Source organism: Cupriavidus laharis (assembly GCF_914271435.1).
Taxonomy (GTDB): Bacteria; Pseudomonadota; Gammaproteobacteria; order Burkholderiales; family Burkholderiaceae; genus Cupriavidus; species Cupriavidus laharis.
In genome coordinates this window covers 111,180-167,846 of the sequence record NZ_CAJZAI010000010.1, presented here as the reverse complement: position 1 = coordinate 167,846, position 56,667 = coordinate 111,180, and the positions used below count along the sequence as shown (strand labels likewise).

Annotated in this window: 48 protein-coding genes (2 of these 48 running past the window's edge); 25 read left to right on the top strand and 23 right to left on the bottom strand. The window is 66.9% G+C overall.

Annotation, left to right across the window (positions count from 1 at the left end; all coding sequences use genetic code 11):
• From trpD to LDO29_RS19975, 4 genes are all read left to right on the top strand, one after another.
• A protein-coding gene (trpD, locus tag LDO29_RS19990) for an anthranilate phosphoribosyltransferase (protein ID WP_224081505.1) crosses the window boundary here: on the top strand, positions 1 to 807 show its 3' portion. 222 nt of this gene lie to the left of the window's left edge; the window shows 807 of its 1,029 coding nt (coding positions 223–1,029); its start codon lies beyond the left edge, outside the window; the stop codon is at positions 805 to 807.
• 110 nt (positions 808 to 917) lie between these two features.
• On the top strand, positions 918 to 1,721 hold the full coding sequence (gene trpC, locus LDO29_RS19985; protein ID WP_224081504.1) for an indole-3-glycerol phosphate synthase TrpC: 804 nt from the start codon (positions 918 to 920) through the stop codon (positions 1,719 to 1,721).
• Positions 1,722 to 1,725: 4 nt separating this feature from the next.
• On the top strand, positions 1,726 to 2,346 hold the full coding sequence (locus tag LDO29_RS19980; RefSeq protein ID WP_224081503.1) for a CYTH domain-containing protein: 621 nt from the start codon (positions 1,726 to 1,728) through the stop codon (positions 2,344 to 2,346).
• A 40-nt stretch (positions 2,347 to 2,386) separates the two neighbouring features.
• A complete protein-coding gene (locus LDO29_RS19975) occupies positions 2,387 to 3,154 on the top strand; it encodes a uracil-DNA glycosylase (RefSeq protein ID WP_224081502.1) in 768 nt (255 codons plus the stop codon).
• A gap of 61 nt (positions 3,155 to 3,215) precedes the next feature.
• On the opposite strand, the gene LDO29_RS19970 is transcribed toward LDO29_RS19975, so the two are convergent.
• Positions 3,216 to 3,488, bottom strand: a complete 273-nt coding sequence (locus tag LDO29_RS19970; RefSeq protein WP_224081501.1) for an acylphosphatase — start codon at positions 3,486 to 3,488, stop codon at positions 3,216 to 3,218.
• Positions 3,489 to 3,707: 219 nt separating this feature from the next.
• On the opposite strand from LDO29_RS19970, the gene LDO29_RS19965 reads away from it, so the two are divergent.
• Both LDO29_RS19965 and LDO29_RS19960 read left to right on the top strand, forming a co-directional pair.
• Positions 3,708 to 5,459 carry an ABC transporter permease gene (locus LDO29_RS19965; protein WP_224081525.1) on the top strand — a complete coding sequence of 584 codons (1,752 nt, stop codon included), beginning with the start codon at positions 3,708 to 3,710 and terminating at the stop codon, positions 5,457 to 5,459.
• Positions 5,460 to 5,466: 7 nt separating this feature from the next.
• The gene (locus LDO29_RS19960) at positions 5,467 to 6,816 is read left to right on the top strand and encodes an ABC transporter ATP-binding protein (RefSeq protein ID WP_224081500.1); all 1,350 of its coding nucleotides are present in this window, start codon (positions 5,467 to 5,469) and stop codon (positions 6,814 to 6,816) included.
• A gap of 47 nt (positions 6,817 to 6,863) precedes the next feature.
• Here LDO29_RS19960 and LDO29_RS19955 read toward each other — a convergent pair whose 3' ends face one another.
• From LDO29_RS19955 to LDO29_RS19935, 5 genes are all read right to left on the bottom strand, one after another.
• The gene (locus tag LDO29_RS19955) at positions 6,864 to 9,191 is read right to left on the bottom strand and encodes an FUSC family protein (RefSeq protein ID WP_224081499.1); all 2,328 of its coding nucleotides are present in this window, start codon (positions 9,189 to 9,191) and stop codon (positions 6,864 to 6,866) included.
• Between the two features lie 50 nt (positions 9,192 to 9,241).
• A complete protein-coding gene (locus LDO29_RS19950; RefSeq protein WP_224081524.1) occupies positions 9,242 to 11,056 on the bottom strand; it encodes a M61 family metallopeptidase in 1,815 nt (604 codons plus the stop codon).
• A 64-nt stretch (positions 11,057 to 11,120) separates the two neighbouring features.
• Positions 11,121 to 12,125, bottom strand: coding sequence for an acrylyl-CoA reductase (NADPH) (gene acuI, locus LDO29_RS19945; RefSeq protein ID WP_224081498.1), 1,005 nt, complete (start codon positions 12,123 to 12,125; stop codon positions 11,121 to 11,123).
• Positions 12,126 to 12,251: 126 nt separating this feature from the next.
• Positions 12,252 to 13,001 carry a DsbC family protein gene (locus tag LDO29_RS19940; protein ID WP_224081497.1) on the bottom strand — a complete coding sequence of 250 codons (750 nt, stop codon included), beginning with the start codon at positions 12,999 to 13,001 and terminating at the stop codon, positions 12,252 to 12,254.
• Between the two features lie 39 nt (positions 13,002 to 13,040).
• On the bottom strand, positions 13,041 to 14,318 hold the full coding sequence (locus LDO29_RS19935; RefSeq protein ID WP_224081496.1) for a UbiH/UbiF family hydroxylase: 1,278 nt from the start codon (positions 14,316 to 14,318) through the stop codon (positions 13,041 to 13,043).
• 114 nt (positions 14,319 to 14,432) lie between these two features.
• On the opposite strand from LDO29_RS19935, the gene ychF reads away from it, so the two are divergent.
• The 3 genes from ychF (at position 14,433) to LDO29_RS19920 (ending at position 19,765) form a co-directional block, all read left to right on the top strand.
• A complete protein-coding gene (gene ychF, locus LDO29_RS19930; protein WP_224081495.1) occupies positions 14,433 to 15,524 on the top strand; it encodes a redox-regulated ATPase YchF in 1,092 nt (363 codons plus the stop codon).
• A gap of 415 nt (positions 15,525 to 15,939) precedes the next feature.
• The gene (locus tag LDO29_RS19925) at positions 15,940 to 18,204 is read left to right on the top strand and encodes a T6SS effector phospholipase Tle3 domain-containing protein (protein ID WP_224081494.1); all 2,265 of its coding nucleotides are present in this window, start codon (positions 15,940 to 15,942) and stop codon (positions 18,202 to 18,204) included.
• A gap of 115 nt (positions 18,205 to 18,319) precedes the next feature.
• Complete coding sequence (locus LDO29_RS19920) at positions 18,320 to 19,765, top strand: hypothetical protein (protein WP_224081493.1); 1,446 nt, start codon at positions 18,320 to 18,322, stop codon at positions 19,763 to 19,765.
• A 155-nt stretch (positions 19,766 to 19,920) separates the two neighbouring features.
• Here LDO29_RS19920 and LDO29_RS19915 read toward each other — a convergent pair whose 3' ends face one another.
• Genes LDO29_RS19915 through LDO29_RS19905 form a run of 3 tightly spaced genes read right to left on the bottom strand, consistent with a single transcriptional unit; the run spans position 19,921 to position 22,561 of the window.
• A complete protein-coding gene (locus LDO29_RS19915; protein WP_224081492.1) occupies positions 19,921 to 20,415 on the bottom strand; it encodes a GDYXXLXY domain-containing protein in 495 nt (164 codons plus the stop codon).
• On the bottom strand, positions 20,412 to 21,536 hold the full coding sequence (locus tag LDO29_RS19910) for a DUF4401 domain-containing protein (protein WP_224081491.1): 1,125 nt from the start codon (positions 21,534 to 21,536) through the stop codon (positions 20,412 to 20,414). Before LDO29_RS19910 ends, LDO29_RS19915 begins: the two co-directional genes overlap by 4 nt.
• Positions 21,533 to 22,561 carry a DUF2157 domain-containing protein gene (locus tag LDO29_RS19905; protein ID WP_224081490.1) on the bottom strand — a complete coding sequence of 343 codons (1,029 nt, stop codon included), beginning with the start codon at positions 22,559 to 22,561 and terminating at the stop codon, positions 21,533 to 21,535. Before LDO29_RS19905 ends, LDO29_RS19910 begins: the two co-directional genes overlap by 4 nt.
• 134 nt (positions 22,562 to 22,695) lie before the next feature.
• On the opposite strand from LDO29_RS19905, the gene LDO29_RS19900 reads away from it, so the two are divergent.
• Positions 22,696 to 23,463: a 5'-methylthioadenosine/adenosylhomocysteine nucleosidase gene (locus tag LDO29_RS19900; RefSeq protein WP_224081489.1), complete on the top strand. Its 768-nt coding sequence runs from the start codon at positions 22,696 to 22,698 to the stop codon at positions 23,461 to 23,463.
• A gap of 49 nt (positions 23,464 to 23,512) precedes the next feature.
• Here the strand turns inward: LDO29_RS19900 and LDO29_RS19895 are convergent, their stop codons facing one another.
• Entirely contained in the window at positions 23,513 to 23,758 is a 246-nt protein-coding gene (locus tag LDO29_RS19895; RefSeq protein WP_224081488.1) for a GlsB/YeaQ/YmgE family stress response membrane protein, read from the bottom strand.
• Positions 23,759 to 23,915: 157 nt separating this feature from the next.
• Here LDO29_RS19895 and hemA point away from each other — a divergent pair, with 157 nt between their 5' ends.
• The 6 genes from hemA (at position 23,916) to LDO29_RS19865 (ending at position 29,044) form a co-directional block, all read left to right on the top strand.
• Entirely contained in the window at positions 23,916 to 25,220 is a 1,305-nt protein-coding gene (hemA, locus tag LDO29_RS19890; RefSeq protein ID WP_224081487.1) for a glutamyl-tRNA reductase, read from the top strand.
• Positions 25,221 to 25,325: 105 nt separating this feature from the next.
• Positions 25,326 to 26,408: a peptide chain release factor 1 gene (prfA, locus tag LDO29_RS19885; protein ID WP_224081486.1), complete on the top strand. Its 1,083-nt coding sequence runs from the start codon at positions 25,326 to 25,328 to the stop codon at positions 26,406 to 26,408.
• Between the two features lie 194 nt (positions 26,409 to 26,602).
• Positions 26,603 to 26,929, top strand: coding sequence for a hypothetical protein (locus LDO29_RS19880; protein WP_224081485.1), 327 nt, complete (start codon positions 26,603 to 26,605; stop codon positions 26,927 to 26,929).
• 158 nt (positions 26,930 to 27,087) lie between these two features.
• Entirely contained in the window at positions 27,088 to 27,957 is an 870-nt protein-coding gene (gene prmC / locus LDO29_RS19875) for a peptide chain release factor N(5)-glutamine methyltransferase (protein WP_224081484.1), read from the top strand.
• A 134-nt stretch (positions 27,958 to 28,091) separates the two neighbouring features.
• On the top strand, positions 28,092 to 28,403 hold the full coding sequence (gene grxD / locus LDO29_RS19870) for a Grx4 family monothiol glutaredoxin (protein ID WP_224081483.1): 312 nt from the start codon (positions 28,092 to 28,094) through the stop codon (positions 28,401 to 28,403).
• Between the two features lie 8 nt (positions 28,404 to 28,411).
• On the top strand, positions 28,412 to 29,044 hold the full coding sequence (locus LDO29_RS19865) for a UbiX family flavin prenyltransferase (protein ID WP_224081482.1): 633 nt from the start codon (positions 28,412 to 28,414) through the stop codon (positions 29,042 to 29,044).
• Positions 29,045 to 29,080: 36 nt separating this feature from the next.
• Here the strand turns inward: LDO29_RS19865 and LDO29_RS19860 are convergent, their stop codons facing one another.
• The 3 genes from LDO29_RS19860 to LDO29_RS19850 form a co-directional block, all read right to left on the bottom strand.
• Positions 29,081 to 29,290: a hypothetical protein gene (locus tag LDO29_RS19860; RefSeq protein WP_224081481.1), complete on the bottom strand. Its 210-nt coding sequence runs from the start codon at positions 29,288 to 29,290 to the stop codon at positions 29,081 to 29,083.
• A gap of 135 nt (positions 29,291 to 29,425) precedes the next feature.
• Entirely contained in the window at positions 29,426 to 30,943 is a 1,518-nt protein-coding gene (gene amaB, locus LDO29_RS19855; RefSeq protein WP_224081480.1) for an L-piperidine-6-carboxylate dehydrogenase, read from the bottom strand.
• Positions 30,940 to 32,121, bottom strand: a complete 1,182-nt coding sequence (locus LDO29_RS19850) for a saccharopine dehydrogenase C-terminal domain-containing protein (protein ID WP_224081479.1) — start codon at positions 32,119 to 32,121, stop codon at positions 30,940 to 30,942. The genes amaB and LDO29_RS19850 overlap by 4 nt, the downstream gene beginning before the upstream one ends.
• A gap of 132 nt (positions 32,122 to 32,253) precedes the next feature.
• Here LDO29_RS19850 and LDO29_RS19845 point away from each other — a divergent pair, with 132 nt between their 5' ends.
• The gene (locus tag LDO29_RS19845; RefSeq protein WP_224081478.1) at positions 32,254 to 32,712 is read left to right on the top strand and encodes an Lrp/AsnC family transcriptional regulator; all 459 of its coding nucleotides are present in this window, start codon (positions 32,254 to 32,256) and stop codon (positions 32,710 to 32,712) included.
• A gap of 48 nt (positions 32,713 to 32,760) precedes the next feature.
• On the top strand, positions 32,761 to 33,570 hold the full coding sequence (dapB, locus tag LDO29_RS19840) for a 4-hydroxy-tetrahydrodipicolinate reductase (protein WP_224081477.1): 810 nt from the start codon (positions 32,761 to 32,763) through the stop codon (positions 33,568 to 33,570).
• Between the two features lie 42 nt (positions 33,571 to 33,612).
• Here dapB and LDO29_RS19835 read toward each other — a convergent pair whose 3' ends face one another.
• The 3 genes from LDO29_RS19835 to LDO29_RS19825 all read right to left on the bottom strand — a co-directional run bounded on the left by LDO29_RS19835 (position 33,613) and on the right by LDO29_RS19825 (position 37,731).
• Positions 33,613 to 34,332 carry a hypothetical protein gene (locus LDO29_RS19835; protein WP_224081476.1) on the bottom strand — a complete coding sequence of 240 codons (720 nt, stop codon included), beginning with the start codon at positions 34,330 to 34,332 and terminating at the stop codon, positions 33,613 to 33,615.
• Between the two features lie 215 nt (positions 34,333 to 34,547).
• The gene (locus LDO29_RS19830) at positions 34,548 to 36,044 is read right to left on the bottom strand and encodes a chloride channel protein (RefSeq protein WP_224081475.1); all 1,497 of its coding nucleotides are present in this window, start codon (positions 36,042 to 36,044) and stop codon (positions 34,548 to 34,550) included.
• A gap of 187 nt (positions 36,045 to 36,231) precedes the next feature.
• Positions 36,232 to 37,731, bottom strand: coding sequence for an acyl-CoA synthetase (locus LDO29_RS19825; protein ID WP_224081474.1), 1,500 nt, complete (start codon positions 37,729 to 37,731; stop codon positions 36,232 to 36,234).
• A gap of 127 nt (positions 37,732 to 37,858) precedes the next feature.
• Here LDO29_RS19825 and LDO29_RS19820 point away from each other — a divergent pair, with 127 nt between their 5' ends.
• From LDO29_RS19820 to LDO29_RS19810, 3 genes are all read left to right on the top strand, one after another.
• On the top strand, positions 37,859 to 38,761 hold the full coding sequence (locus tag LDO29_RS19820) for a LysR family transcriptional regulator (RefSeq protein WP_224081473.1): 903 nt from the start codon (positions 37,859 to 37,861) through the stop codon (positions 38,759 to 38,761).
• 307 nt (positions 38,762 to 39,068) lie between these two features.
• Positions 39,069 to 39,575 carry a winged helix-turn-helix transcriptional regulator gene (locus LDO29_RS19815; protein WP_224081472.1) on the top strand — a complete coding sequence of 169 codons (507 nt, stop codon included), beginning with the start codon at positions 39,069 to 39,071 and terminating at the stop codon, positions 39,573 to 39,575.
• 10 nt (positions 39,576 to 39,585) lie between these two features.
• Positions 39,586 to 40,953: an MATE family efflux transporter gene (locus LDO29_RS19810; protein WP_318035517.1), complete on the top strand. Its 1,368-nt coding sequence runs from the start codon at positions 39,586 to 39,588 to the stop codon at positions 40,951 to 40,953.
• Here LDO29_RS19810 and LDO29_RS19805 read toward each other — a convergent pair.
• The 4 genes from LDO29_RS19805 to LDO29_RS19790 form a co-directional block, all read right to left on the bottom strand.
• A complete protein-coding gene (locus tag LDO29_RS19805) occupies positions 40,942 to 42,390 on the bottom strand; it encodes an efflux transporter outer membrane subunit (protein WP_224081470.1) in 1,449 nt (482 codons plus the stop codon). The genes LDO29_RS19810 and LDO29_RS19805 overlap by 12 nt on opposite strands.
• Complete coding sequence (locus LDO29_RS19800) at positions 42,387 to 45,560, bottom strand: efflux RND transporter permease subunit (RefSeq protein ID WP_224081469.1); 3,174 nt, start codon at positions 45,558 to 45,560, stop codon at positions 42,387 to 42,389. The genes LDO29_RS19805 and LDO29_RS19800 overlap by 4 nt, the downstream gene beginning before the upstream one ends.
• Positions 45,557 to 46,765 carry an efflux RND transporter periplasmic adaptor subunit gene (locus LDO29_RS19795; protein ID WP_224081523.1) on the bottom strand — a complete coding sequence of 403 codons (1,209 nt, stop codon included), beginning with the start codon at positions 46,763 to 46,765 and terminating at the stop codon, positions 45,557 to 45,559. Before LDO29_RS19795 ends, LDO29_RS19800 begins: the two co-directional genes overlap by 4 nt.
• A 210-nt stretch (positions 46,766 to 46,975) precedes the next feature.
• The gene (locus tag LDO29_RS19790; protein WP_224081468.1) at positions 46,976 to 49,357 is read right to left on the bottom strand and encodes a carbohydrate-binding family V/XII; all 2,382 of its coding nucleotides are present in this window, start codon (positions 49,355 to 49,357) and stop codon (positions 46,976 to 46,978) included.
• Positions 49,358 to 49,731: 374 nt separating this feature from the next.
• Here LDO29_RS19790 and LDO29_RS19785 point away from each other — a divergent pair, with 374 nt between their 5' ends.
• Entirely contained in the window at positions 49,732 to 50,862 is a 1,131-nt protein-coding gene (locus tag LDO29_RS19785) for a metallophosphoesterase (protein WP_224081467.1), read from the top strand.
• 78 nt (positions 50,863 to 50,940) lie between these two features.
• On the opposite strand, the gene ettA is transcribed toward LDO29_RS19785, so the two are convergent.
• Positions 50,941 to 52,608 (bottom strand): energy-dependent translational throttle protein EttA, encoded by a 1,668-nt coding sequence (ettA, locus tag LDO29_RS19780; RefSeq protein ID WP_224081466.1) that lies wholly within the window; start codon positions 52,606 to 52,608, stop codon positions 50,941 to 50,943.
• Between the two features lie 142 nt (positions 52,609 to 52,750).
• Between ettA and LDO29_RS19775 the strand changes: the two genes are divergently transcribed.
• Together LDO29_RS19775 and LDO29_RS19770 are read left to right on the top strand one after the other, a co-directional pair.
• On the top strand, positions 52,751 to 52,972 hold the full coding sequence (locus tag LDO29_RS19775) for a hypothetical protein (RefSeq protein WP_224081465.1): 222 nt from the start codon (positions 52,751 to 52,753) through the stop codon (positions 52,970 to 52,972).
• 49 nt (positions 52,973 to 53,021) lie between these two features.
• Positions 53,022 to 53,537 carry a M48 metallopeptidase family protein gene (locus tag LDO29_RS19770; RefSeq protein ID WP_224081464.1) on the top strand — a complete coding sequence of 172 codons (516 nt, stop codon included), beginning with the start codon at positions 53,022 to 53,024 and terminating at the stop codon, positions 53,535 to 53,537.
• Between the two features lie 188 nt (positions 53,538 to 53,725).
• Here the strand turns inward: LDO29_RS19770 and sorB are convergent, their stop codons facing one another.
• Together sorB and sorA are read right to left on the bottom strand one after the other, a co-directional pair.
• Positions 53,726 to 54,361 carry a SorB family sulfite dehydrogenase c-type cytochrome subunit gene (gene sorB / locus LDO29_RS19765; protein ID WP_224081463.1) on the bottom strand — a complete coding sequence of 212 codons (636 nt, stop codon included), beginning with the start codon at positions 54,359 to 54,361 and terminating at the stop codon, positions 53,726 to 53,728.
• A 13-nt stretch (positions 54,362 to 54,374) separates the two neighbouring features.
• Complete coding sequence (gene sorA / locus LDO29_RS19760) at positions 54,375 to 55,628, bottom strand: SorA family sulfite dehydrogenase catalytic subunit (protein WP_224081462.1); 1,254 nt, start codon at positions 55,626 to 55,628, stop codon at positions 54,375 to 54,377.
• 196 nt (positions 55,629 to 55,824) lie between these two features.
• On the opposite strand from sorA, the gene LDO29_RS19755 reads away from it, so the two are divergent.
• Positions 55,825 to 56,667, top strand: the 5' portion of a protein-coding gene (locus LDO29_RS19755) for a phytoene/squalene synthase family protein (RefSeq protein WP_224081461.1). Its footprint extends 210 nt past the window's final position; the window shows 843 of its 1,053 coding nt (coding positions 1–843); the start codon lies at positions 55,825 to 55,827; its stop codon lies off the right edge, out of view.

Genomic DNA, 56,667 nt, shown 5'->3' with positions numbered 1-56,667 from the left:
GACCGCGAAAACTTCGTCGATATCGTCGGCACCGGCGGCGACGGCTCGCATACGTTCAATATCTCGACCGCCTCGATGTTCGTGGCGGCCGCTGCCGGGGCGAAGATCGCCAAGCACGGCAACCGCGGCGTGAGTTCCAAGTCGGGCAGCGCCGACGTGCTGGAAGCGCTGGGCGTGAACATCATGCTGACGCCGGAACAGGTCGGCCAGTGTATCGCGCAGACCGGCATCGGCTTCATGTTCGCCCCGACCCACCACCCGGCCATGAAGAACGTGGCGCCGATCCGCAAGGAAATGGGCGTGCGCACCATCTTCAATATCCTCGGCCCGCTGACCAACCCGGCCGACGCGCCGAACATCCTGATGGGCGTGTTCCACCCGGATCTCGTCGGCATCCAGGTGCGCGTGATGCAGCGCCTGGGCGCGAAGCACGCGCTGGTGGTGTACGGCAAGGACGGCATGGACGAGGTGTCGCTCGGCGCCGCCACGCTGGTCGGCGAACTGAAGGACGGGGAGATCCGCGAGTACGAAATCCACCCGGAAGACTTCGGTCTGTCGATGGTCTCCAACCGCGGCCTGAAGGTCGCCGATGCCGTCGAGTCGAAGGAGATGCTGCTCGAAGCGCTCGGCAACGTGCCCGGCACGCCGCGCGAGATCGTCTCGCTTAACGCGGGCACGGCGCTGTATGCCGCCAACGTGGCCGACTCGATCGAAGATGGTATCCGCCGCGCGCGCGAAGCCATCGCCAGCGGCGCCGCGCGCGAGAAGCTCGACCACTTCGTGCGCGCCACGCAGCAATTCAAGTAAGCCGCACGTCGTTCCCGCGAAAGCGGGAACCCAGCGTCTTTGCTGTGCAAGCGCTGATGAAAGTCACTGGGCTCCCGCCTTCGCGGGAGCGACGTTGAAAGAGTGCCAATATGTCCGACATCCTGCAAAAGATCCTGGCCGTGAAGGCCGACGAAGTCGCTGCCGCGCGCAAGAAGCGCGACCTGCCCAGCCTGCGCGCGGAGGCCGAGGCCCTGCGCACCGAAGCCGGCTTCGCCCCGCGCGGCTTCGAGCGCGCGCTGCGCGAGAAGATCGCCGCCGGCCATGCCGGCGTGATCGCCGAGGTCAAGAAGGCCTCCCCGTCCAAGGGCGTGCTGCGCGAGAATTTCGTGCCCGAGGCGATTGCCGAAAGCTACGCCAGCCACGGCGCCGCCTGCCTGTCGGTGCTGACCGACGTGAACTTCTTCCAGGGTCATGCCGACTACCTGAAGCGCGCGCGCGGCGCCTGCCCGCTGCCCGCACTGCGCAAGGACTTCATGGTCGACCTGTACCAGGTCTATGAAGCGCGCACCTGGGGCGCGGACTGCATCCTGCTGATCGTCGCCGCGCTCGACCCGGGCCTGATGGCCGACCTGGAAGCGTGCGCGCACGAGCTTGGCATGGACGTGCTTGTGGAGGTCCACGGCGGTGACGAACTCGACCGCGCGCTGCGCCTGAAGACGCCGCTGCTGGGCGTCAACAACCGCAACCTGCGTACGTTCGAAGTCTCGCTCGACAACACGCTGGACCTGCTGCCAAGCATGCCGGCCGATCGCCTCGTGGTGACAGAATCCGGCATCCTGGGCCCGAACGACGTGAAGCGTATGCGCGATGCCGATGTGCATGCGTTCCTGGTCGGCGAAGCGTTCATGCGGGCGCCGGACCCGGGTGTGGAACTGGCGCGGCTGTTCGCGTAAGCCAATGGCACAGGAAATCGAGCTGAAGCTCGCCGTTCCCGATGCTGCGCTGGTGCCGCTTGCCGCCTGGCTCGACGCCAACGGCGAGGCGAAAGGTGAGGTCACGCTGCTCAACGTCTACCTCGATACGCCCGAACGCGACCTGGCCCGCGCGCGCGCCGCGCTGCGCCTGCGCCGCAAGGGCGCCCAGTGGCTGCAGACGCTGAAGACCGCCGGGCAGAGCCAGGCCGGCCTGGCCAGCCGGCACGAGTGGGAAACAGAGGTGGCAGGCGAAGCTATCGAGCTGCAAAGGTTGCCTGACGAAGCCCGGACCTTGCTCGCACCACTTGCCGACCGGCTCGCCCCGGTCTTCCGCACCGACTTTACCCGCCGCATCTGGATCCTGGAACACGATGGCGCGCGCGTCGAAGCGGCACTCGACAACGGCGCCATCACCGCACCGGCCACCCACGCGCAGGAACGCATCCAGGAACTGGAGCTGGAATGGCTGTCGGGCGATGAAAGCCGGGCGGCCGAGACCCTGCGCACGCTCGGTGCGCGCCTGCAGGCCGTTGCCCCGCTGACGCCGTCCGATCTGAGCAAGGCCGCGCGCGGCTACCGGCTGGCCGGCGTTGCCAAAGCCTGATCCTTCCCCCGTCAGTCAAATCCAGCGCCAATCCGTACGCATGCAAGCCGATCTGTTCGCCCCTGAGACCGACACCGCAACGCCACGCTCCGCAGCCGCGGAGCTGCAAGCCCAGGCCGACGCCCTGCCCGCCGCCTGGCGCGAGCTGCTGGCACCCTGCCTGACGACGCACGCCTGGCGGGAACTGGCCGCCTTCGTCGACGCCGAGCGCGCCGCCGGCAAGCCGGTCTTCCCGCACGACGTCTTCCATGCACTGCACCTGACGCCTCCCGATGCGGTCAAGGTTGTCATCCTCGGGCAAGACCCGTACCACGGCACCGGCGTGGTCGGTGGCGTGGAACTGCCGCAAGCGCATGGCCTGGCGTTCTCGGTGCCGGACGGCATCAAGGTGCCGCCGAGCCTGCGTAACATCTTCAAGGAAATTGCAGCCGAGTATGGCGACAGCCCGGCGGCGCGCGCCTCCGGCAACCTGGAAGGCTGGGCGCGCCAGGGCGTGCTACTGCTGAACACCGTGCTGACCGTGGAACAGGGCCAGGCCGCCAGCCACGCGCGGCGCGGCTGGGAGGCCGTGACCGATTGCCTGATCCACGCACTGGCCGTGAGCCACCCGAACCTCGTGTTCCTGCTGTGGGGCAGCCATGCGCAGGCCAAAAAGCCGCTGCTCACGGACAGCCACTGCGTGCTCGAAGCCCCGCACCCGTCGCCGCTATCGGCGCACCGCGGCTTCCTTGGCTGCGGACATTTCCGCGAGGCCAACCGGTGGCTCGAGGCGCACAGGCGCTCTCCGATCGACTGGCTGGCAGCCTGAGGCGATCTCATCGGTTCTCCCCTCTCCGGCCCGCGGGAGAGGGGGGAACCGGAGCCTGCCGCTAAGCCGTAGGCCGCAGATCGAACTCCTCGAACTTCCCCTGCCCTGGCTCCACATCGACATGCGTCACATGCGCGGCCGGCGGTCCTGACTGCATCCAGTTGCGCAGGGCCTCCAATTGCAGCACCGTGCCGAAAGCCATGACTTCGACCGTGCCGTCGGACCGGTTGCGCACCCAGCCTTTGAGTCCGAGTGAAATGGCCGCCTGCGCGCAGGCCGCGCGGTAGCCCACGCCCTGCACGCGCCCATGCACCGTCATGTGCCAGGTTTCCATGGCATGCTCCTTGTTGGTCGCTTGTCGACCGGCCCGCTACATCGGCACGTCACCCACAAGACGTAAACTAGACCGCTGTCCCAGGCGTTACCAGAGAATGCGCGCCCACAAAGCGTGATGTCAGCTGCACCCCAGCCATCGACCTCGCCCCATCCACGAGCCGCCCGTTCCGCCGCCGGTCACCGCCATGCCGGCCGCGCCAGCCCACCAATCGCCATGATGCAGCAGCCCGCCAACGACAATCCGGCCAAGCCAGCGCCCGGCTATGACAGCCAGCTGCTGACCGCACCGCCCAACCGCTTCGATTTCGCGCTGCTGCCGATCCTCCTCGCAATCATCGTCATGGTGGCGTTCGCGGCACGGCAGATGAACGCGCCGTTCGTGCCCGGCGAGCCGATGACGGTCCACCTCGACATCGCCTACCTGCCCTATTACCTGATGCGCACCAGCATCCGCATGCTCGCGGCACTGGCGGCGTCGCTGGTGTTCTCGCTCGCGTTCGCGGCGCTGGCGTCCAAGAACCGCACGGCCGAGAAGGTGCTGGTGCCGGCGCTGGACATCCTGCAATCGATCCCGGTGCTGGGCTTCCTGTCGATCACCGTGACCGGCTTCATCGCGCTGTTCCCGGGCAACCTGATCGGCGTGGAATGCGCGGCGATCTTCGCGATCTTCACCTCGCAGGCGTGGAACATGGCCTTCAGCCTGTACCAGTCCTTCCGCACCATCCCGGGCGACCTGCTGGAGGCGGCGGCGATGTTCCGCCTGTCGCCGTGGCAGCGCTTCTGGCGGCTGGAAGTGCCGTTCGCCATGCCGGGACTGCTGTGGAACATGATGATGTCGATGTCGGGCGGCTGGTTCTTCGTGGTCGCGTCGGAAGCCATCTCGGTGTCCGGCCACGACATCCGGCTGCCGGGCATCGGCTCCTATATCGCGCTGGCCATCCAGCAGCAGGACCTGGCCGCCATCGGCTGGGCGATCGTGGCGATGCTGGTCGGCATCCTGCTGTATGACCAGCTCCTGTTCCGCCCGCTGGTGGCATGGGCCGACCGCTTCCGCTTCGAGACGCTGGTGCAGGACAAGGAGCCCGAGTCGTGGCTGCTCGACCTGCTGCGCCGCTCGGAATGGGTACGGGCCCTGCTGGCGCGCACCGCGGCGCTGGCTGAGCGCACGCTGGCGTGGGGCGCGCGCCGGCAAGGCCGCGCCCCGGCCAATCCCGATCCGCACCGCATGCAATGGCGCGAACGCGCCGGCAACGCAGTCATCCTGCTGGTGGCGCTGGCCGCGCTGGGCCGCGTGATGTACTTCGTGCACAGCGAGGTCGGCTGGGCCGAAGTCGGCCATGTGCTTTGGCTCGGCACGCTGACCATGGTGCGCGTGATCCTGCTGATCGCGCTGGCGGCCGTGATCTGGGTGCCGATCGGCATCCGCATCGGCCTGAACCCGTCGGTGGCGCGCATTGCGCAGCCGGTGGCGCAGTTCCTGGCTGCTTTCCCTGCCAACCTGATGTTCCCGCTGGTGGTCATGCTGATCGTGCGCTTCGGCCTGAACCCGGAAATCTGGCTCAGCCCGCTGCTGATCTTCGGCACGCAGTGGTACATCCTGTTCAATGTGGTGGCCGGCGCCTCGGGCATCCCCACCGAACTCAAGCTGGCCGCGCGCAATTTCGGCCTGCGCGGCTGGCTGCTGTGGAAGCGCTTCCTGATCCCCGCAGTGTTCCCGAGCCTGCTGACCGGGCTGGTGACGGCGGCCGGCGGCTCGTGGAATGCCAGCATCGTGGCGGAATACGTCACCTGGGGCGACCGCACGCTGGTGGCCACGGGGCTTGGCAGCTATATCGCCGAAACCACCGCGCGCGGCGACTTCCCGCGCATCGCGCTGGGCATCGGCGTGATGGCGCTGTTCGTGGTCGGCTTCAACCGGTTGCTGTGGAACCGCCTGTATCAACTCGCGCAGGAGCGCACCCGCTTGTAAGGCAACGATGGCAGAAAACCTGAACCACGCCGTCACGGCGCCGGCCGTGATCGAACTGTGCGGCGTCTCCAAGATGTTCCGCACCGCCAGCCAGAGCGACCGCGCCGTGCTGGAGGGCGTCGACCTGACGCTGCGCGAAGGCGAGATCGTGGCCATGCTCGGCAAATCCGGCTCCGGCAAGTCGACACTGTTGCGCATCATGGCCGGACTGGTCGGCGCCGACCGCGGCGAGGTGCGGTTCCGCGGCAAGCGGCTGGCCGGCACGGCGGAAGGCATCGCCATGGTGTTCCAGTCGTTCGCGCTGTTCCCGTGGCTGACGGTGCAGCAGAACGTGGAGCTTGGGCTGGAAGCCCAGGGCGTGCCCAAGGCCGAGCGCGCGCGCCGCGCCGAGGCGGCCATCGACATGATCGGCCTGTCTGGCTTCAACGGCGCCCTGCCGCGCGAGCTGTCCGGCGGCATGCGCCAGCGCGTGGGTATCGCACGCGCGCTCGTGACCCAGCCCGACCTGCTGCTGATGGACGAGGCGTTCTCCGCGCTGGACGTACTTACCGGCGAAACGCTGCGCGACGAGATGCTGGACCTGTGGGAAAGCGGCCGTGCCAATATCCGGAGCATCCTGATCGTTTCGCACAATATCGAGGAAGCGGTGATGATGGCCGACCGCATCGTCATCCTGTCGAGCGATCCGGGGCGCATCCGCGCCGAAGTGCGCGTGCCGTTCCCGCGCCCGCGCAACCGCGACGCCGCCCAGGTGCGCGCGCTGATCGACGAGGTCTATATGCTGATGACCTCGCCGGCGGCGCCCGAGCCGCGCGCGCCGGCCCTGGCGCCCTCGCGCCAGATCGGCTACCGGCTGCCGGATGTGGACATCAGCCAGATGGAGGCCATTCTCGACCTGCTGTCCGAGCCGCCGTTCCACGGCCGTGCAGACCTGCCGCACCTGGCCGACGAGGCCGGGCTGACCGACGACGACCTGCTGCCAGCCTGCGAAGCCTTGCAGCTGCTGCGGCTTGCGCATATCGAGCGCGGTGACATCACCACCACCGAAGTGGGCCGAGAGTACTACGTGGCCGAGCCGAACGAGCGCAAGGCAATGTTCGGGCGGCAGCTGCTGGCGAATGTCGCGCTGGCCGCGCACATCCGGCGCGAACTGGAAGCGTCGGAAGACGGCGAAGTCGGCGAGGAGCAGGTGCTGCGCGAACTGGAAGCGTTCCTCAAGCCCGAGGAGGCAGAGCGCGTGCTGTCCGTGGCGATCGACTGGGGACGCCACGGCGAGGTGTATGAGTACAGCTATAACAGCGGGATGTTGACGTTGCCGAGGGAGGAGCAAACAGCGGCGGGGCAAGCAGGCGAATAGAACGGTTGCGCGCCGAATCCTGCCGCTGGTACTTAGCGAGTTCTTCCTCAGTCCCGCATCCGCATCGCCCGCCCGATCGCGCCCGTGCGCAGCGCGATCTTGGCGGCATCCTCGCGCAGCGCGCGCAGCCTGCGCTCCAGCACGGCGTTGGCGGAGCGGCCGGTGGAGCTGGCCGTTGGGCCGGGTTCATGAACGGATTCCCCTGCTGCCGCGGCATGTGCGAGTTCATCGGCACGGCGCCGGTCGGCCGAATCGGCCAGCCGGGCACGCCGGTCATCGGCATGTTCAGGCGACGGACCTTCCTGCAGTGAACCTTCCAGCGAAGGGCCGCCTGCGCTTGCCATCTGTTCCCCGGAGCGGATAAATCCGGCACCGCGACTGCCCGCGCGGTCGTCCGCAGCCAGCCGTTCGATCGCGAGTTGCAGGCTGCGATTGGCAGCGTCGGTAGCCTGTTCGATCGCAGCTTCCGCCGCGGGAAGATCGAGTTCCGCATAATGCTGGCGCACCTGGATGCGCGCCGCCGCCACGTGCGCCGCCACCAGGTAGTTCTGCACGATGAAGCGGTTCAGGTTATCCACCGCGCGGTGCCGGCTCTTGGGCTCGTCGAGCATGCGCTGGAACGAGCCGATCAATGCCGACAGTGCGTCCATGAACTGCTTGCGCTGCACGCGGTAGGCAAAATCATCCTTGGCTCGGCGCAGCAGCAGGTCGCGCGTGGCCGCGATATAGCGGCGGTTGGCCTGCAGCACGTTCTCCACGAGCTTCGGAATCGCGCGGTATTCCCAGCTAGGCAGCACGAAGCTGAACAGCGAGGCGATGATGCCGCCGATCACCGTATCGACCAGCCGCTCGCCTGCGGCATTCTGCGTATTCGGCATCAGCAGGTTGATCTGGATGAGCACCTGCACGCACGCCGCGATCGCCGTATAGCGGTACTTGATGGTCGAGAACGCCGCGCTCGCCACCAGCGCCAGGAACAGGAAACCAAGCAGGACCAGCGGCTCGTGGAACACCTTCAGGATGCCCACGGAAATGATGCAGCCGATCAGCGTACCGATCACGCGGTCGTTGTAGCGCTGCTTGGTCATGCTGAAGTTGGGCTTCAGGATGACGATGATGGTCAGCAGGATCCAGTATCCATGCGAAGCGTACGGCAGGTGGTCCGCCAGCCACAGCCCGAGCGCCACCGCCATCGAGATCCGCAGCGCGAAGCGGAACGCGGGCGAACGCCACTTCAGGTTGTCGCGCAGCACGCCAAGCTCATACTTCTGGCGCGTCAGGAACGGCGTCATGTCCGCGCCGGGCAGCACCTTGGCCGGCTCGACAGGCGTGCGCGAGGCTTCATGCAACTGCCCGATCAGCGTGATGGCGCCGCGGATCATGTCCAGCGTCTCGGCCAGCGCCGTCATTGCCGCCAGCGGAATGTGGTGGTGGCGCAGTTGGGCGATTTCGCGCTCCACCGCGCGCAGGCCGTCGCGGTAGTCGACGGCGGCGTAGGACGGACGCCCGCGCGTGACCTCGTAGGCGATCTCCTCGACGTCCTTGCACATCAGCATCACCAGCCCGCGCAGGTGGTCCAGCACCGGCGTGCCGCCGAAGGTCTGGCGCAGCAGCGGATAGTCGGTGTTGGTCGACAGGATGTACTCGTACAGGTCGAGCATGCGCAGGTGAACCTGCACCAGCAGCCCGTCATGCGGCGTGCGGTTGCCGCGCAGAACGAGGTCGCGCGCGGCCTGCTGGCGCTCGGCCACGATGATCTGCTGGCGCACGAGCTGGTTGAACTGGGCCTCGTAGTCGTTGCCCGCATCGTAGAAGCCGGCCTTGACCTCGAGGTAGCTCGCCATCTCGTACAGCGACTCGGCCAGGATCTGCTGCTTGGTCCGGCGCTCGGTCACCCAGCTCACGAGCATCGCGTACGCGAGATAGGCCACCGCACCAAGGATGAACAGCGCCGTATGCTCGAGCGCGCGGCGCACCACGAAGTCCTCGTTGATGGTCAGCGTCATCACGAACAGCGTGGAAAACTGCAGCGGCAGCGTCTTGTTGCCGTACACCGTCATCATGCCGGCCATGAAGGTGACCAGCACCAGGACGAACGGCATCACGCGCGGGAACGGCGTGGCAAGCGCCACCACCAGCGTGACGGCGCCGCACAGCAGCACGCTGGCGAGCATCTCGTTGAACTTGTGGCTCACCGGGCTGGGCAGGTCCATCAAGCTGGTGCACAGCGCACCCATCGACACCACCATCGCCGTGGGCAGGTCCGCGAACTGCAGCGCGATCAGCGTGGCGCCGATCACGCCCGTGGCCGAGCGCAGGCCACGGTAGACATAGTGCGAATAGACGAAGGTGCGGGGATCGTGCGCGTATTGCATGGACGCGTGGCTGGGTCAGGCTGACGGAGATGCTGCGGGCGAAGCGGACTTCAGCGGCCCAGCCAGCGCGTGCGCGATGCGTGGCGGCCGCTGTCGAGGCTCAGCTTGTACTGTGCCGCAGGTTCGCGCGCGAGCGTGAGCGGCAGCACATGCAGTTCGTCGCGCCGGAACACGTGCAGCGTGACCGCGTCGCCGGCGCGGTAGCGCGCGAGCAGCTTGTCGAACTGGCCGGGCGCCACACGCAGGCCGTCGACCGCGGCGAGCAGGTCGCCGGCGGATACCCCCCCGGCCTGCGCCGCACCGCCGTCGAGCACCTGGGTCACGCGCACCCAGCCGTCGTCGGTCTTGGTCTTGATGCCCAGCGCCGCGGTGCGGGCCGGCTTCTGCGCCTCGGCCTTGACGCCGAAGCGCTTGAACAGTGGCGCGAGCGGCAGCTCGCCGGTGCCTTCTGTCAGCGAGCGCAGCAGCGCGCCCAGACGCAGGCCCGTGACCTCGTCGAACAGCGCATGGACTTCGGCCTCGGTGACACCGCGCTGCACGGCATCCGGCGCATAGAAGTCGCGCCCGTAGCGCTGCCACAGCGCGCGCATCACGTCATCGAGCGAACGCCGCCCGCCGGACTTGTCGCGGATGGTCAGGTCGAGCGTGAGCGCCACCAGCGAGCCCTTGGTGTAGTAGCTGACGATGGCATTCGGTGCGTTCTCATCCTGCCGGTAATACTTGGTCCACGCATCGAACGAGCTTTCCGCCACGCTTTGCTTGGTGCGGCCATTGCCACGCAGCACACCGTTCCAGGTCTTGGCCAGCATCTCGACGTACTGCGTATCTGTCACGCAGCCCGAACGCACCAGCACCAGGTCGTCGTAGTAGCTCGTGACGCCCTCGAACAGCCACAGCAGCGGCGTGTAGGTTTCCTCCTGCAGCCGGTACGGCACGAACGCCGCGGGCTTGATGCGCTTGACGTTCCAGGTGTGGAAATACTCATGGCTGCACAGGCCCAGGAAGGTGCGGTAGCCCTCGCTGGTCTCGCTGTCGCCGCGCACCGGCAGGTCCGAGCGCGCGCACATCAGCGCGGTGCTGGCACGGTGCTCCAGGCCGCCATAGCCGTCGGTGGTCACCATCGTCATGAAGACATAGCGGCGATTGCTGTCGAGGAACGGGGCGCGCGCGCTGCGCGGTTCGAACAGGCGGATCTGGGCCTCGCAGATCTTCTTGAGGTCGCGGCAGACGCGGTCGATGTCGAGCTGCGGCACGCGGCCCGTGAACACCACGTCATGCTGGGCGCCGCATGCGCGGAAGCTGGCCATGAGGAAATCGCCCATTTCGACCGGGTGGTCGACCAGTTCGTCGTAGCCGGCGACCTGGAAGCGGCCGAAGCCATAGCGCTTGGCGCCCTCGCCCCCCGAGGCCTCGCGCATCGCGGTGGCCACTCGCCAGTTGCGGTAGGTCTCGCCGGCAGGCGGATGGATGTCCACCGTGCAAGGCTGATCCTCTTGCCCGTCCACGCACAGGAAGACCGAACTGCCGTTGAAAAAGCCGTGGGTTGTGTCGAGATGCGCGGCGCGCACCGACAAATCCCAGGCATAGACTTCATAGCTCAGCGTAAGCGGACCGGCGGATGCGTCGACCGGCGCCGCCTGCCAGCTCTGCTTGTCGAGCTTGGCCAGCGCCACCGGCTTGCCGCCCGCATCGGCACGGATGCGCACGATATGGCGCGCGAAGTCGCGAATCATGTAGCTGCCCGGAATCCATGCCGGCAGGAAGAAGCGCTGGCCGGCGGGATCGGGCGAAGTCACCGTGACGGTGACGGCGAAGAGATGCGCTTCGGGCTGAAGCGGGGCGATGGCATAGCGGATCGGCGTCATGGGCATGATTGTATCGTTCGTCATTCGGCGTGATCCGCCGAGGCTGTCGCACGCTCAGGTGCGATCAGGTGCGGTTGACGTTGACCACGGTGCGTCCGCGCAGACCACCTTCGACGATGCTGCGGCCAGCGTCGATGGCCTCGCCCAGTCCGATCTCGCGCGTGATGGCATTCAGGCGATCCGGCTCCAGGTCCGTGGCCAGCCGCGCCCAGGCCTGCTCGCGCAAGGCCATGGCTGCCATCACGCTGTCGATGCCGGCCAGCGTCACGCCGCGCAGGATGAACGGCGCCACGGACGCCGGGAAATCCATGCCCTGCGCGAGCCCGCATGCCGTGACCACGCCGCCGTAGCGCACCTGCGCGCAGGCGTTGACCAGCGTGTGCGAGCCGACCGCGTCCACCACGGCGGCCCAGCGTTCCTTCTGCAGCGGCTTGCCTGGCGCGGACAGTTCCGCGCGGTCGATGACCTCCGCCGCGCCGAGCGCCTTGAGGAAGTCCGCTTCGTTCCGCTTGCCGGTGGAAGCCACCACGCGATAACCGAGCTTGCCGAGGATCGCGATCGCCACCGTGCCCACGCCGCCGGAAGCGCCGGTGACCAGCACGTCGCCGTCGCCGGGCCGCACTGGCCCATTCACGCCGCCGCGCTCCAGTCCCAGCACCGACAGCATGGCCGTATAGCCCGCCGTGCCGATCGCCATGGCCTGGCGCGTGGTGAAGGCATCGGGCAAGCGCACCAGCCAGTCGCCCTTCAGGCGCGCGCGCTGCGCCAGGCAGCCCCAGTGCGTTTCACCCACGCCATAGCCGTTCAGGATGACCTTGTCGCCGGCCTTCCAGCGCGGGTGGGACGACTCCAGCACCGTACCGGCACCATCGATACCGGCCACCATCGGCCACTTGCGCACCACCGGCGAGCGGCCGGTGATGGCCAGCCCGTCCTTGAAGTTGATGGTGGAATAGTCCACCGCGACCAGCACATCGCCATCGGCGGGCAGTTGTGCCTCGTCCAGCGTGGCGATGTTGGCCTGGGTCGCGCCGTCGGCCTGGGTCAGCAGCAATGCCTGGAACGTCATGGAAGTCTCCTGTGCCGCCCTGCCGGGCGATCTGCCGTGAAGGGATGATCCGGGGATGGCCCGGAATGCAAAACGGCCGGACTGGGTCCGGCCGCCTGCTCGGGCCGGGACACAGCCGGCCGCGCCTTACTTCTTGATGCTGGCGAACTTGCGTTCGAGCGTGCCGGCATCAGCCGCACCCGGGATGCGCGTGCCGTCCATGAAGAAAACGGCCGGCGTGCCCGTGATGTTCATGCTCTGGCCGAGCGCGAGGTTGTCGTCGACCGGTGTCTTGCAATTGCCATTGCCGGTCAGGGCCACCCTGCTCAGCATCCAGTCGCGCCAGGCCTTGGTGCGGTCGGCGGCGCACCAGACCTGCTTCGCCTTGGTTTCCGAATCGGGCGACAGCACCGGATACAGGAAGGTGTAGACCGTGATGTTGTCCATTTGCTGGAAGGTCTGCTCGATGCGCTTGCAGTACCCGCAGTTCGGATCGGAGAACACGGCGATCTGGCGGCTGCCGTCACCCTTCGTCCACTTGATGGCGCGCGCCAGCGGCAGGTCGGACCACTTGATGCGGTTGATGTCCGCCATGCGCTCTTCGGTCAGGTTGGTGCCGGTCTTGGTATCGATCAGTTCGCCATTGATCACGTAGCGGCCACTGGCGTCGGTGTAGACGACCTGCCCGCCGACGTTGACCTCGAACAGCCCCGGCACCGGGGTCTTGGTCACGCTCTTCACCTCGGCGCGGCTGCCCAGCATCTTCTGCAGGGATTCCTTGATGCGATCGGGGCCGGGTTCGCCCGCCGCCATGGCGTGCAGGGCAAAGCCTGCTGCCGCCAGGCCGCCGGCAATGGCGGTGGTCCAGGCGGGGTGGCGGCGCATGAGTTGGAACATATCGACTCCAGTATTCAGTCAGGGTCCGGGCACCCGGCGTCAGCCGAGCGCCCGTTCAATCAGGAAGCGCTTGAGCAGCGACTGCCGGCCCACCGTGCGGATGCCGGTATTGCGCACCACGCGCGCCACGCTGCCGGGCAGCGAAAACAGCCGGTGCAAGCCGTCGGTCGCGGCGGTCAGCGACAGCAGGTCGGTCGCGCGAGCCCGTTCGTAGCGGCGCAGCAGGCGCAGGTCGCCCTCGCTGCGGAAGGATTCTTTGGCGGCCATGACCTTGCCGAGTTCCGCAACATCGCGCAAACCCAGGTTCATGCCCTGCCCGGCCAGCGGGTGCACCACGTGCGCGGCATCGCCCACCAGCGCGAGGTGCGGCTGCACGAACTGCTCCGCGCGCTGCAGCACCAGCGGAAAGCCTTGTGCAGGCGTGACGCAGCGCAGCGCCCCAAACTGGCTGCCCACCGCGCCTGCCGCCGCCTGCATCACCGTGGCGGCAAGCGCCTCCGGCGACAGCGCGAGCAGTTCGTGCGCGTGGGCCTCGTCGGCCGACCACACCATCGACACGCGCGACCCGGGCAGCGGCAGGATGGCCAGGATCTCGCCGTTGGCCGGCTCCTCGTCGGCCATGAGCTTTTCCGGTGCGCCCAGGAACCACTGCCAGGCCGTGTCGTGATGCGGCCGTTCACACGCGAAGTTCGCCACCACGCCAAGCTGGCGGTAGCGCCGCGTAGTCACGCCGATATGACACTGCTGGCGCACCCAGGAACGCGCCCCGTCGGCGCCGACCACGCAGGCCGCGCGGACCTTCGCACCGCCAGCCAGCGTGAGCGTGGCGCCATCGGCATCGCGCTCGAAGCCAGCGGCGGTATCGTCGTGCCACTGAACCTGGTGCTGGAAACCGAGCGCGGTATCCAGCGCACGCTCCACCAGTCCGGATTCGACGATCCACGCGAGCTGCGGCACCGTTGCGGCATAGGCCGAGAAATGCAGGTCGCCATCCAGGCTCGGCGACGTTTCGGCGGCGCTGACATCGCCGAATACTCGCATATCGCGCACAGGCTGGATGCGGGCGGGGTCCAGCGCCTCCCACACGCGCATGCGCTCGAGCAGCGCCTGCGAACTGGCGGAAAACGCATAGATGCGGCTGTCCCAGTCATCGGGCCCGGCCGGCGGGCGCCCGCGCGCGGGACGCGGCGCGACCAGGGCCACGCTCATGCCCTGCTGCGCCAGCAGCAGCGCGCAGGACTTGCCCACGATGCCGCCGCCGACAACGGCGATCTGGAAAGCTGAGGATTTGCGCACGGACGCATTGGATCGGGTCATGGCTGGATTATAGCCACGTCACTCCCCCCGCCCCCGGGCATACAAGGCGCGGCAGGGCAAGGCCAAGGGCCCCATCCGCTAGAATATGGGTTTTGCAATTTCCCGCCTGACACCATGAGCCTCCAATGCGGCATCGTCGGCCTGCCCAACGTCGGCAAGTCCACGCTGTTCAACGCCCTGACCAAGGCCGGCATCGCCGCCGAGAACTATCCGTTCTGCACCATCGAGCCCAATGTGGGCGTGGTGGAAGTGCCGGATCCGAGGCTTGCGAAGCTGGCCGAAATCGTCAAGCCCGAGCGCATCCTGCCCGCCGTGGTCGAGTTCGTCGACATCGCCGGCCTGGTGGCGGGCGCTTCCAAGGGCGAAGGCCTGGGCAACCAGTTCCTGGCCAACATCCGCGAAACCGATGCCATCACGCACGTCGTGCGCTGCTTTGAAGACGACAATGTGATCCACGTGGCCGGCAAGGTCGATCCGCTGTCGGACATCGAAGTGATCAACACCGAACTGGCGCTGGCCGACCTGGCCACCGTCGAGAAGGCCCTGGCGCGCTATATGAAACCGGCCCGCGCCGGCGACAAGGAAGCCCAGCGCCTGGTTGCCGTGCTGGAAAAGGCACAGGCCGTGCTCGACCAGGCCAAGGCCGTGCGCACGCTGGACCTGGCCCCGGAAGAGTGGGATGCCCTTCGCCCCTTCTGCCTGATTACGGCCAAGCCCACCATGTATGTGGCCAACGTGCGGGAAGACGGCTTCGAAAACAACCCGCACCTGGATGCCGTGCGCGAGTACGCCAAGACGACCGATTCGCCGGTCGTGGCCGTCTGCGCCGCCATCGAGGCCGAGATCGCCGACCTGGACGACGCCGACAAGGCGGAATTCCTGGCCGACCTGGGCATGGAAGAGCCTGGCCTGGACCGCGTGATCCGCGCCGGCTACAAGCTGCTGGGCCTGCAGACCTACTTCACCGCCGGCGTGAAGGAAGTCCGCGCCTGGACCATCCACATCGGCGACACCGCCCCCAAGGCTGCCGGCGTGATCCACACCGACTTCGAACGCGGCTTCATCCGCGCGCAGACCATCGCCTACGAGGACTTCATCGCCTACAAGGGTGAGGCCGGGGCGAAGGAAGCGGGCAAGATGCGCGCGGAAGGCAAGGAGTATGTGGTGAAGGATGGGGATGTGATGAACTTCCTGTTTAACGTCTAAGCTGCCTGGGGCGTTCCATACGGTCCCGCCAAATCCCTGAATCACCTTGAAAGCCCGGCAATGCCGGGTTTTTTTGTTTCCTGCCGTCTCACACTGTTCTTCGTCATCCCGCAAGCAGGCCAAATCCACCAAGGCCGCCAGCCGGGTAAAGCCATTCGGTTCGTGAATTCAGATTCTTTCAACGCTGATTACCAAAACACTTAATCAGAATCGGAAATGCCCTATATCTTCCTGTTCTGCTCTTTGAGATTCTCCGCATGGGGTGGCAAGTCGAAGCTCGGCCCCTGTTCCGTGGGGTTTTCGAGTCAATCGGAAACCTTTTCGATGACCTGATCCGGAGAATCAAGATGCAGGAGACGCAGAAGGTTACTCATCTGTTTGCCATCATCGGCGCGCGGACTGAGGAGTAATTGGAATGGACACAGGACCATTGTACGGGCCGTGCGCCGAAGCCCTGACTCTGCCAGGCTGCCCGCGAACAGATGTGGATTATCCCGCGCCATTGCCCGGGATCGTGATCTTCGTTCATGGCGTCAACTCGAATGGCGAATGGTTTGACGATGCGGAGCGTGGTCTGTGCGCCGGCCTCAATACGCGCATGCAGCGTAATGACAACCAGGTGTTCCGTGTCGAGGGAAGCGGTCAGTTGCGTCCAGCGTCCTACCAAGGGGAATTGACTGACGACGGCTTTATCCGCCGCGACGTAAAAGCTTTCAACTTCATTAAAGAGGCTGGCTACAGCCCGGTCATTCGCTTTCGCTGGGGATACAAAGCCGCTGATGATGAGGTTTCCTCGGTCGGCGGCGCCATTCTGCTGGATGAAGCCAACGCCTGGGGCGGCGGCCCCTTTGCAAACGGGTGTTCTGCGCTGCCGGATATGTTCGGCAACGGCGTGGACACGGGGCTGTTTCTCGGCCTCGGCGTGCAGCATATGAACGCCAGCGACCGCATGATCTACAGTTGCCCTGGGCGGTATTACCAGGCCTTTGCGGCCTGGCGGCTCGCCAAGCTCGTGGCGCGGGTGCGCGAGATGCATCGCGGGCTGTTCGACGGCAAGGACTGCCCGGTCACGCTGGTCTGCCATAGCCAGGGCAATATGATTGGCATTGGTTCCGCCTTCTTTGGTGCCAATCATCCGGATCTGGGTGGACTGGGCGTTGCCGACACCTATGTGCTGGCGAATGCGCCGTATAGCGTGCGCGGCAACAGGATGGACAACGCCTCCCAGTTCCAATGGTCGGTGTTCAAGGGGCGGGTCAGGCAGGAGGCACGCTTCGAGACGTTGAAGACCTTCTTCGATATCGTCCGGCAATTCCAGCCCGAGGCCCGACATGCCAGCGACGACGAGGTGAACCAGCTGGCCTGGAACTTCGCCCCGCAAAATGGGGATGCCCCCCGCAAGACGGCCGACGACCGCAAGGACCACGACACGCGAGGCCACGTCTTCCTCTACTGCAATCCGCATGACCGCGTGATCTCGGTGACCACCGTGGAAGGGATGGGCTGGCTGGGATTGAGTCAGGACGATGTCAAGAGGACCGGTGCCGACGGCCTGCTTTACCAACGCGTCTGGGCGCAAACGAAGCCCGGTGAGCCATTCAAGGTCGGCGCGGATTATGGCAGCGGAAATAGCTACGATTACTGGACACAGACCATCGGCACAAGCTCGGAGAACGGCCAGTTCTGGGAGCCCCCTTCGGACCGGGCGAGCCTCCAGATTAGGGAAATCTGGCGTGACGAGCGCAAAAGCGTTCCTGGCCAGGTGTTGGCAACGGGCGCAGGCTTGCTGTTTCAGCTTATCTTGACGGTGGACCGCTCAATGGGCGGCAATCTGTCGGACACCAGCGCTAGTCCCGATCAGCACTGGGCGGTGCCGCTCAACGCACCGAAGGTGCCGTGCGGAGGCATCGAGCCCAAGGCGCGCTATCTGGCGCGCGGCAACGGGCAATTGCGGGAAGGGGAAACCTACAGCAGCGAGGATTCCCCCTGGATACTCGGCCCGTTCAATCGCCACAAGGAATCCGCCAGTGACTCCCTGAATCCGAATCGTGCCGATGCCGGGAGCGACGATCCTTACGCGAGCCATCGATCAAGCGGGCGCGGCGATGCCGCCACCGAGGCAGCGATGCGCTACGACCAGAATGCAGGGGTGCGTCAGGAAGCGCGGCGGGTACTCTACGACGAGCATGGCAAAGCAAACTCAGGCGTGCCGTTCACGGAAAACGATGTGCGCAAAATGAACGCCGACCACTACAGGGAAATCCGAGGGACCGATTTTGGAGAATTCGAGCAGGCCACGCGTATGGGCCTGCTTGCCAAGGGCGTTGACCAGCAGGCGACCAACCATTCGACGATCCTCACCAATCCCGCACATGGCGAGCATGTTCTGGCCTATGACGTGGACGTTGGGATTTGTCACTTCAACGACGAACACATGAACCAGTTGCGACGCATGGCGGACTGGCGGTGGTGTCAGCCTGACAAGACAGCTGGGAACCAGATGGACAAGGAGTTCGAGTATTACTCGGAGGCAACGTTTGACGGCAATAAGCTGGCGGAACACGCCAGGTTTAGCGAGGCGATGGGAGCGCTGACGCCGCTGAAGATCAACGGCGAGCGCAACGCGCTGCCGTTCCAGGCCAGCAACGGTGCTGGAAACAACGGTGCGCAAATCGCATAGGAAATGGCTTGTGCGTATATCGATCTCTCCTCGCAAGTCTTCAGCATCGCTGGTGACCGGTGCCATGCTGGCCACCGCTTGCCTTTTTGTCTCGGGATGCCAATCCGGAGGTTCCATGTCCAGTAGCTATTCTCGCAAACCCGTGGCCTGGCCACGGATGCAAGCCTCGTCTTCTCCAGGTGATCCCGCCGCGCTGGTGCTGGGTGTGCAGTGGATCAATCCACTGATGTGGCGGGACTACCCCACCCAGTGGAACCTGCTGTGGTCACAGGGGCTGGCGCAGCCCAACGCCAACGACAAGGAGGCGGCACGTTTCAAACTTGGGGACCCGGTGGGCCAGTTGACATACGGTGTGCCCCGGAGCAAGCGCGTGGAAGACTATCCAAACATTACGCTTGAATATTGGTCAGCACTACGCGATTTGCTCTACGTTCCGCTTCGGACCTTCACACCCTACGCGATCGATCCAAATTACTTCTATTCGGTACGGATGGGCACCGATCGCCCCGACTACATGGACACACGCATATTTGCCGGCGTGTCACAACAATGGGTCAACACTCCGACATACTTCACCGGGGAAGGATACAAGGACCTGCTGAGGGAGCAGGAGGCAATGGGCATTCCAGCGCCTTCAGTACTCGCCTACGACGCTCAACATGCGGAGGAACGCATGAAGGACTACTGGGTGACCCCGCACAAGGATTTCTTTGGAAAGACAGTACGGGGAGCAGCGGCTGTCGATGAGATGTTCATCGGCGAGCGCACCCTGTCGATCAATGCGATACGCCGCTATGTCTTCAGTGTGGTGGCCACCAAGGCAAATTGCCGCAGCATGATGCTCAACCCGACCGGCAAGCTGCCGACCGTGACTGTCCTGGCCGGTGCGGAGACGGTGGGTTTCTATACGCTGAAGGAGGCACTGCAGTACATCGCTGAGAATCCGACCCGTCTGGTATGGGTCTGGAACATGGATGCGCCAAACTATCCGCGCGGCGAGCAGACCAACGAGAACACGGCGCTTCTCATTCTCGGGCATCCGAACGCGAACTGGGGCTACGCTCCACTGGCGGCCATCTACACGCCGCAGCAGCACGAAGGCGGCATTCATTCGAATTCATCGAATCCGGGTGGGGAATGGAATGACTTGCTCAAGGCGGTTGCCAATCAGGCACCGCCAGCCAATCCGGTGGAGCGGGTCTACCACGATATCCACCCCAAGGCCACCGATGTGGTCCCCAGGACCACAGCACTGCGACAGGCACTGCATCGGACATGGCCCGACCTGGACCAGATTGGCGGTGTCTACAGCGTTTCGCAAGTCATGGAAGGACCGGCACGCGCCGCAAGCTTCGCCGTCAACGCGGCGTTTGCAGCGGCCTATGCCAACCAGAGCGGCAAAAGCGCGGTGGTGACCAGCCTGGCGAATCCGAATGATGCCTGGGCGGTACTGGTTGCTCCACCGCCCGGATGGCACCCGAGCCCCCCGGTCACCATGTGGGATCGTGCGCGCGGTGAGAACCGCGCATACTGGCCGTGGTTCGGCGCAAGGCTGCCTTGAACATACCGTGTTGCCGGGTACGTGACCGAACTTCGCTCGCGCGAACTGCTGGCGAAGCGGCTGCAGCAAGCCACATGCCAGCGCTCAACAAGCGTTATGCATCGGACATCCGCGTCATCCAAAGATGGGGATTCCGGCCGCGAGAAGTCAATGCTCTACAAGGGCTCCATTCCTTCCCCCCTCAACCCCACCAGCAACGCCTGCCCGCTCCCATCCACCCGAAACTCCCCAAATCGCGCCTTCTCAAAGCGCCCGCCCTGCCCCTCCTGAAAGAAGTAAGCATCGGTCGACACCTGCACTTGCCTGCCGCCCCACCGCGACTCGACCGTCTGGAAGCGCAACAGCCGTTCATCGGATGCCAGCGGCTCATCGCCATGCAGCCGGACAAATGAAGCCTCCCTGTTCGCGTCGAGCCGGATGACCGCCACGCCATCGCGCCGCTGCAGCTCCGGCTGGCGTGCAGCGCGGATGGCAGCACCGATGGCAAAGTTCAGTGCCATATAGTCGCCCTGCATCAGCGAGCGCGGATCGACCGGCGCGAGGCGGAGATAGATGGTGTCGCCATGTGCCAGCAGCTTTTCCTTGCCTGCAATGCCCGCCGCAGCCAGGGCCAGCGTCAACACCCAGGCAATCAGGATCCAGCGTTTCATGCAACCTCCTTTGCCGGAACGGCGCGTACCAGCCACTGGCGCAAGGCGATCAGCACCACACCGGCAGCGGCCAGCGTGACGGACTTGGCCAGCAGCGTCCAATGCAGCGAGCTGTAGTACCAGATGAAGCCAATGGCGATGGCGGTGATGCCCAGGCCCAGCCAGGGCAGCGAAGCGCGCCGCAGTGCCAGGCCGAGCGCAAGCGCGCCAGCGCTGACAGCAGGCGCGGCTACCATCACGGCGCCGAAGGCCGCCGTGCCGGCGATCATGATCGCAACGGCTGGGGCGGGCAGGGCCAGGCGCCGGCACTCCACCAGGGCGAAGCCCACCAGCACCGCGCCGACCAGCGTGCCTGCCAGCCAGCGCGCGCTGGCAAAGTGCGTCGCAGTCCCGGGGACATCAAGCCAGGCCAGCGGATGGCTGGCGCCCGTCACCACCAGCGCCGCGCCCAGCGCGAACAGCAGCGTGGCGTCCATCGCGGGCTCCAACCACACATGCCGGCCAACGGCACACAGGCGCGCCTCGGCGACCGTGAACCATGCCACGAGCGTGAAAGCGCCCGGCGCCAGCCAGCCCAGCGACCATGGAATAGCCAGCCACGCGTGGCGCGCCGAGTCTGTCAGCAAGATATGCATGGCGACGGCCAGCCCGATCCACACGCCCAGCGCGGCCAGGAACCGGTGCAGCCGGTTCGGCACCAGCACATAGAGCGCGGCCTCGAACACGGCCAGTCCGACCCAGAAGGCGGCCGTCTCGACCAGCCGCTCGCCACCGAGCAACTCCGCCACGCCGTAGATCACCATGCCCTGGCCACTCAGGCTCACGGCCAGCGCGAACTGCCCGAGCGCAATCCCGGTGCCGCCGCGCTGGTACAGCACCGCCGCGAGGACGATCATGGCGAGGCCCGTCAGCGCGATGGCCCCTGCGTTCTCGCGCACGGCGACGAATACCGCGCCGAGGAAGAACATCTGGAAGAACAGCGCGCCCAGCCATCCGGCCGCGCCCATCAGTGCACGGACCGCCCAGGGCGTCCGCACCCTCGCAACGAGTTCGCCCTGCACCTCGCCACGCGCGGCCAGCTCGCGCCACAGTGCCTGTTCAGTCTGGATGGTATGGGTCATGACAGCTCCACGGCTTGCGCGCGGTAGGCCCGCATCAGCCAGGCGGCCGCACCGGCGGCCATGCCTACAGTAATCAGTCCCAGCAAAAGGAAGGCGCCGAAATCGGCCTTGCCTTCGAGCAACAGCCGGCCGACCGCCGCAACGACGAGGACGATGCCGGTCAGGCTGGCCAGGCTCAGCACGACGATGTCGAACGCGCGCTGCCGGAACCACCAGCCCAGCGCCAGCAGCGCGACGGCCGCCAGCCCGAAGCCCGACAGGTCAGGATGGCTGGCGAACAATGCGGAAAGGCCCGCGAAGCCCGCGTGAAAGCAGGCAAGCGCAGCCAGGATGCGAGCGCCCGTCTGCCCGCGGAAGCCCAGTGCCGCGGCATGCGCGCAGAGCCACGCCCACAGTGCCAGTTGCAGCAGCACCGCGCCCAGCAGCAGCAAGGTGGTGGTGCGCGCGTGACGGGCATCGAACAGCAGCTCGAACATGCCGCCGACGCCCAGGCGCACGCTGAAGTAGCGCAGCAGCGCCACGTTGCCGATCACGATTACCAGCCACCAGTGCGGCGCCGCGCGCGCCGCCAGGGCCCACGGCACGGCCAGCAGCGACCACAGCGCGAACAGCTGCCAGGCGTCGGCACCGGTCTGGTAGGTCTGGCCGATTACAGCCAGCAGTACGCCGGCCAGCGCCTGCGCGCCGCCAAGTGCCGCGCGGCCGGCCATGTCGGCCGCCGGCCGGACCAGCGCAAACCCGGCCAGCAGGCTGATGGCTGCCGCCAGCACCCCGAATTTCGCGAACTTGTGCAGGTCCTGCCAGTTGAAGGCGAAGAAGACGACTACGCCTGCGCACAGCAAGACGGTGCCCAGCGCAAGCAGCCCGTGGTCCAGCCAGCGGTGCCAGTCGGCCGCCACGGGCTCCGTTCGAGCCCAGGGCCGTGCCACGCTGCTGGCCGCCAGCCGTCCGTCTGCGCGCCAGTCGGCCAGGGCCTGGCGGATGGCGCGGCGCTCGCCGGTCGTCGGCGTCGATGTGATGGTCATGCACGTGTCCCGAAGTCGGAATGAAGCGACTCTAGCAAAGCGCAGCGGGCGCCGCACGTGGACAGGTCAAGCCGCCCTATGCCCCGGCAGCGCCTGCCGGTATCCTTTGACTTTCCGTTCCGAGCACGCCCCCAATGACCCTCGGCATCCTCGCCGCCCTGCATGACGAAGTCGACAGCCTGGTCGCCGCCATGCGCCATGAAGACGCCCGCGCGACCATCCATCGCATCGGCATGCGCGACTATCACGTGGGCCATCTGCACGGGCAGACCTGTGTGCTGGTACTGGCGCGCGTTGGCAAGGTTGCGGCAGCCGCCACCACGGCGACCCTGATCCGCGAATTCGGCGTGGACGAAATCGTCTTCACTGGCCTTGCCGGCGGCGTGGGCGACGGCGTGCGTGTCGGCGACATCGTCATCGCCAGCGAAACCATGCAGCACGACATGGACGCGCGTCCGCTGTTTCCGCGCCATGAAGTGCCATTGCTGGACTGCGTGCGCTTTCCGGCCGACCCGGCGCTGACCGAAGCGTTGCGTACCGCGGCGGACCGCTTCCTGCGTGAAGACCTGCCTGCCGATGTGCCTGCGGCTGTGCGCGAACACTTCGGCATCGGCACCCCGGCGCTGCAGCTTGGACTGGTGGCCAGCGGCGACCAGTTCATCAACTCGGCTACGGCTGTCACCGAACTGCGCGAGCGGCTGCCGGGCCTGCTGGCCGTGGAGATGGAAGGCGCCGCCGTGGCGCAGGTCTGCCATGAATACGGCGTGCCCTACGCGGTCATGCGGACGATCTCCGACCGCGCCGACGACAGCGCTCATGTGGATTTCCCGGCATTCCTGAAGGATGTGGCCAGCCACTATTCGGATGGCATCCTGCGCCGGTTCCTGGCGGCACGCGCCTGATCCGCATCCTGGCCGGTGCGGATTCCACTTCGGATCGTCAGTTCTGAACTTACCCGTGGCGGGGCCGCAACGTGCCCCAGAGGCCAACCAGCACGGCTGATCCGGCGATCGCCGCGAGCCAGCCGCTGAGTTGGCCGTCGATGAAAAGGGGCAGGGCGCGCCCGCCGTAGAAGGCCATCGCCGCCCCCGCCATTCCCAGCACCAGCGCGGCCGGCAGGGAAACGACCTTGCCGGCGGGATGCATCTGGCGCGCGGCCAGGCCCACCAGCAATCCGACGATCAACGTGCCCAGCATCCTCCCTCCTGAGTGTTGTCAGAGCCACAAAGGCATGGCCCCGGTGTAACTGTACTCCACAGGCACCCGGCTACCCTGTCTGCCTGCAAGATCCGATCCCGACGTTATAATGGCAATCGGGCCGCACTTGCTGCGGACCCGGTACCAGTCCCTACAAATGCAACTGCTCGCGATCGGCATCAACCACACGACGGCACCAGTCTCGCTGCGCGAGCGGGTGGCGTTTCCGCTTGAGCAGATCAAACCGGCACTTGGGGCGCTGCGCACGCATCTGGCCGGGCGCAATGGTACCGAAGCTGCCATCCTTTCCACCTGCAACCGCACGGAAATCTACTGCGCCACCGACATCCTGAAGCCGGGTGCGGAGGGTTTCGAGCATACGCTGCGGTGGCTGTCGCAGCACCACAATGTGCCGGCGTCCGACCTGGCGCCGCACCTGTATTCCCTGCCCCAGTCCGAGGCCGTGCGCCACGCATTCCGCGTCGCCAGCGGGCTGGACTCGATGGTTCTCGGCGAGACCCAGATCCTGGGCCAGCTCAAGGACGCGGTGCGCACTGCCGGCGAAGCCGGCTCGCTGGGCACCTACCTGAACCAGTTGTTCCAGCGCACCTTCGCGGTGGCCAAGGAAGTCCGCGGCCAGACCGAGATCGGTGCGCATTCGGTGTCGATGGCGGCTGCGGCCGTACGGCTGGCGCAACGGATTTTTGAAAGCGTTTCGACGCAGCGCGTGCTGTTCATCGGCGCCGGCGAGATGATCGAGCTGTGCGCCACGCACTTCGCGGCGCAGAAGCCGCGCCAGGTGGTGGTGGCCAACCGCACCGTCGAACGTGGCGAGAAGCTGGCCGAACAGCTGGCCGAACAGGGCCTGACCACGCAGGCGATCCGCCTGCAGGAACTCGGCGAGCGCCTGCATGAATTCGACATCGTGGTGTCCTGCACCGCGAGTTCGCTGCCGATCATCGGCCTCGGCGCCGTGGAGCGCGCGGTCAAGCGCCGCAAGCACCGCCCGATCATGATGGTCGACCTGGCCGTGCCGCGCGACGTGGAGCCCGAAGTCGCGCGCCTGGACGACGTCTTCCTGTACACCGTGGACGACCTCGGCGCCGTCGTGCGCGAAGGCAATGCGCTGCGCCAGGCCGCCGTGGCCCAGGCCGAGGCGATCATCGAAAGCCGGGTGCAGAACTTCATGCACTGGCTGGAAACGCGCAGCGTGGTGCCGGTCATCCGCGAACTGCAGACCACCGGCGAGTCGATCCGCCAGGCCGAACTGGACCGCGCCCGGCGCATGCTCGCGCGCGGCGACGACCCGGAAGCTGTGCTCGAAGCCCTGTCGGGCGCGCTGACACGCAAGTTCCTGCATGGCCCGACCCATGCCCTGAACCACATGCAGGGCGATGACCGCGAGGCGCTGGTGCGCCTGGTGCCCGGCCTGTTCCGCCACAGCAGCCACTCCGAGCGCTAGCCGCGCCGACCGCTGCGCCCGCGCGCGATGCGCGCCGGCAACCCGCCGCCCGCGCTGACCGCGGCCCGGTTCCCGCCTTCTCCCGCTTTCCCCATCCGGATCCCCATGAAAGCCAGCATGCTTGCCAAGCTCGACCAACTGGCCGAGCGACTCGATGAAGTCAACGCCCTGCTCGCGCGCGAGGACGCGACCGCCGATATCGGCCAGTATCGCAAGCTCAGCCGCGAGCATGCCGAACTGTCGCCGGTGGCCGAGCAATATGGCCTCTACCGCCAGGCGCAGGACGACCTCGCCACGGCGCAGGCGCTGCTCGACGATCCGGAGATGAAGGACTTCGCCGCCGACGAGGTCGCGAGCGCACGCGAACGCCTGGAAACCCTGGAAGGCAGCCTGCAGAAGCTGCTGCTGCCCAAGGACCCGAATGACGACCGCAACCTGATCCTGGAAATCCGCGCCGGCACCGGCGGCGAGGAAAGCGCGTTGTTCGCGGGGGACCTGCTGCGCATGTACACGCGCTACGCCGAACGCCAGCGCTGGCAGGTGGAGATCATGAGCGAGTCCGAATCGGACCTGGGCGGCTACAAGGAAGTGATCGTGCGCATTGCCGGCGATGCCGCGTTCTCGCGGCTCAAGTTCGAATCGGGCGGCCACCGCGTGCAGCGCGTGCCGGCCACCGAGGCGCAGGGCCGCATCCACACGTCGGCCTGCACGGTGGCTGTGATGCCGGAAGCCGATGAAGTCGGCGACGTCGAGATCAATCCGTCCGATCTGCGCATCGACACCTTCCGCGCGTCCGGCGCCGGCGGCCAGCACGTCAACAAGACGGATTCGGCCGTGCGCCTCACGCATATCCCGACCGGCATCGTCGTCGAATGCCAGGACGACCGCAGCCAGCACCGCAACAAGGACAAGGCGATGAAAGTGCTGGCCGCGCGCATCAAGGACCAGCAGATGCGCGCCGCACAGGCGAAGGAAGCGAGCACGCGCCGCAACCTGATCGGCTCGGGCGACCGCAGCGACCGCATCCGCACGTACAACTTCCCGCAGGGACGCGTGACCGACCACCGCATCAACCTGACGCTGTACAAGATCGACATGATCATGGACGGCGACCTCGACGAACTGGTCTCCGCGCTGGCGGCCGAGCACCAGGCAGACCAGTTGGCGGCACTCGGCGAAGACAGCTGATGCATGGCCACAGGTGACGAATGCAATACTTATCGCTATCGCCGCCTAACTGCGCCTAACGCTTTGTATCTGTTGTAAATGCTTGAAACAGCACTGGCGGGCGAAAGGTGGCTGTCTATAATCGTTCACGACCGGCTACATAAGAAGCTGCCGGCAATTTGTCTCTCCTGAAGCACGGACATAAGGACGAAATCATGAAGAAACTGCTCGCGCTGTTGATGATCACCGCGGCGATGGCCGCCTGCGGCAAGAAGGAAGAAGCCCCCGCTACGCCGAGCGCCGATAGCGCCATGCAAAATGCGGCGGAATCGGCCAAGGCCGCCGCCAGCGATGCCGCCGCAGCCGCCAGCAACGCCGCCGATGCCGCCAAGGCTGCGGCCAGCGACGCTGCCGCCGATGTCTCGGCCGCCGCGGAAAAGGCCAAGACCGATGCTGGCAACGCGATGGAGAATGCCAAGCAGGCCGCCAAGGATGCCGTCAACACCGGCGCCGACAAGGCGAAGGACGCCGTCAATAAGTAATGACCGCAACGGGGGATTCGCCCCAGCTGCCAGGGTTCGGCGCTACACTGTTCCCCTAGCTGGTAGACCCGCCGAAAGCCCCGCCAGGCCAACGCCCGGCGGGGTTTTTTGTTTCCGGCTGGCGTATTGCCGCCGGAATTTCTGTTCCCGCATTGCCGATGTCCCCTGCCACGTCCGGCGCTTTGCCGGCTACCCCCACCGTGCGCGAAGCGCAGACGCTCGCCGCCATGGCTGGCCTGCCCACGCTGGAAGCGCGCATGCTCCTGACGCACGTCACGGGGCTGACGCGCACGCAACTGATTACCCGTGACGGCGACACCCTGAGCCTGCCCCAGCGCGATGCCTTTGCCACGCTGCTGGCACGCCGCCTGGCCGGCGAGCCAATGGCCTACCTGATCGGCGAGCGCGAATTCTTCGGCCGCAAGTTCCGCGTGACCCCCGATGTGCTGATCCCGCGCCCTGACACGGAGATCGCCGCGGAATCGTCGCTGGCGCGGCTGGCCGGCGTGCAACACCCGCGCGTGCTGGACCTGGGCACGGGCTCGGGCATCCTGGCCGTGACCATCGCGCGCGAACGCACCGATGCGGAAGTCTGGGCCACCGACATCTCGCCGGGCGCGCTGATGGTGGCGCAGGACAATGCCAGCGCGCTCGGCGCCGACCGCATCCATTTCGTCGTATCCGACTGGTACGCCGCGCTGCCGGCCGACCTGCGCTTCCACCTGATCGTCAGCAACCCGCCCTATATCGCGGAAGGCGACCCGCACCTGGCCGAGGGCGACCTGCGCTACGAGCCCATCGACGCGCTGACCGATCACAAGGACGGCATGTCCGACCTGGCTGCCATCGTGGCCGGGGCGTCCGGACGGCTGCTGCCGGGCGGCTGGCTGCTGATGGAACACGGCTACGACCAGGCGGCGGCCACGCAGGCGCTGCTGGAGCGAGCCGGCTTCACCGAAGTCTTCACCACCCGGGACCTGGCCGGGCAGGAACGCTGCACCGGCGGGCGCCGCCCCGGTCCGGCGTGATGCGGGCCGCCTGAAGCCTGGCGGCGAATCCGGTAAAATTTGCGGCGAGATCACCGTCGCGCGGCAACCCCGTGCGGCCTTCGACACCCGGCGGCACCTGAAGCGCAGGCGCCACCTCAACCGACAAAGCAACCATGAGTGACGTGCAACAAAAGATCGACCAGATCGTCAAGGGCAACCCGGTGGTCCTGTTCATGAAGGGCACCGCGCAGTTCCCGATGTGCGGCTTCTCGGGCCGCGCCATCCAGATCCTGAAGGCCTGCGGCGTGGATTCGCCGGCCACGGTCAACGTGCTGGAAGACGAAGGCATCCGCCAGGGCATCAAGGAATACGCCAACTGGCCGACCATCCCGCAGCTCTACGTGAACGGCGAGTTCATCGGCGGCTCGGACATCATGATGGAGATGTACCAGAACGGCGAACTCCAGACCCTGCTCAAGGGCTGAGCACTGCCATGCCCGTGACAGGCGGCACCGCGCCGCAACGGCTGATCGTCGCCATCACGGGCGCCACCGGCGCCATCTACGGCGTGCGCCTGCTGCAGGTGCTGCGCGATGTGCCGACGGTGGAAACCCACCTGCTGATTTCCCCGGCGGGCGTGATGAATCTCCAGCATGAGCTGGAGATCGGCCGCGCCGACGTGGAAGCCATGGCCGATGTCGTGCATAACGTGCGCGATATCGGCGCCACCATCGCCAGCGGCTCGTTCCGCGCGCACGCCATGGTGGTGGCCCCGTGTTCCATGCGCACGCTGGCCGCCGTCGCCCACGGCCTGTCCGACAACCTCATCACGCGCGCGGCGGACGTCACGCTCAAGGAGCGCCGCCGGCTGGTGCTGATGGTGCGCGAAACGCCGCTGAACCTGGCGCACCTGCGCAATATGACGGCGGTGACGGAAATGGGCGGCATCGTGTTCCCGCCCGTGCCCGGGTTCTACCAGAAGCCCCGGAGCATTGCCGAACTGGTCGACCACACCGTGGGCCGCGTGCTCGACCTGGTCGACCTGCCGGACATTGGCCAGACACTGGCGCCGAGCTGGCCGGGTCTGAATGGCATCTATGGCAAGGCCGGGGAAAGTGGCAACTAAGGCGGCAACCGAGCCACCCTCCCCGGCGCCGGCTTATCAATAGCGATAGCGCCGGCCGTAGTAGCCATAGCCGCCGTAGTAGTACGGCCGCGGCGACACCACCACCGCTGGCGGGCCAACATAGACCGGCGCCGGGGCCACCGCGACAGCGGGGCCGGGGCCGGCCGGATACGGATACACCGCGCAACCACCCAGCAAGGCTGTGGCGGCGGCCGCTGCGGCCAGTCCAATCGTTACCGTTCTCATCGTATTGTTCCTTGGGGTCGCTTCCGGGCATGTGCCTGCCCTGAGAACGTTATACGGGGCACTCCCGTAATACAGCGTCAAGGCGCTGTAACCCTTGTTACGATTCGCTACGGTTTGGCGAACGTAAATCCTCCCTCAGATCTCGAACCGGATGCCCTGCGCCAGTGGCAGCGTGTCGCCGTAGTTGATGGTATTGGTCGCCCGCCGCATATAGCCCTTCCACGCATCCGACCCCGACTCGCGGCCGCCGCCGGTCGCCTTCTCGCCGCCGAACGCGCCACCGATCTCCGCCCCGCTGGTGCCGATATTCACGTTGGCAATGCCACAGTCGCTGCCCGCCGATGACAGGAAGCGCTCTGCCTCGCGCAGCGACTCTGTGAAGATGCACGACGACAGCCCGTGCGCCGCCGCATTGTTCAGCGCAATGGCTTCATCGAGCGAGGTGTAGGGCATCAGGTACAGGATCGGCGCAAAAGTCTCCGTCAGCATGGTGTCGTGCTGCTCGTCGGTCATCACCAGCGCCGGGCGCACGTAGCTCGCATGCGGGAAACGGTCGGCCAGCAGGCGTTCGCCACCCGTGACGATATTGCCCTGCGCGCGGCAACTGGCCAGGGCGTTGGCCATGGCATCGGCCGCGGCAGTATCGATCAGCGGGCCGAGCAGCGTGCCATCTTCGAGCGGGTCGCCGACGGGCAGGCGATCGAACACCGTGACGAGCCGGCTGGCCATGGTATCCATCAGATCGGCGTGCACGAAGCAGCGGCGCAGCGTGGTGCAGCGCTGCCCCGCCGTGCCGGCCGCCGCGAACAGGATGGCGCGCACGGCCAGTTCGATATCGGCGGACGGCGCCACGATAGCGGCATTGTTGCCGCCCAGTTCCAGGATGCTGCGCTTGAAATGCTGGGCGCAGGCCACGCCGACGTCGCGGCCCATGCGCGTGGAGCCGGTCGCGCTGATCAGGCGCACCGCCGGATGTCCGACCAGGTGCGTGCCCACCATGCGCCCGCCCGGCAGCACCGCCGAGATGCCCACGTGCTGCGGCGCCGTGGCCGCCAGCACGCGTTCGAGCAGGCCATGCGCGGCCAGCGCGCACAACGTGGTCTTTTCCGACGGTTTCCACAGCACCGCGTTACCGCACACCAGTGCCAGCGCGGCGTTCCACGCCCACACCGCCACCGGGAAATTGAAGGCCGAGATCACGCCGCACAGGCCGTACGGATGCCAGGTTTCGCGCATGGCATGCTGGGGCCGCTCCGAGGCAATGGTCAGCCCGTGCAGTTGCCGCGACAGCCCCACCGCGAAGTCGCAGATGTCGATCATCTCCTGCACTTCGCCGAGCCCTTCCTGCAGGATCTTGCCCGACTCCAGCGACACCAGCCGGCCCAGCGCCATCTTGTGTTCGCGCAGCACCTCGCCGAAGCGCCGCACGATTTCGCCGCGTACCGGCGCCGGCACCAGCGCCCAGCTGCTCTGTGCCTCATGCGCGCGCGCAATCCGTGCATCGGCTTCGGCCGGCGTGCAGGCCGCGACATGGCCGAACGCCTCGCCATCGACCGGTGAACGTACGATGACCGTGCCCGCGGGCGTGCCGTCGCGCCATGGCCGGGGCAGTCCCATCGACTGCCAGCAGGCCGCGATCTCTTGCGCTTTCATACGGTGGTCTCCTGCAGCGGGTGCTGCGTGTAGTGGCGGCCGAAGCGGTTGGCGAGGAACGCGGCGAGCGGCATGGCTTCCTGCCGCACGAAGCCCGACTGCGGCAGCCCGCCGCTTGCCACCATGTCCAGCGCCGTGCAGATGCCCGCAGCCGTCGTGAGCTGGATGGCATTGACGTGCCCGGCCGGTCCGTCCACGCCGCCGATGCGCGCCGAGAACGAGGCTTGTGTCAGTGGCCCGCGCCCACGCTCGCCGCCGGCCGGGTAGCCGGTCGCGGTGGCGAAGATGATGACCACGTCCTGCTCCGTCACCGGGATGGCACGGTCGAAGATCTCGCGCAGCCAGCCGCGCCGCTCGCGCAGGCGCAGGTCGTTGAGCAGCAGCTTCATCAGCGCACAGTGGCCCGGGTAGCGGATGGACTTGTAGTCGACATTGCGCGCACGGCCCGCCAGCGTTTCCGGCAATGTGCCAAGCCCGCCTGATGTATTAAAGGCCTCGTACTCGATGCCGTCCAGCGCGAAGGTCTCCAGCCCTTCCAGCGCCGGCAGCTCGACGCGGCGGCCGTCGACGATGGCTTCGCACGGGTTGCAGTACTCGTTAATCAGCCCTTCGGTGCTCCAGGTCAGGTTGTACTTGAGGGCATTGCTCGGGTAGCGCGGCAGCGCGCCGACGCGCATCTGCAAGTCCAGCAGCTCGCCGCCGCCGCGCACGAAGCGCTGCGCGAGGTCGTTGCCGACCACGCCGATAAAGCCCGGCGCCAGGCCGCACTGCGGCATCAGTACCGAGCGCGCGCTCTGGGCAAGCTGCCGGATGGCTTGGGTCGCGGCCACGTCCTCGGTCAGGTCGAAGTAGTGCACGCCCAGGCGCGCGGCCACCGTGGCTACGCTCACCGCGGCGTGGAACGGCAGCGCGTTGAGCACGGCATCGGCGCCCGCCAGCAGCGCGGCGCAGGTGCCCGGCTCGGTCGGGTCGCCGGCGCGTACTGTGATGGCACGAGGCAGGCCGTCGAGCCGCCGCGCATCGTTGTCGACGAGGCTGACGCGGTAGTCGCCGCTGTCGTGAAGCATGGTGGCAATGGTGCGGCCGATCTTGCCGGCACCCAGCACCACCACTTGCAGGGGGCCCTTGGCCCGGGTCAGGTCCCGCGGCATGCCGCGGCCGAGGGTGGATGGCTGCATGGTGTCCTCCTTTTTCAAGCCTGTCTTTGTGCATTCCTGACTGAAGTATGGGCAGCACGCGCAACAGAAAGAAGGCACAAGTTCGACGAATACCCACCATAATCGAACGAAACGACAACATATTCCGACGAAATGGCAGAACCCGACAAGCTCGACCAGACCGACCGCCACCTCCTGTCGCTGCTACAGGCCAATGCACGCGAAAGTGCCGCCAACCTGGCCCGCCATCTGGGCATCGCGCGCACCACGGTGGTGGCGCGCATCGCGCGGCTGGAACGGCTGGGCGTGATCGCCGGGTACGGCGTGCGGCTGGGCCGCGAAATGGGCGACAACGCGATCCAGGCCTTCTGCGGGCTGTCGGTGCAGCCCAAGGCCGGCCCGGCCATCGTGCGGGCACTGCAGCGCCTGCCGGAGATCGAGGAGCTGAGTTCGGTCAGCGGCCCGGTCGACTACATGGCGGTCATCCGCTGCGACACCCATGCGCGGCTCGACCAGCTGCTCGACGAGATCGGTATGCTGGACGGGGTGAACCACACCACCACATCCATCGTGCTGGCGCGCAAGATCGACCGGCGGCGCGCAACCGGTTAGCGCGGTATCCTCCCCGAACAGCAATCACCGCAACGGGAGAAAAAGACGATGAGCAATCCGATCCGTGTCGCCGTGGGCGGCGTAACCGGCTGGGCCGGCGGCGAACTGGCGCGCGGCGTGGCGCACGCGCCCGACATGACGCTGGTGGCGGGCCTGTCGCGCGGCGCGGCGGGACAGCCGCTGGCGCAACTTACCGGCCATCCCGATACCCCCGGCGTGGCGGCGGCCAGCATCGAGGCGCTGGGCAGCACGCCCTACGACGTCTACGTGGAATACACCAAGCCGGCCATTGCCAAGCACAACATCCTGCAGGCGCTGGCGCATGGCGCGCACGTAGTGGTCGGCACGTCGGGCCTGACCGATGAGGACTATGCGGAGATCGACGCCGCCGCGCGCAAGGCCGGGCGCGGCGTGCTGGCGTGCGGCAACTTCGCCATTACCGTGGTGCTGCTGCAGAAGTTCGCGGAAATGGCCGCGCGCCACCTGGAGCACTGGGAGATCATCGACTATGCCAAGGCCGGCAAGGTCGATGTGCCATCGGGCACGGTGCGCGAGCTGGCGTTCCGTCTGGGGGAGATCAAGGCCGCGCAGCAGGCGGTGCCGGTGGATCAGGTCAACGGCCCGCGCGAGACGCGCGGCGCGACCATGTCCGGCACGCAGGTGCACGCCGTGCGGCTGCCCGGTTACCAGCTCGGCGTGGAAGTGATCTTTGGCGCCGACGGCCAGCGCCTGCACCTCAAGCATGAAGCCGGCGACGGCTCCAAACCCTACGTATCCGGCGCGCTGCTGGCAATCCGCAAGGTCCACACCGTGCGCGGCGTCGTGCGGGGGCTGGACAAGGTGATGGACGGCATCTGAGCCGGCGCCGGGGCCGGCATCAGGCAGGGATCAGGCCAGGCGCTACCAGCTGCCCGGCTTGACGGGCTTGGGCGCCGGCTTCTTCTCCTTGCTCGGTGCGGCGGCGGGCGCCGATGCGGGCGCCAGTTGCTGGGCCACCTGCGCGTCCTTGTCCGCCATCAGCGTGCGGGCGCGGGGCAGCAGCATTTCGATGGTGCCGGTGTTCGGGTCTTCCGGCATGGCGTACAGCTCGACCGTCAGCGGCTTTTGCATCCAGCCCGCGTGGATGGTCTTGACCGTATTGCCGGCCTTGTCGCGCATGTCCTCCTGCTCCTGGCGGAACGGCTTGCCGTACAGGGCATTCACGCTGTCGAGCGCGGCCTGCTGCGAATTGGCGCCCGCCGTCGGCACGATCACGCCGACCAGCGCGTTCCGGTCGACGAAGGCCACCACATGCACGCCGTCCATGAAGGCCGGGCGCTTGTCGCGCGGCAGGCCGACCTGGCGCATGATGCCGTCGCCCTTCACCTCGACGCAGAAAGCGGTTACGTCGCGGCCATCTGGCGTGCGCTTGTCGGCACAGTCAGGCAGCGCGGGCAGCGGATTGCCGATTTCCAGCAGCTTCAGCATCGGTGACAGCGCACTGTCACCGGCAGGCGCAGCCTTTGGTGCAGCGGCGGGAGGAACGGCAGAGGCGGCGGCGGGGGCCGCCGGAGCGGCAAAGGCGCTCGTGGCGGCGCCGATCAGGCCGGCGGCAGCCAGCCCGGCAACGGGAAATTTCAAAATCCAGACTCCTCAAAAAGGCTCCTGTTGGAGCCTGCGGCGGGCGGGATGTTCCGGCGGGCTGCATCGCGCACCTCCGGCATGGCCTGTTGCGCACATCACCCGCCGCAAAGTGCGCTCATCCTGCCATTCGCAGCAACGCATTGGCAAACGCTGCCAGCGTGGCCGGCACCAGTACCCACGCCAGCAAGTGCAGCGCACATAACCAGTGGAAGTCAGCCTGCCGGTGCCTTGCGTACCAGGGCCTGCGCCTCGCGCCGGAAGACATGGCCCACGTGATGGTAGAACGGATGAGGCGAGAACTGCCGCGAGATGAACGAGGCCAGCAGCGACGCCGCCAGCAGGTAAATCGTCAGGTCTTGCGTGCGCGTCATCTCCATGACGATCACGCTGGCGGTGATGGGCGCCTGCGTGGCCGCCGCCAGGAACGCGGCCATCGCGACCAGCGCCAGCACGCGCGGCTCGTGCATGCCCGGGATAAATTGCGCCACGTTCTCGCCGATGCCGGCGCCGATGGCCAGTGCCGGCGTGAAGATGCCGCCCGGGATGCCAGCAAAGTACGACACCACCGTGGCCACCAGCTTGGCCAGGCCGAACCAAAGCGTCGAGTGCGGTTCGCCGTTGATCAGCGCCGAGGCCTGTTCGTAGCCCGTGCCGAACGTCGCCCCGCTGGTCGCCCAGCCGAGCGCGGCCACCACGAGGCCGCACGCAAAGGCCACCTGCACCGGGTGCGTGGCCGGCCAGTGGCGCCAGCGCGGCGGCAACAGACCTGGCACGCCGCCGATCAGCGCCTTTGCGAACAAGCCGCCGAGCACGCCGTTCACCACCGCGCACAGCAATACGGGCCCCCATGCATCATGCAGCACCAGCATGGGTACCTTGACGGCAAAATAAGGGTTATTGCCAAGCAGCGCCAGCGACAGGAAACCCGCGGTCAGCACGCCCGACAGCACCAGCCGGTCCCATCGCACGGCCGTGCCGCGGCCGAGTTCCTCGATGGCGAACACCACGCCGGCCAGCGGTGTGTTGAAGGCCGCCGCGAGACCGCCCGCGGCACCGGCCGCGATCAGCGCGTTCGGATGGAAGCCGATGCGAAAGCGCAGCTTCTCGTGGCACCAGTGGCCCCAGGCCAGCATGGCTGCGGCGCCGACTTGCACCGACGGCCCCTCGCGCCCGACCGAAGCCCCGGCAAGCAGGCCGGCGGCGGTCAGCACCACCTTCCACATCGACTGGCGGAACGACACCAGCATCGTCTGCGCCTGGCCCGAAGGCGGCAGCGTGACGGCGGCGATCACCTGCGGTATGCCGCTGCCGCGCGCCTGCGGCGCGAGCCGGATGGTCAGCCAGCGCAGCGCGGCCAGCCCGAACGGCAGCATCACGAACGCGATCCACGGCGTGGCCTGCGTCAGGTGATGGTTCCAGCGCAGCGCCAGTTCGGCGATCCACGCGAACACGAGCGAGAACAGCGCCACGCAGCCGGCGCCGCACATGAAGACGGCATAGCGCAGCGTGGTGCGCGAGATGCGCCCCGCCTGGCGCGACTTGCGCCAAGCGGCGAGGCGGGCGTGACGGCTGATGGCTTCGGCCAGGCGCGCTTCCTCGCGCTCGGCTGCGCGATCCGGCCCGGTGTCCGGAGAATCTGTGTGGGGAGGTTCGGCGCGGTCAGCGCCGGAGGACGGTTCGGCTGGGTCGGAGGGGGCGCGATCAATCATGACAAGCGAGGCATAGCGAAGGCATTTTGCGCCGGGCTATCGGGCGCATGTGCCTGTACGTCCCCGCACTATACGCCGGTCAAGCCGCGCGCCGCCGCTGCGCGCCGGTTATCGGCCATATCTGCCCCATGCCTTCCGTGCATGGATGAGCGCTACGTGGATCGTCCGACAGTGCTGCGCGCCTGCCTCAGACGCGCCGCTGCCGCCCCTCCCAATAGCGGTCACGCAGCCGGCGCTTGGCCAGCTTGCCGGTTTCATCGCGTGGCAACTGCGGCTCGATCACGATGCTGCGCGGCACCTTGAAGCCGGACAGGCGCTGGCGCAGCCAGTCGATCACGTCTTCCTCGTGGATCGCCGCGTCGGGCATCGGCTGCACCATGGCCAGCAGCCGCTCGCCGTACTCGTCGTCGGGCACGCCGAACACCACGCAGTCGGCCACACCCGGGTAGCGCACCAGTTCGTGCTCGATCTCGGCCGGGTAGATGTTCACGCCGCCCGAGATCACCATGTCGGACGCGCGGTCGCAGATGAACAGGTAGCCGTCGGCATCGACATAGCCCATGTCGCCGAGCGTCACCAGGCCATCACGGTCGATGGCACGGCGCGCGGCGTCGTTGTTGCGGTAAGTGAAGTCTGGGTAGGCCGGCTGGCGTACATAGACCAGGCCGACCTCGCCCGGCGCGCATGGGTTGCCGTCTTCGTCGAGGATGCGAAGCTGCGCGTCGTCCACCGGCTTGCCTGCGGTGCCCGGGCGGGCCGCGGCGTCGGCGGGCGTGGCCACGGTGATCATGCCGGCCTCGCTGGACGCATACGTTTCATGGATGACCGGGCCCAGCCATTCCAGCATCGCGCGCTTGACGTCCGGCGCGCACGGCGAGCCGGTCGAGGCAACGAAGCGGATCGACGACAGGTCGTAGCGCGCGCGTACCTCGGGTGCCAGCTTGAGCAGGCGCACATACATGATCGGCACGAGGTAGAGCACGTCGATGCGGTGCTTCTCCACCAGCGCCAGCACCTGCTCGGCATCGAAGCGCGGCGTGAGCACGAGGCGCTCCGCCATCTGCAGCGCGTTCTGGATGAACGAACCGGGCGCGCTGTGGTACAGCGGCGCTGACATCAACGCACGGCAGCCAGGGACGATGCCGTACACCTGCCGCACCACCGAACGCGAGCGCGCGATCTGGTCCTCGAGCTGGTCCAGCGGCACTGCGTCGCGCAGCACGCCCTTGGGACGGCCGGTAGTGCCGGATGTGTAGGCCATGTGGCCGCGCGGTGCCACGCAGGGGCCGTCGTACGGCGCCTGCTGCGCCAGCCAGCCTTCGTAGTCGGCGCTACCCGACGCTTGCGTTCCATCGGCTACCTCCAGCACGGTGACGCCGGCCGGCACGGCGTCGCGCACCGCTGCCAGCAGGCCGGCATGCACGATCAGCGCCTTCGCGCCGCTGTCGGCCAGCAGGAAGCGCACTTCCTCGGCGGTGAAGTGCCAGTTGATCGGGCAGTAATAGATGCCGGCAATGCGGCACGCGTGGACGACGTCGACGTAGACCGGGTCATTGCGCAGCAAGACCGCCATCACGTCGCCTTCCTGCAGGCCCATAACGCGCAGGCCGCCGGCGAGGCGGGCGCCACGGTCGAGCAATTCGGCGCCGCCGCGGTGCATGTCTTCGAACCAGAGGTCTGTGGCCATCGGTAGTCTCCTGTGCTTGTCCTGATTTGGCAGCGTTCCACTGTAGCCGCGTACCCTGGCATCGACAATTCACTCCACCGGAATCACAATGTTGCGCCAGACGTGACAATCCTGCAGGCAATCCCGGATGGACCTGAACCTGATCGAAGCCTTTGTCGACATCGTCGATGCCGGCAACCTCGCCGAAGCCGGCCGGCGGCGCGGTGTCACGCGCTCGCAGGTAAGCCGCCAGTTGCGAGAGCTCGAACAGCAGGCCGGCGCCCAGCTCCTGCGCCGGACCACGCGCCGGCTGGAGATGACCGAGCCGGGCCAGGCGCTCTACCAGCACGGCCTGCGCATCCTGCAGGAGGTGGCATCGGCGCAGGCCGAGATCGACAGCCTGGGCAAGACGCTGCACGGCCACGTGCGCGTGAGCATGCCCACGGGCCTGGGCGATGCGTTCGTCGCACCGCTGCTGCTGCAGTTCGCGCAGCGGTACCCCGGGATCACGCTGCGCGTGTTCTTCGCGAACCGCGTGGTCGACCTGATCGCGTCCGAAATCGACGTGGCGCTGCGCGTGACCTCCGCGCCGCCGCTGGACCATGTTGCGCGCGAGATCTGCCCGATCGACTGGCAGCTCTGCGCCTCGCCCGCGTACCTGGAACGCGTGGCGCCGCCGCGCATGCCGGCCGACCTGGCGCGCTGCCACTTCCTTTGCCCGCCCTATGGATCGCGCTTCGTGCTGGCCCTCAATCGCGACGGCCAGCGCGAGGAAGTGGAATTGGCGCCGCATCTGCAATCCGAGCACTTCCGTTTCTTGCTGCAGGCGGTGCTGGAGGGCCACGGCATCAGCCTGCTGCCACGCTACATGGGCTGGGAGGAAATGCGGGAGGGCCGTCTCGTGCCCGTGCTGAGCGACTGGAAACCCGAAGGGTTGGGCAGCAGCCTCTACGTCATCACCACGCCGAACCGCCACCCGACCATGGCGACGCGGGCGCTGATTGCGTTCCTGAAGGAAGAAATCGGCAACCTGCCGGTGTTCAACGGATAAGGAGGCCGGCGCTGCCGCGCGGCTGACCAGGGCGCAAACCGGAAAAAACCCGGATCGTCCTGGGGGACCGATCCGGGTGGAGGAGGCAGACGGCTAGGTTCCCGCCCGACCGGCGCAGTCACGTCCGGAAAGTGGAGACGCGATGCCGATGCCCTGAAGCCTAGCGGGGCCGCGACGGAACAATCAATCGGACAAACTGAGATTCATACGCCACACCGACAGTCACCCGTGCAAACTTTCAATTCGCAAGCTATGATTCCAAAAACTTGCAAATCGAAAGCAAAACCGGCGGCAAGCACGGAGACATATGCCCCCCACTGATTTCACCACCATGCCCTGCCCGGTGGCCCGCTCGATGGCAGTGCTGGGCGAGCGCTGGGCCATCCTCGTCATGCGCGAAGCGTTCTATGGCAGCACGCGCTTCGACGAATTCGAGAAGAACCTTGGCATCGCGCCCAACATCCTGAGCGCGCGGCTGAAGACGCTGGTGACGCATGGGCTGCTGGCCCGCATCACACCGGAAGGCGGAGGGCGCCACGTCTACCAGCTCACGGAAAAAGGGCGGGACTTCTTCCCGGCCTATGTCGCGCTCAAGGCTTGGGCGGACCGCTGGATGACCGATGAAAAGGGTCCGTTGACAGTGCTGCAAGACAAGCGCAGCGGCACGGAAATCTCTGCGCCCCCGCTCGCGCGTGCCGACGGCAGCGCGATCACGCTGGACGACGTGCGCGTACTGCCCGGCCCCGGCGCGGGCCGCTTCCTGCGGCGGCGCTTCGGCGAAACCGCTGCCGGGCCGGGGGACGATCATGCCTGAGACGCCCGCCATGACCGTGGCCAACACTGCGGCCACGGCCGCGGGCCCTGCCCCGGCTGTCCCGACAGTGCCCGCTACCGAACTGGTGCGGCGCATCGGCAGCCTGGCCGGGCCCACCGCGCTGATCGCGCTGCTGCAGGCCGCCGCACAACTCGTCGAAACCTGGCTCGCGGCGCGCCAGGGCACGGCCGCGCTGGCCGGCTGGGCCGTGGTGCTGCCGTTTGCGCTGCTGCTGCAGCAGATGTCCACCGGCGCGATGGGCGGCGGCGTGGTATCGGCCATCGCACGCGCGCTGGGCGCCAACAAGCGCGAGGATGCCTCGTCGCTGGTGCTGCACGCGCTGATCATCGCGGTGACGGCCGGCCTCGTGTTCGCCATCGTGCTGGCGGGCTTCCCGCGCGGCGTGCTGGGCGCGGTAGCCGGGGTCACGGCAGCCGAGGCGGCGGCCACATACGCCATCTGGCTGTTCGGCGCGGGCGCGGTGCCGGCCTGGCTCGCCAACACGCTCGCTTCGGTACTGCGCGGCGGCGGACGCCACGCGCTGGCCGCGCGCGTGCTGGCGCTGATGTGGGTGGCCTTCCCGCTGCTGTCGTGGCTGCTGGCCGAGCCGATGGGGATGGGCCTGGCCGGCATCGGCGCGGCGCTGGCGGCGGTGTCGTGGGCCGCGGCGCTGGCGATGGCCGTGGTGGTGGCGCGCGGCGGCGCGGGCTTCGTGCCGGTGCTGCGCATGCGCCCGTCCCGGGCATTGTTCGCGCGCATCCTGTCGGTCGGACTGGTGGCTTGCGCATTGGCCTCCGTGGCCAACCTGACCACCATCCTCGTCACCGCGCAGCTGCGCCACCATGGCACGGCGGCCGTAGCCGCCTACGGCATTTCGGCGCGGCTGGAATTCCTGATGATCCCGCTCGCGTTCGGCGTCGGCTCCGCGCTGACCGCGCTGGTCGGCCGCGCGGTCGGTGCAGGCGACTGGCACACGGCGCGCCGCACGGCGTGGGTCGGCGCGCTGCTGGCCCTGCTCATCGCCGGACTGGCCGGCGCGGCGGTCGGCATGATGCCGCACCGGTTCGCCGCGCTGTTCACGCAGGATCCGCAGGTCGTGGCCATTGCCGCGCGTGCGCTGTCCTGGGTCGGCCCGGCCTTTGGCGGCTTCGGGCTGGGCATGGCGCTGTACTTTGCGTCGATGGGCGCAGGCCGCATGCGCTGGCCGATCGCGGCTGGCCTGTGCCGGATCGGCCTGGCTGCCGGCGGCGGCTGGCTGCTTGCCAATGTCGCCGGCATGGGGCTGGACGGGCATTTCCTGGGCGTGGCGCTGGGGATTTCCGCCTACGGCCTGGTCACGGCGCTGGGCGTGCGCCAGGGGGAATGGTCAGCGCGCTAGGACGGGCGCGTCGCCCTGCATGCCAGCGCCTCTGACCGCATCGGGCACCGCCGGCCAGCCGCCGCCCAGCGACTTGTACAGCGCCGCGGTGCCGTTCAGCACGTCGACCTGCCCCTGGATGGCCGCGAGTTGCGCGTCGAACAGCTTCTCGCGCGCGTTGGTGACCTCCAGGTAGCTCGAATAGCCGCCCTCATATCGCGCATAGGCCTGGTCGGCATAGACGGTCAGGCTCTTTTCCTGCTGGCGCAGGCTGCCCAGCCGATTACGCGTCTCGACACCGTTGGCCAGGGCGCTGTTCACGTCGGCCAGCGCTGCCAGCACGGTGCCCTGGTAGGCCAGCATGGCCTCGGTGCGCTGCGCTGACGCCGTCTGCACCTGGCCACGGATCGCGCCGCCCTGGAAGATCGGCTGGGTCAGGCCCGCACCGAACCCCCACACCCGCGATGCGCTGTCCCACAACCCCGCCGGTGACGAGGCGACTGCGCCGAACAAGCCGCTCAGGTTGACGGACGGCAGGTAGAGCGCCTGTGCCGCGCCCAGCTGCGCGTTGGCCGCCACTGCGGCCTGCTCGGCCTGCAGCACGTCGGGCCGGCGCGACAGCAGCACCGCGGGCAGGTCGGCGCCCACCGGCGGCGCCTGCAGCTCATAGATGCCCTTGCCCCGCTCGACCGGCCCGGGTTGCCGTCCGAGCAGCACCGACAGCGCATTCTCGGTCTGCGCAATGCTGGTGCGGATCTGCGGAATGGAAGCCTCGGCGACATAGAAATCGTTCTGGGCCTGGGCCAGCTCCATCTCGGAAATGACACCGCCTTCGTAACGCTGCTTGAAGATATCGAGCCCGCTTGCGCGAGATTCCAGTGTCTGCTTGGCGACTTCAAGCTGGGCATCGAGCCCGCGCAGCGTGGCATAGCCCTGCACGACCGACGCCGCGAGCGACAGCACCACGCCGCGCCGCGCGTACTCGGCGTTCCACAGACCGGCCTCCGCAGCCTCGGCCTGCCGACGGATGCGTCCCCACAAATCCAGTTCCCAGCTCGCGTTGGCCAGCAGCTGGTACGAATTGCGCGGGCCGTCGAACGATGCGAACGGCGTGCCGTTGAACGTGCCCAGGCGCTGGCGCGCGGCCGCCGCGTTCAGGTTCACCTGCGGGAAAAAGCCCGAGCGCGCAACCATCAGCTGGCCGCGGAATTCGTCGATGCGCGCGGCGGCAATGCGCACGTCGTAGTTGTTCGCAAGCGCCTCGTCGATCAACGCATTGAGCACCGGGTCGTTGAACTGGTTCCACCAGTCGCTGTCCGCCGCGATGGCGAGCTGGCCGGTATCCATGCGGTATTGCGCGACATCGGGCGTTTCCGGCCGCTGGTAGTTGGGGCCGATCGCGCAACCGCCCAGCGCCGCTACCGCGCAGGCACCCAGCATCCAGGCACGCGGTCTCATGATGGTTCTCCCGCCGGAGGGGTGGCAGGCGGCTGTGACGCGCCGCCGGCCTTGGCTTCGCCCTTGGCCTTGCCTTCGGACATGCGCTCCAGCCCCCAGAAGAACATAGGGATAAAGAACAGCGCGATGACCGTGGCGCCAAGCATGCCGCCGATCACGCCCGTCCCGAGCGATTGCCGGCTCGCTGCCGACGCGCCACTGGCGATAGCCAGCGGCACGCAGCCCAGGATGAACGCGAGCGAGGTCATGATGATCGGGCGCAGCCGCAGCTTGGACGCGTGGATGGCCGCGTCATAGGCGCTGAGCCCTTCCTTCTCGCGCATTTCCACCGCGAACTCGAAGATCAGGATCGCGTTTTTCGCGGCCAGCGCGATCAGCACAGTCAGGCCGATCTGGAAGTAGACATCGTTCTCCATGCCGCGCATCAGGATGCCAAGCAAGGCGCCGAACAGCGCGAACGGCACCGCCAGCAGCACGCCGAGCGGCAGCGACCATTTCTCGTACTGGGCCGCCAGGATCAGGAACACCATCAGCAGCGCGAAAGCGAACACGTAGACGGCGGTCGATCCTGCTGTCTTCTCTTCGTAGGCCTGACCGCTCCACGCGTAGGCGTAGCCCTCGCCGAGCACCTCCTGCGCAATCTCCTCCATGGCCGAGATCGCCTGTCCCGAGCTGTAGCCCGGCGCGGCATCGCCGACGATCTTGGCGGCGGGGAAGTTGTTGAAGCGCGTGACGATGTCGGCGCCAGGCACGTACTTGGTCGTGGTCACCGCCTTGATCGGCACCATGTCGCCCTTGCTGTTGCGCACGTAGACCTTGTCGAGGTCTTCCGGCCGCGAGCGGAAGTCCGGTTCGGCCTGCAGGATCACCTGGAACAGCCGGCTGTTCTTCGGGAACTGGCTCACATATAGGGACCCGAACATGGTCTGCAGGGCCGAATAGACGTTTTCCACCGGCACGCCCTGCGTTTCCGAACGTTCGCGGTCCACCTCCACCAGGTACTGGCGAGAGCGGGAGTTGATGGTGGAGTTCACGCCCGTCAGCTCAGGCCGCTGGTGTGCCTTGGCAATGAACTCGCGCACCTTGCCCTCGAGTTGCTGATACGAGCTGTCCCCCGTGCTTTGCAGCCAGAACTCGAACCCGCCGGTCGTACCCAGCCCCGGGATGGACGGCGGGTTGATCGGGATAGCCACGCCATCCTGGTAGGTGGAGAACTCCTTCTTGCCCTTGGCAATCAGGTCGTTCGCGCTTTCGCCCTTGCCGCGGTCGTGGAACCCCTTGAGTGTGATGAACAGCGTGCCGGAATTGGCCTTGTTCTGGGAGTCGATCAGGCTGTAGCCGTCCACGGTCGCCACCGAGGCGACGCCGGGCTGCTTGGTGAGCCAGGCTTCCGCGCGCTTGGTCAGGCCGCCGGTGCGGTCCAGGCTGGCGGCATCGGGCATGACCACGGCACCGAACAGGTAGCCCTGGTCTTCTACCGGCAGGAACGAAGACGGGATGCGGATGAACATCAGTACGCTCACCGCCACCATCGCCAGGATGAGCGCAATCGACACCACGGTGCGCCGGATGACGAGCTGCAGTGACTTGTCGTAGCCGGCGATCAGCTGGTCGAACTTGTTGTTGAACCAGGTGAAGAAGCGATTCTTCTTGTGCTCGCCAGGCTTGAGCAGGATGGCCGCCAGTGCCGGCGACAGCGTCAGCGCCACGACACCGGACAGCACCACCGACACGGCAATGGTGATAGCAAACTGCTTGTACAGCTGACCCGTAATGCCCGACAGGAAGGCCACCGGAATGAACACTGCCAGCAGCACCAGCACGATGGCAACCACCGGTCCGCTCACCTCGTCCATGGCCTTCTTGGCGGCCTCCTTGGGCGGCAGCTTGAACTCGGTCATGTTGCGCTCGACGTTCTCGATCACCACGATGGCATCGTCCACGACGATGCCGATCGCTAACACCATGCCGAATAAGGTCAGCATGTTGACCGAGAAGCCGAACGCGCTCATGCCGACGAAGGCGCCGATGATCGACACCGGCACGGCCAGGATCGGCACCAGCGTGGCGCGGAAACTCTGCAGGAACAGGTACACCACCAGGATCACGAGGATCACGGCGTCGCGCAGCGTGTGCACCACCTCGGTGATCGACTCCTGCACGAACTCGGTCGTATCCAGCGCGATTTCATACTCCAGGCCGGGCGGGAAGCTCTTCTTCAGCTCGGCCAGCGTGGCGCGCACCTGCTTGGCCACATCCAGCGCATTGGCGCCCGGCTGCTGGTAGACCGCCATCAGCGTGGCGGTCTTGCCCTTGTAGCGGCTGCGCAGCGAATAGTCCTTCGAACCCAGTTCGGCGTGGCCAATGTCCTTGAGCCGCACCAGCGCCGTCTCGCCGGATTGCGCGCGCAGGATCATGTTGTCGAACTCGGCCGGCTCCGTCATGCGGCCCTTGGTGGCAATCGGGAACGTCTGCTGCACCGGGCCCGCCGTCGGCGACTGTCCGATGCGCCCGGCCGAAAACTGCTGGTTCTGGTTGGCGACGGCGTTCTTCACGTCCTCGGTCGTGATCCCGAGCGAGGCCATGCGGTCCGGCCGCAACCAGATGCGCATGGCGTAGTCAGGGCTGCCGAAAATCGACGACTGGTTGGCACCCGGGATGCGCTTGATCGCATCCAGCACATAGATGTTGGCGTAGTTGCCGACAAAGGTCTGGTTGTAGCTGTTGTCCGGCGAGTAGATGGCAATCACCATCATGAACGCGGACGAGCGCTTCTGCACCGAAACGCCCTGCGACGTCACCTCGTTGGGCAGCGTCGGCAGTGCCAGGTTGACGCGGTTCTGCACATCCACCTGCGCGAGTTCCGGGTCCGTGCCGATCTCGAAATACGTGGTCAGCGTCAGGTCACCCGTCGAGGAACTCGTCGAGTTCATGTACATCATGCGGTCCGCGCCGTTGACCTGCTGCTCGATCGGCGCGGCCACGTTTTGCGCGACCACTTCCGCGCTGGCGCCCGGGTACCGTGTGGTGACGGTGATCGTCGGCGGCGTGATGTCCGGGAACTGGGCAATCGGCAGCTTGGTCAGGGCCACCAGGCCGCCCACCGTGATGATGATGGAAACGACCGACGCAAAGATGGGCCGATCGATAAAAAAATGGGCAAGTTTCATGACTTGCCCCCTGCCGCTGCCGCTGCGCCCGATGCCGGGGCCGCAGGCGCCGCCGCGGCGCCGCTGGCCGCAGCGGGCGCGGCACCAGGCCTGGCCTCAACCGCCTTCACGGGTGCGCCCGGCGCCAGGCGCAGCGTGCCGCTCACTGCGACGCGCTCCCCGGGCTTCAGTCCGGAACGTACCACCCAGTTGTTGCCGGTCCACTCGCCGACATCGACCACCCGCTGCTGGGCCTTGTTGTCAGGCCCGATCACCCAGACCGTCTGGCCGCGCTGGCTCTGGATGATCGCGTCCTGCGGCACGGCGATCGCATTCGTGCGCGTGGCGCCATGCACCTTGACCCGAACGAACTGGCCGGGGCGCAGCACGCCCTCCGGATTGGCCACCTCGGCGCGGACCAGGTAGGTGCCGGTTTCCGCGTTGAACGACGCATCGGCGAAGGCGATCCGCCCGTGGTTTGGGAACTCCGTGCCATCCGCCAGCACGATGACGACATCGAACTTGTCCTGATCGGGGTACTTGATCGCGCCGGATTCGCGCTCCGTGCGGATCCTCAGCACCTCGTTCTCGGACAGGCTGAAGTTCACCCACATCGGGTCGAGCCTGGCCACGTACGTGAGCAGGCTGTTGGTTGCGTCAATGTAGGAGCCCGGCTGGCGCTTGGCGAAGCTTGACAGGCCAGCCACCGGCGACGTGATGGTCGTATAGCCCAGGTTGAGCCTGGCGCTGATGACGTTGGCCCGTGCGCCTTCGACGGCCGCGGCGGCAGCCTGCTCCTTGCCGACGGCATCATCCAGGTCGCGCTGGCTCAGGGCGTTGCGCTCGGCCAGCGGCCGCACGCGCTTCAGGTCCGCGCGTGCCGTGGTCAGGCGTGCCTGCTGCTGCGCCAGCTCCGCCTCGGCCGCCTGCAAGGTGGCCTCGAACGGCTTGCGGTCCATCAGGAACAGGGTCTGGCCGGCTTTGACCACGGCGCCTTCGGTGTAGACCCGCTTGTCGAGGAAGCCGTTGACGCGCGCCCGGATCTCCACCTGCTGCGAACTCTCGGTCTGGCCGACAAAATCGTAGACCAGCGGCACGTCCCGCAGCGCCACCGTCATGACCCCGACCTCGGCCGCCGGAGGAGCAACTGCCGCGGGCTTTTCCTTGCCGCAGCCCGCTACCAGCAAGACCGCAAGCAGCACCGCTGCACTGCGCCAGTTGAGCATTGTCCTCACGTGACCTCCTGTGCCAGCAACCATGGCCGCCCTCGTGCCGGACACGGCGGGTCCAAGCCGGCCGATCCGGTGCCTGTTCAGGCAGGTTACGGCGCGCCCAAAGGCGCGCCAATTCAAATTTTTTGTGCCCGTGTTTACTCATTTCGTCACGCACGCCGGCGGTCACGCCATTGGGCCGATCCGGCGTTGCTGCCGTACGTATCAGCGCCGGAAACCGCCATGGAACCGGCCACCGCCGTGGAAGCCCCCGCCGCCGAAACGGCCACCGCCCTGCCACTGCCGCGCCGCGCCCTGGAAGCGCTGCTGCCCGATCTCACGCGCCTGGCGTTGCTGATCCAGCCGGCCGGTGACTTCGTTGTTGGGTTGCACGGGTTCCCAGCCGCCTGGCGTGTGCTTTTGCCAGCCGTTGTCGGTGTGCTGGTACACAGACCCGTCGTGCCCGGCATAGACATTGCCGTTGTTCCAGACCACCGCATTGCCCTTGTCCGGGTTGGCGACAAAGCCACGGCTGGCGGCCGTGTGCTGGCCGGTCTGGGCATTGCCGGCGACGCCCACCTCGGCGGCGCCCACGCGCCCGGTCTGGGCGTTGTAGCCCGCGGCCTGGCGCCCGGCCGCGTAGTTGCCGGTGTATTCGTTGCCGACGACGCCGCCGCGCCCGGCGCCTTCACGGCCGGTGGACGGATTGGCAAACGCCCCCTGCCGCCCCGCCGCGAAATTGCCGGAATACGGGTTGAACGCGGCGCCACGGCTGCCCTGAAAGTGGGCGCCTGTGGCCGGATTGAATCCGGAAGCCGCGGTGCCGCGCCACTCGGTTCCGGTCCAGGCGTTCCAGCCCTGGGCATGCGTGACCGTGCCCTGTCCCCAGCGGCCGTAGAAGTTGGCCTGGTTCACGTTCACGTAGTTCCAGTTGTAGGGGCCACCCCACCAGTACGGCCCCCAGTACGGCGATGCCGCGCCCCAGAAGGCGCCGGCCGCAAAGCCGAACGCAAACCCCTCGGCCAGGCCGATGCCGAAGCCGGCGCCATAGCCGTAGGTGACCGGGTAGCCGTAGTAGACCCCGCCCACGTACGCCGGGTAGACATAGCCGGTGCCATACACCACGGTGCCGTCGGCGCTGACCACCACACCCATGTAGCCGGGTGTGTAGCCCACCACGACCGTGTCCGGCGTGACCGAGTAGATGCGCACGTAGGTCACGTAGTAGATCGGTGAACTCGGCGGGATCGTGTAGATGGCCGACGGCACCTCGGTCGCCACGCGCCAGGTGCCCGTTGGGGTGGGCGCCGTGAACCAGACACCGTTGGCCACGGCGTAGTAATGGCTGCTGTCCACCTCGATGACGGGCGTGCCGGTGTTGACCGCGTAGCTGAGCGAAGTGCCAGTGATCGGCACCAAGCGCGGCGCGCCGTCATAGGCCACGGTCAGCGCCGCCTTGGCGCGGGACACGGTCGCCGTCTGCGGGATGGTGGCGGCGATCGCGGCTTCCTTCGCCTGCGGTGTGCCGGGCACCGACACCAACACGTTGGCCTTGGGGTCGTTCGGGGCAATCTTGGCGAAATCGGCCGGCAACTCGGCACCCGGCACGTACTGCCACGGCCCCGTCAGCATCGGCGCCCGGAACCAGCGGCCGGATACCAGCACGTAGTAGTTGTTGGAAGCCGGATCGACAAACACCGCATGGTCCGCATTGGACATGGTCAACAGCCCGCCACCGCCTACCGGCGTCATCTGCGGCGCGCCGCTGGTGACCACGAGCTCGGTCGGCCGCGTCGCCAGCAGGATGTCAGGCGCGCGCGCGGGGCGCTTGCCGCCCGAAGGCAGCATCGCATCGGGCTTGGACGCTGCCGCGGCCTTGGTCGCCGCGGCCTGCAGGGCCTTCGGCACGGTCGACATCACTTCCCATGCGCCGCCGGCGGATTCCGAACGGTACCAGTAGCCTGCCGCCTGCAAGTACAGCTCGCCGCCGGGCTCGCGCAGCAGCATGGCGCGGCTGTTGAGCGCGCGTTCGTAGCCGGTGCCCGGCACGGCGCGCCAGGCCGGCTCGCCATCGACCAGCACCAGCAGGGTCGGCGTGGTGGCAAAGACAATCTGCGGTGCATCGTTCTTCACAGGCACCCGCGCCGTACTGGCCAACTGGCGCGATACGGCGTAGCTGGCCTGAAGCTCGTCCAGCGGCACGGTCAGCCCCTTGGCCGGCAGCCTGGCCACCAGCGCGCTGCGCACCTGGTCGGCAGCGTCGGGGCGCGTCGGCACCTCGACGCTTTCGATGGTGATCTGGGTGAGCTGTACCAGCGCCGACGGCTTGTCGATATCGGCGACCGCGGTGAAATGGACCACGCCATAGGTCGGCGTCCCGTCCTTGGCGCCGACCGCCACCGCGGCACGGCCGGACATTCGGTTGCCCTCCCATTTCTCGATCTCGGGCTGGTACAGCTCGACATGCTCGCTGGCGGCGTCAAAATTGCGCGGCCAGGTCAGCGGGGTGACCGTCTTGGGCGGCGTGGCGGCCTGCGGCGCGACCGGTGCCAGCGCGATACAGACGGCAGCCACCAGCGCGCTGGCGGGCTTCAGGCGAAACGACATGGCTAATCTCCGGCTGGGGATGACCGCAGCATGGCCCTGCCGCCGTGCCATGCACAGGCAGGACCGACGAACGCTGGGCACGATGCTGCACAACTGGCGCCCTTGTGTGCGAATCTAGATGAGCCCGCAAGGGCGGACAATCCGTTTCAAAAACATTCAGCACGAAGCCGCAAAGGGCTCAGATCACTACCCACAGTGCGCGTGACGCGCGCCGGCGGTGTCACATGCCGATGTCGGTTGGATCGCCGGAGATCGGCGGTAAATCCCCGCAGCTGCCGGCAATGGCACATTGTGGCCACGCCGGCAGCGTGCCCCCCTTGAACGCGCGCCGCGCCGGCCCCACCTTTACAGGACTGTCCTCCCTGCGCGCCCCCATGCCCCCACGGACCACCATCCTGACCGCTGGTGCCATCACGGCACTGTTGCACGCCTACATCGCCTGGCGCCTGTTGCCGGACCTGCCGGTGCCCTTGCTGGTCAAGGCGCTGAGCGGCGCCTGGCTGGCCCTGTCATGCATGCTGCTGCCCGCGGGCCTGCTGGCACGCCGCGTCAGCCAGCCATGGTCGGACGCCGTGTCCTGGATCGGCATGCTGGCCATGGGCTTCTTCTCCACCCTGCTGGTGGCGACGCTGGCGCGCGATATCGTGCTGGCCGTTGCCTGGCTGACGGGCTGGCAGCCGGCCGGACTGCACGCCTGGAGTGCCGCCGCAGTGCCGTTGCTGGCGCTGCTGGTGACGCTGGCCGGCTATGTCAATGCGCGGCGGCTGGCGCGGGTGGTCGAGGTCGACGTGCCGGTCAGCGGCCTGCCCGAGGCGCTGCATGGCTTCACGATCGCCCAGATCAGCGACATCCACGTCGGCCCCACCATCAAGCGCCCCTATCTGGACCGCATCGTCGACCGGGTCAACAGCCTGGAGGCCGACGCCGTGGCCATCACCGGCGACCTTGTCGACGGCACTGTGCGCGAACTGTCCGCCCATACCGCGCCGCTGGCACGGCTGCAGGCGCGTCATGGCGTGTACTTCGTCACCGGCAACCATGAGTATTACTCCGGTGCCGAACCGTGGATCGCCGAACTGCGGCGGCTCGGCCTGCGCGTGCTGATGAACGAGCATGTGGCGCTCGACCACGGCGGCGATGTGCTGGTGCTGGCCGGCGTGACCGACTACTCGGCGGGCCGGTTCCACGAGCACCACCGCAGCGACCCGATGCGCGCGCTGGCAGGCGCGCCGCAAGCGGGCGCGCGCGTGCTGCTGGCCCACCAGCCGCGCACGGCGCCGGCAGCGGTCGAGGCAGGCTTTGACCTCCAGTTGTCAGGCCATACCCATGGCGGCCAGTTCTGGCCGTGGAACCTGTTCGTGCCGATGCAGCAGCCATACACCGCGGGATTGGTGCGGCATGGGTCGATGTGGGTCTATGTCAGCCGGGGGACGGGATATTGGGGGCCGCCGAAGCGGTTTGGGGCGCCGTCGGAGATTACGCGGGTGAGGCTGGTGCGGGCGTAAGGCTAGTGCCAAAAGAACCGCCCAAGAATGAAAAAAGCCAGGCACAAGAGCCTGGCTTTTTTGCTATTGCCGCACCAATCAGCGCGAAATCGGCTTGTAGCGGATCCGCTTCGGCTTGGCGCCTTCCTCACCCAGGCGGCGCTTCTTGTCCGCCTCGTATTCCTGGTAGTTGCCCGGGAAGAATTCCACGTGCGAATCGCCTTCGAAGGCCAGGATGTGCGTCGCGATACGGTCCAGGAACCAGCGATCGTGCGAGATCACCATCACGCAGCCGGCGAATTCCAGCAGCGCGTCTTCGAGCGCACGCAGCGTTTCCACGTCCAGGTCGTTCGACGGCTCATCGAGCAGCAGCACGTTGCCGCCGGCGATCAGCGTCTTGGCCATGTGCAGGCGGCCGCGTTCACCGCCCGACAGCGTGCCGACCTGCTTCTGCTGGTCGCCACCCTTGAAGTTGAAGCGGCCGATGTAGGCGCGCGACGGGGTTTCATACCGGCCCACGGTCAGGATGTCGGCGCCGCCCGAAATCTCCTCGAACACGGTCTTGCTGCCATCCAGCGCATCACGGCTCTGGTCGACGAAGGCCATCTTCACGGTCGGCCCGATCTTGATCTCGCCGCTGTCCGGCTGTTCCTTGCCCGTGAGCATCTTGAAGAACGTCGATTTACCGGCGCCGTTCGGGCCGATGATGCCGACGATGGCGCCCGGCGGCACCTTGAAGCTCAGGTTTTCGATCAGCATGCGGTCGCCAAAACCCTTGCTGACGTTGTCGAACTCGATGACTTCGTTGCCCAGGCGCTCACCCACGGGGATGAAGATTTCCTGGGTTTCGTTGCGCTTCTGGTATTCCTGGCTGTTCAGTTCGTCGAAACGGGCCAGACGCGCCTTGGACTTGGCCTGGCGGCCCTTCGGGTTCTGGCGCACCCACTCCAGTTCCTTGTGCAGCGCCTTCTGGCGGGCCGATTCGCTGGCCTCTTCCTGCTTGAGGCGCGCTTCCTTCTGGTCCAGCCACGAGCTGTAGTTGCCCTTCCAGGGAATGCCCTGGCCGCGGTCGAGTTCCAGGATCCACTCGGCAGCATTGTCGAGGAAGTAGCGGTCGTGGGTCACGGCCACCACGGTGCCCGGGAAGCGGGTCAGGAACTGCTCCAGCCAGTCCACCGACTCGGCATCCAGGTGGTTGGTCGGTTCGTCGAGCAGCAGCATGTCGGGGCGCGACAGCAGCAGGCGGCACAGTGCCACGCGGCGCTTCTCGCCACCCGACAGATGGCCGACCTTGGCCTCCCACGGCGGCAGGCGCAGCGCGTCGGCAGCGATTTCGAGTTGCAGCTCGGCATTGTTGCCGTCGCTGGCAGCCAGGATGGCTTCGTACTTGGCCTGGTCGGCCGCAAGTGCATCGAAGTCCGCATCCGGCTCGGCATAGGCAGCGTAGATCTCGTCGAGCTTCTTGCGCGCCTCGAACACGCCGCCCAGCGCTTCTTCCACCGATTCACGCACGGTCTGCTCGGGATCGAGTTGCGGTTCCTGCGGCAGGTAGCCGATGTTCAGGTTCGGCATCGGCGTGGCTTCGCCCTCGATCTCCTTGTCCAGCCCCGCCATGATCTTCAGCAGCGTGGACTTGCCCGAGCCGTTCAGGCCCAGCACGCCGATCTTGGCGCCGGGGAAAAAGGACAGCGAGATGTCCTTCAGGATGTGACGCTTGGGCGGAACGATCTTGCCCACGCGGTTCATGGTGAAAACGTACTGAGCCATGGAGTGCGGTGTCCGTGCTTTTCGGGAATTTTGGGAATGGGCGGAGTTTAACAAAGCAGGTGCCCACCGGTCTGCGAAATGCCGGCGCGCCCGGTACAATTCAGGGTTCGCCGTAGCGCTAACTCATTGATTTCATTCGCCCATGAGCAAACCCGCCCTGACCCTGAAGTTCAAGTGCAAGAAGTGCACGAAGCCCGTCACGCTGTACCTGCAGAAGACCTCGGCCTGCTCGCATATCACGCCGTACCAGGGCTTCTGCAAGTGCGGCGAGATGATGCGCCACGCCACCGGCGACAAGGACGCCGTGGAGTCCTTCGTCAATTCGATGGACAACAGCTGGATGCACCACCATCACCACCACTGATCCGCGCGCAGTGAACGGAAACACCTGGCAGCCATCCGCAAAGGATCCGATGCGCTTCCTGGGCGGCTATCCGCCCGGCGTGCTCGACCAGGTGCGCAATCTTGCCGCGGCCGGCAAGCTCGGCGAACACATCGCGCGCCGCTACCCGACCCGGCACGGCGTACAGTCCGACCGCGCGCTGTATGACTATGCGTCCGAACTGAAGCAGGAATTCCTGCGCAGCGCCCCGCCGCTGCACAAGGTCGGCTATGACGCCCGGCTCGACACGGCCCACAAGGCGCTCGGCCTGCATACTGCGATCTCCCGCGTGCAGGGTGGCAAGCTCAAGGCCAAGAAGGAAATCCGCGTGGCGTCGCTGTTCAAGGAGGCGCCGCCCGAATTCCTGCGCATGATCGTCGTGCACGAACTCTCCCACCTGAAAGAGAGCGACCACAACAAGGCGTTCTATCGCCTGTGCGAGCACATGGAGCCGCGCTATCACCAGCTTGAGTTCGATACGCGGCTGTGGCTGGCGTGGCGGGAGCTGGAGCGCGTGCCGTCTGGCTCTGGCGAATCCGCTCGTTAGGAGCGGGCGTCGGTCGTGCCTCACCTGCTCGAGCAGCAGTGTGAGCGGTCGGAGGAATGCTTCAGTGCATTCTGTTTGCCTGGCCTGGTAAGGATCCAGCTGGAATGGTGCTGGCGGAGGGATGGCCAGCGCACCAGGCAAGTTGATGCCCGGCGCCACCGTTTCGCGGTGACGCCAGGCCAGCTTCGTTACCGCGACAACACCCAGGTTGCCAACGTCTTCAGATCCTCATCATCCAGTTGCGGGAACGCCGGCATCGGCACCTGCCCCCACTTGCCGCTGCCGCCACTGCGGATGCTCTGCATCAGCTTGCCGGTAGCGTCGGCATTGCCAGCGTACTTGGCCGCCACATCGTGGAACGCCGGGCCGACCACCTTCTTGTCGACCGCATGGCAGGCGCTGCACTGGTTGGCGCCGAGCAGCGCATCCGCCGTGCGCGCCGCGCCATTGGCGGCTGGCGCGGCGGCCGCAGGAGCGGCGGCGGCAGGAGTGGCGGCTACGGGCGTTGCGCTGCCGCGCTCCGCGCCATAGGTCTTGACGAGGTAGTCGACGATGGCCGGCATGTCTTCGTCGCGCAGCGGCGCGCCGAAGGGCTTCTTCATCTTCTTGACGGTCGCGTCCCAGTAGGCGCGCGGGGACGTCTGCGGCTGTGTCTCCACGTACTGCGCCGAATGGCAGGTCATGCAGTTCTGCTGGACCAGCCGGTAGCCGGGCAGATCGCTCGGACGATAGGCGGCGGTTTCCGCAGGCAGGGTGACTTCCAGCGCCATGGCTGGCAGGGCGAAAGCGGCAAGCGCGGCGGCGATCAGGGTCTTCATGTTCATGATGTCCCCTCCCTCAAACCGCGGTGACGCGCGTGGTCTCGACCACGTTGCGCATATAGCCGGGCGGGTTCCACAGCGCCTCCAGCGGCTGGCTTTGGCCAGCGCGGTTCACGGCGCGCACGCGCAGGTCGAGATTGCCGCGGCGCGGCGGGCGCAGCACTGCCGTCCATTCGCGGAACGAGTAGCGGCCCAGGTCCCGACCGAGTTTTGCGGATTGCCACGAGCGGCCGCCATCGGGGGAGAAGCCGACTTCGCCGATACCGTAACCGCCGTCGAAGGCGATGCCACGCACCACCGTCTCGCGGCCCGCCGGCACCTTGGCGCCGTTTTCCAGGCTGGTGATGAACGAGCGCACGGTAAAGCGGCCGATCGGCGTGGTGGCCGACGGCGCCGTACCGGGTGCCACGCAGGCGCACGGGTTCGCCGGAATGCGGTAGGCCGATGCCATCCAGAAGCCATCGAAGACCTTGTCCACGACCTGGATGTCCGACAGGTGCTTGACCCAGTACGTGCCGTAGTGCCCGGGCACCACCAGCCGCAGCGGATAGCCGTTAAGCATCGGCAGGTCCGCACCATTCATGGCCCAGGCGAGCATCACTTCGCCGTCGAGCGCGTGATCGATATTCAACGCCTTGACGAAGTCCGGGCCGTTTTCGAGCGGCGGCTTGTCGAGGCCGTTGAAGGTCACTTGCACTGCCCCCGGTTGCACGCCGGCCTTTTCCAGCACCTTCTTCAATGGCACGCCGGTCCAGCGCGCATTGCCCATCGCACCATTGCCCAGTTGGCCGCCATTGACGCGCGGATCGAAGAAGCCACGGCTGTTGCCCGAGCACTGGTTCACAGCGACGATCTCGACCGGATCGGCGAGGGTCTTCAGTTCCGCAAGCGACAGTTCCAGCGGCGCCTTCACATGGCCGCCAATGCGCAGGCGATAGGCTTGGGGATCGATCGACGTCGGGATGCCGCTCCAGTGGTAGCGCACGAAGAACGCGTCATTGGGCGTGATGATGCCCTCGTTGAACACGCTGAACGGCGTCTCGAGCTGCGGCGGACGGCTGGTCAGCAGGATCAGCGGGCGCTTCTGCGGGAAGGTTGCCATCTCGCGCTCGCCATTGGCGAACGGCAAGGCGACCTTGCCCGGCGTGGCGGCAAAGGCGTCGAACGCCGTCGCGCCCAGCGCCGCCTGGGCCATCAGGGCGCCGGCCCCTTGCAGGAAACGGCGCCGCTCGCGCGTGGGGCGGTGGTGGGGATGGTCGGGGGCAGTCATGGTCTTCTCCCTTTTTGTTCTCAATATAGTGTCCACGGTGAGGACTTCCGCGAATTGTCGCTATCAGGCAAGGGCGGCGTATAACGCGTTATTTTGGTAAGGGTTATCGGCGAAATCGAATTCGCAGGTACCACGCGGTCGTTGGCTGTCCCATGACAGCTACAATGCGCCCTACCCTCGCGCTACCACAGCACCCATGCCAAACCCGAACCGGGCCTACCTGCTCGGCCCGCTGCTGAAGGGAGTCTCCCGCTCGTTCTACCTGACGCTGCGCATCCTGCCGGCGGGCATGCGCGATCCTGTCGGGCTGGCATATCTGCTCGCACGTGCGGCCGACACGATTGCCGACACCGCGCTGATTTCCCCCGCGGAGCGCCTTGATCTGCTGTTGGCGCTCCGCGAGTGCGTCAATGGCCGCGGCGACCCTGTGCCGCTTTCCGATCGTTTGTCCCGGCAAGTCGCCAACCATCAGACAGAGTCCAAAGAGAAGGCATTGCTGGAGTCGATCCGGCCCGCGTTCGACGTGCTGGCGCAGCTCGATGACGCCGACCGCGCCGCCGTGCGCGGCATCGTCACCACGCTGACCGAGGGCATGGAGTTCGACCTGCGCACGTTTCCGGACGAGCGCTCGGGCGAGCTTGGCGCGTTGCAGAGCCTGGCCGACCTTGACCGCTACACCTACCTCGTCGCCGGCTGCGTGGGAGAGTTCTGGACGGCAATGACTTATGCCCACCTGCCCGGCGTACTCAGCGAGGAACCGTCGATCATGCAGCATCGGGGCATCCGCTTCGGCAAGGCCTTGCAGATGGTCAACGTACTGCGCGACTGTGGCAGCGATCTGCGTATCGGGCGTTGCTATCTGCCGCAGGAACTGCTCGATCGTCACGGCTGGCAAGCCCGCGACCTGCTGGAGCCGGCAAATTCGCGGCGCATGCGGCCGGTGCTGTTCGAACTCGTGCGGCTGGCGCTTGGCCACTTCCGCGAAGCCATTGCCTATACGCTCGCGATTCCGCGTACCGCCGTGCGGCTGAGGCTCGCC

Bases quoted from the DNA above. Each gene is read 5' to 3' on its own strand.
- LDO29_RS19770 (WP_224081464.1), top strand. From the start codon at position 53,022: ATGCGCTTCCTGGGCGGCTATCCGCCCGGCGTGCTCGACCAGGTGCGC.
- LDO29_RS19820 (WP_224081473.1), top strand. From the start codon at position 37,859: ATGGACCTGAACCTGATCGAAGCCTTTGTCGACATCGTCGATGCCGGC.
- LDO29_RS19775 (WP_224081465.1), top strand. From the start codon at position 52,751: ATGAGCAAACCCGCCCTGACCCTGAAGTTCAAGTGCAAGAAGTGCACG.
- LDO29_RS19800 (WP_224081469.1), bottom strand. From the start codon at position 45,560: ATGAAACTTGCCCATTTTTTTATCGATCGGCCCATCTTTGCGTCGGTC.
- acuI (WP_224081498.1), bottom strand. From the start codon at position 12,125: ATGACGTTCCAGGCATTGCTGCTGACCCAGGCCGACGGCGCGACCCAG.
- sorA (WP_224081462.1), bottom strand. From the start codon at position 55,628: ATGACTGCCCCCGACCATCCCCACCACCGCCCCACGCGCGAGCGGCGC.
- ychF (WP_224081495.1), top strand. From the start codon at position 14,433: ATGAGCCTCCAATGCGGCATCGTCGGCCTGCCCAACGTCGGCAAGTCC.
- LDO29_RS19980 (WP_224081503.1), top strand. From the start codon at position 1,726: ATGGCACAGGAAATCGAGCTGAAGCTCGCCGTTCCCGATGCTGCGCTG.
- LDO29_RS19830 (WP_224081475.1), bottom strand. From the start codon at position 36,044: ATGATTGATCGCGCCCCCTCCGACCCAGCCGAACCGTCCTCCGGCGCT.
- LDO29_RS19920 (WP_224081493.1), top strand. From the start codon at position 18,320: ATGTCCAGTAGCTATTCTCGCAAACCCGTGGCCTGGCCACGGATGCAA.
- grxD (WP_224081483.1), top strand. From the start codon at position 28,092: ATGAGTGACGTGCAACAAAAGATCGACCAGATCGTCAAGGGCAACCCG.
- LDO29_RS19905 (WP_224081490.1), bottom strand. From the start codon at position 22,561: ATGACCATCACATCGACGCCGACGACCGGCGAGCGCCGCGCCATCCGC.
- hemA (WP_224081487.1), top strand. From the start codon at position 23,916: ATGCAACTGCTCGCGATCGGCATCAACCACACGACGGCACCAGTCTCG.
- LDO29_RS19925 (WP_224081494.1), top strand. From the start codon at position 15,940: ATGGACACAGGACCATTGTACGGGCCGTGCGCCGAAGCCCTGACTCTG.
- LDO29_RS19850 (WP_224081479.1), bottom strand. From the start codon at position 32,121: ATGCAGCCATCCACCCTCGGCCGCGGCATGCCGCGGGACCTGACCCGG.
- LDO29_RS19825 (WP_224081474.1), bottom strand. From the start codon at position 37,731: ATGGCCACAGACCTCTGGTTCGAAGACATGCACCGCGGCGGCGCCGAA.
- prfA (WP_224081486.1), top strand. From the start codon at position 25,326: ATGAAAGCCAGCATGCTTGCCAAGCTCGACCAACTGGCCGAGCGACTC.
- LDO29_RS19970 (WP_224081501.1), bottom strand. From the start codon at position 3,488: ATGGAAACCTGGCACATGACGGTGCATGGGCGCGTGCAGGGCGTGGGC.
- LDO29_RS19900 (WP_224081489.1), top strand. From the start codon at position 22,696: ATGACCCTCGGCATCCTCGCCGCCCTGCATGACGAAGTCGACAGCCTG.
- LDO29_RS19795 (WP_224081523.1), bottom strand. From the start codon at position 46,765: ATGCTCAACTGGCGCAGTGCAGCGGTGCTGCTTGCGGTCTTGCTGGTA.
- LDO29_RS19940 (WP_224081497.1), bottom strand. From the start codon at position 13,001: ATGTTCCAACTCATGCGCCGCCACCCCGCCTGGACCACCGCCATTGCC.
- LDO29_RS19910 (WP_224081491.1), bottom strand. From the start codon at position 21,536: ATGACCCATACCATCCAGACTGAACAGGCACTGTGGCGCGAGCTGGCC.
- dapB (WP_224081477.1), top strand. From the start codon at position 32,761: ATGAGCAATCCGATCCGTGTCGCCGTGGGCGGCGTAACCGGCTGGGCC.
- amaB (WP_224081480.1), bottom strand. From the start codon at position 30,943: ATGAAAGCGCAAGAGATCGCGGCCTGCTGGCAGTCGATGGGACTGCCC.
- ettA (WP_224081466.1), bottom strand. From the start codon at position 52,608: ATGGCTCAGTACGTTTTCACCATGAACCGCGTGGGCAAGATCGTTCCG.
- LDO29_RS19975 (WP_224081502.1), top strand. From the start codon at position 2,387: ATGCAAGCCGATCTGTTCGCCCCTGAGACCGACACCGCAACGCCACGC.
- sorB (WP_224081463.1), bottom strand. From the start codon at position 54,361: ATGAACATGAAGACCCTGATCGCCGCCGCGCTTGCCGCTTTCGCCCTG.
- LDO29_RS19895 (WP_224081488.1), bottom strand. From the start codon at position 23,758: ATGCTGGGCACGTTGATCGTCGGATTGCTGGTGGGCCTGGCCGCGCGC.
- LDO29_RS19845 (WP_224081478.1), top strand. From the start codon at position 32,254: ATGGCAGAACCCGACAAGCTCGACCAGACCGACCGCCACCTCCTGTCG.
- LDO29_RS19805 (WP_224081470.1), bottom strand. From the start codon at position 42,390: ATGAGACCGCGTGCCTGGATGCTGGGTGCCTGCGCGGTAGCGGCGCTG.
- LDO29_RS19955 (WP_224081499.1), bottom strand. From the start codon at position 9,191: ATGCAATACGCGCACGATCCCCGCACCTTCGTCTATTCGCACTATGTC.
- LDO29_RS19810 (WP_318035517.1), top strand. From the start codon at position 39,586: ATGACCGTGGCCAACACTGCGGCCACGGCCGCGGGCCCTGCCCCGGCT.
- LDO29_RS19865 (WP_224081482.1), top strand. From the start codon at position 28,412: ATGCCCGTGACAGGCGGCACCGCGCCGCAACGGCTGATCGTCGCCATC.
- LDO29_RS19960 (WP_224081500.1), top strand. From the start codon at position 5,467: ATGGCAGAAAACCTGAACCACGCCGTCACGGCGCCGGCCGTGATCGAA.
- LDO29_RS19950 (WP_224081524.1), bottom strand. From the start codon at position 11,056: ATGACGCCGATCCGCTATGCCATCGCCCCGCTTCAGCCCGAAGCGCAT.
- LDO29_RS19935 (WP_224081496.1), bottom strand. From the start codon at position 14,318: ATGACCCGATCCAATGCGTCCGTGCGCAAATCCTCAGCTTTCCAGATC.
- LDO29_RS19880 (WP_224081485.1), top strand. From the start codon at position 26,603: ATGAAGAAACTGCTCGCGCTGTTGATGATCACCGCGGCGATGGCCGCC.
- LDO29_RS19790 (WP_224081468.1), bottom strand. From the start codon at position 49,357: ATGTCGTTTCGCCTGAAGCCCGCCAGCGCGCTGGTGGCTGCCGTCTGT.
- LDO29_RS19915 (WP_224081492.1), bottom strand. From the start codon at position 20,415: ATGAAACGCTGGATCCTGATTGCCTGGGTGTTGACGCTGGCCCTGGCT.
- LDO29_RS19860 (WP_224081481.1), bottom strand. From the start codon at position 29,290: ATGAGAACGGTAACGATTGGACTGGCCGCAGCGGCCGCCGCCACAGCC.
- prmC (WP_224081484.1), top strand. From the start codon at position 27,088: ATGTCCCCTGCCACGTCCGGCGCTTTGCCGGCTACCCCCACCGTGCGC.
- trpC (WP_224081504.1), top strand. From the start codon at position 918: ATGTCCGACATCCTGCAAAAGATCCTGGCCGTGAAGGCCGACGAAGTC.
- LDO29_RS19965 (WP_224081525.1), top strand. From the start codon at position 3,708: ATGCAGCAGCCCGCCAACGACAATCCGGCCAAGCCAGCGCCCGGCTAT.
- LDO29_RS19785 (WP_224081467.1), top strand. From the start codon at position 49,732: ATGCCCCCACGGACCACCATCCTGACCGCTGGTGCCATCACGGCACTG.
- LDO29_RS19815 (WP_224081472.1), top strand. From the start codon at position 39,069: ATGCCCCCCACTGATTTCACCACCATGCCCTGCCCGGTGGCCCGCTCG.